Consider the following 56716-nt stretch of genomic DNA (forward strand, 5'->3'; position numbering starts at 1 on the left):
TAGAGCGCACCCCTGATAAGGGTGAGGTCGGCAGTTCGAATCTGCCCAGACCCACCAATTTTGTTATGGGGCCATAGCTCAGCTGGGAGAGCGCCTGCCTTGCACGCAGGAGGTCAGCGGTTCGATCCCGCTTGGCTCCACCATATAAACTGCTTCTGAAAGCTTAGAAATGAATATTCGGTGCGAATATTGATTTCTAGTCTTTTGATTAGATCGTTCTTTAAAAATTTGGGTATGTGATAGAAAGATAGACTGAACGTTACTTTCACTGGTAACGGATCAGGCTAAGGTAAAATTTGTGAGTTCTCTTAGTTGAGAAATTCGAATTTTCGGCGAATGTCGTCTTCACAGTATAACCAGATTGCTTGGGGTTATATGGTCAAGTGAAGAAGCGCATACGGTGGATGCCTTGGCAGTCAGAGGCGATGAAAGACGTTGTAGCCTGCGAAAAGCTTCGGGGAGTCGGCAAACAGACTTTGATCCGGAGATGTCTGAATGGGGGAACCCAGCCATCACAAGATGGTTATCTTGTACTGAATACATAGGTGCAAGAGGCGAACCAGGGGAACTGAAACATCTAAGTACCCTGAGGAAAAGAAATCAACCGAGATTCCCTTAGTAGTGGCGAGCGAACGGGGACTAGCCCTTAAGTTGATTTGAGATTAGCGGAACGCTCTGGAAAGTGCGGCCATAGTGGGTGATAGCCCTGTACGCGAAAATCTCTTATCAATGAAATCGAGTAGGACGGAGCACGAGAAACTTTGTCTGAATATGGGGGGACCATCCTCCAAGGCTAAATACTACTGACTGACCGATAGTGAACTAGTACCGTGAGGGAAAGGCGAAAAGAACCCCGGAGAGGGGAGTGAAATAGATCCTGAAACCGTATGCGTACAAGCAGTGGGAGCCCACTTTGTTGGGTGACTGCGTACCTTTTGTATAATGGGTCAGCGACTTATTTTCAGTGGCGAGCTTAACCGAATAGGGGAGGCGTAGCGAAAGCGAGTCTTAATAGGGCGTCTAGTCGCTGGGAATAGACCCGAAACCGGGCGATCTATCCATGGGCAGGTTGAAGGTTAGGTAACACTGACTGGAGGACCGAACCGACTACCGTTGAAAAGTTAGCGGATGACCTGTGGATCGGAGTGAAAGGCTAATCAAGCTCGGAGATAGCTGGTTCTCCTCGAAAGCTATTTAGGTAGCGCCTCATGTATCACTGTAGGGGGTAGAGCACTGTTTCGGCTAGGGGGTCATCCCGACTTACCAAACCGATGCAAACTCCGAATACCTACAAGTGCCGAGCATGGGAGACACACGGCGGGTGCTAACGTCCGTCGTGAAAAGGGAAACAACCCAGACCGTCAGCTAAGGTCCCAAAGTTATGGTTAAGTGGGAAACGATGTGGGAAGGCTTAGACAGCTAGGAGGTTGGCTTAGAAGCAGCCACCCTTTAAAGAAAGCGTAATAGCTCACTAGTCGAGTCGGCCTGCGCGGAAGATGTAACGGGGCTCAAACCATACACCGAAGCTACGGGTATCACCCTCGGGTGATGCGGTAGAGGAGCGTTCTGTAAGCCTGTGAAGGTGAGTTGAGAAGCTTGCTGGAGGTATCAGAAGTGCGAATGCTGACATGAGTAACGACAATGGGTGTGAAAAACACCCACGCCGAAAGACCAAGGTTTCCTGCGCAACGTTAATCGACGCAGGGTTAGTCGGTCCCTAAGGCGAGGCTGAAAAGCGTAGTCGATGGAAAACAGGTTAATATTCCTGTACTTCTGGTTATTGCGATGGAGGGACGGAGAAGGCTAGGCCAGCTTGGCGTTGGTTGTCCAAGTTTAAGGTGGTAGGCTGAGATCTTAGGTAAATCCGGGATCTTAAGGCCGAGAGCTGATGACGAGTTACCCTTTGGGTGACGAAGTGGTTGATGCCATGCTTCCAAGAAAAGCTTCTAAGCTTCAGGTAACCAGGAACCGTACCCCAAACCGACACAGGTGGTTGGGTAGAGAATACCAAGGCGCTTGAGAGAACTCGGGTGAAGGAACTAGGCAAAATGGCACCGTAACTTCGGGAGAAGGTGCGCCGGTGAGGGTGAAGGACTTGCTCCGTAAGCTCATGCCGGTCGAAGATACCAGGCCGCTGCGACTGTTTATTAAAAACACAGCACTCTGCAAACACGAAAGTGGACGTATAGGGTGTGACGCCTGCCCGGTGCCGGAAGGTTAATTGATGGGGTTAGCTAACGCGAAGCTCTTGATCGAAGCCCCGGTAAACGGCGGCCGTAACTATAACGGTCCTAAGGTAGCGAAATTCCTTGTCGGGTAAGTTCCGACCTGCACGAATGGCGTAACGATGGCGGCGCTGTCTCCACCCGAGACTCAGTGAAATTGAAATCGCTGTGAAGATGCAGTGTATCCGCGGCTAGACGGAAAGACCCCGTGAACCTTTACTATAGCTTTGCACTGGACTTTGAATTTGCTTGTGTAGGATAGGTGGGAGGCTTTGAAGCGTGGACGCCAGTTCGCGTGGAGCCATCCTTGAAATACCACCCTGGCAACTTTGAGGTTCTAACTCAGGTCCGTTATCCGGATCGAGGACAGTGTATGGTGGGTAGTTTGACTGGGGCGGTCTCCTCCTAAAGAGTAACGGAGGAGTACGAAGGTGCGCTCAGACCGGTCGGAAATCGGTCGTAGAGTATAAAGGCAAAAGCGCGCTTGACTGCGAGACAGACACGTCGAGCAGGTACGAAAGTAGGTCTTAGTGATCCGGTGGTTCTGTATGGAAGGGCCATCGCTCAACGGATAAAAGGTACTCCGGGGATAACAGGCTGATACCGCCCAAGAGTTCATATCGACGGCGGTGTTTGGCACCTCGATGTCGGCTCATCACATCCTGGGGCTGAAGCCGGTCCCAAGGGTATGGCTGTTCGCCATTTAAAGTGGTACGCGAGCTGGGTTTAGAACGTCGTGAGACAGTTCGGTCCCTATCTGCCGTGGACGTTTGAGATTTGAGAGGGGCTGCTCCTAGTACGAGAGGACCGGAGTGGACGAACCTCTGGTGTTCCGGTTGTCACGCCAGTGGCATTGCCGGGTAGCTATGTTCGGGAAAGATAACCGCTGAAAGCATCTAAGCGGGAAACTTGCCTCAAGATGAGATCTCACTGGAACCTTGAGTTCCCTGAAGGGCCGTCGAAGACTACGACGTTGATAGGTTGGGTGTGTAAGCGCTGTGAGGCGTTGAGCTAACCAATACTAATTGCCCGTGAGGCTTGACCATATAACACCCAAGCAATTTGCATGCTTCAAGCTGAAAAGCGAAAGAGCACCAGATTGCGGTGTGTGAAGACGAAACGAACCGAAAGTTCGAAACGCACAAACACCGACAGCTGTCACATACCCGATTTGCTGAAGCGAGGCCATCTGGTCACGACTCAGTACCCGAATTTCTTGACGACCATAGAGCGTTGGAACCACCTGATCCCATCCCGAACTCAGCAGTGAAACGATGCATCGCCGATGGTAGTGTGGGGTTTCCCCATGTGAGAGTAGGTCATCGTCAAGATTAAATTCCGAAACCCCAATTGCGAAAGCAGTTGGGGTTTTGTTTTGCCTGCGAGAAAGTTATTTGCGCGCAGTAACGAACAAATTTGCACAGTTATTTTCCAATCACAGCACTAGAATAGCCCCACCTTTTTCGGAGCCAGAGCCTGTATGTCAGAGTCGGTTGACGCCCCCGGGCTGTCAGAATTACCGCTGGAAGACCTGGTCGCCTGTCACGAGTGCGACCTGCTGATGCGCAAGCCTCAACTCGCTCACGGCGAGAAAGCCGTCTGCCCGCGTTGTGGTTACGAGTTGTACGCCCACCGCCATAACGTGGTGCAGCGCAGCCTTGCCTTGGTGATCGCGGCGCTGCTGTTGTATATCCCGGCAAACTTTTTACCCATCATGCAGCTCAATATCCTCGGCCAGTCTTCGCAAGACACCGTTTGGAGCGGTGTTGTGGGCCTGTTCAACACGGGCATGCAGGGCGTTTCGATTGTCGTTTTCCTGTGCAGCATGGCCATACCGCTGCTGAAGCTGCTGTGCCAGTTATTTGTTTTACTGACGATCCAATTCAATTTCGGTCGCAGTTACGGCTTGCTGCTTTACCGCATTTACCACCACCTCAGAGACTGGGGAATGCTTGAGGTTTACCTCATGGGCGTGCTGGTGGCGATCGTCAAGTTGGCGGATATGGCAGCGATCACGGTCGGCCTCGGCTTGGCGTGTTTCATCGGCTTGTTGCTCGTACAGGTCTGGCTGGAAGTGGTGATGTCACCGCATCAGATCTGGCAGGCGTTATCAGGAGAGGATGCCCATGCGGGCGATTGATGCAGGCATTCTGGTGTGCACCGAATGCCACGAGCTGAACAAGCAGGAAGCCGACACCGATGAGCAGACGTGCACCCGTTGCGGTGCGCTGGTACATGCCCGGCGTCCGAATAGCCTGACCCGAACCTGGGCGCTGCTGATCACCGCTGCGATCATTTACATCCCGGCCAATGTCCTGCCGATCATGACGGTCAGTTCTCTGGGGCAGGGTGATCCAAGCACGATCATGTCCGGGGTGGTCCAGTTGGTGCAGCACGGCATGATTCCGATTGCAGCCGTGGTATTCATCGCCAGCATTCTGGTGCCAACCTTCAAACTGGTCGGCATCGCGCTGCTGCTGTTTTCGGTGCAGCGACGCCAGCCGTTATCCGCGCGCCAGCGCATCTGGATGTACCGCTTTATCGAATTCATCGGTCGCTGGTCGATGCTCGATATTTTTGTGATCGCCATTCTGGTGGCGGTCGTCAACTTCGGCCGACTCGCCAGTGTCGAAGCCAATCTTGGTGCCATCGCCTTCGCCACTGTGGTGATTCTGACGATGCTCGCCGCAGTAACTTTTGATCCCCGGCTGATCTGGGATAACACGGAGTCGGACGCCGACCATGACTGATTTGCCTGTAGCGAAAACCCGACCGGCCTCGAACTGGTCTGCCATCTGGGTGTTGCCTCTGATCGCGCTGATCATCGGCGGCTGGCTTGGCTGGCGTGCCTACTCCGAAACCGGTATCGAAATCCAGGTTCGCTTTGAAAGCGGCGAGGGCATTCAGGCCAACAAGACTGAAGTGGTCTACAAAGGCATGTCGGTCGGTAAGGTCAAGGCGCTCAAGCTCGACGATGAAGGCAACTCGAAGGGCGTGATCGCCACCGTTGAGATGAACAAGGACGTCGAGCAGTACCTGAAGACCAGCACGCGGTTCTGGCTGGTCAAGCCGAGCGTGACCCTGGCCGGCATCACCGGTCTGGAAACGTTGGTGTCGGGTAACTACGTCGCTATCAGTCCGGGCGAAGGCGAGCCGACGCGCAAGTTCAAGGCGCTGGCCGAAGAGCCTCCGCTGTCTGACGCCAAGCCCGGCCTGCACCTGACCATCAAGGCTGACCGTCTCGGCTCGCTGAATCGCGGCAGCCCGGTGTTCTACAAACAGATTCAGGTGGGTCAGGTTAAAAGCTATCTGCTGTCGGAGGACCAGAGCACCGTTGAACTCAAGGTTTTCATCGAGCCGACCTACGCCAAACTGGTGCGCAAACACACGCGTTTCTGGAACGCCAGTGGCATCAGCATCGACGCCAACCTGTCCGGGGTGAAAGTGCGCAGCGAGTCGCTGGCCAGTATCGTCGCCGGCGGTATCGCCTTCGCCACACCCGAGAACCGCAAGGACAGCCCGCCGACCGATCCAAGCCTGCCGTTCCGTCTCTACGAAGACTTCGATGCGGCCGCAGCGGGGATCCGCGTCAAGGTCAAACTCAGCGATTTCGAAGGCCTGCAGGCCGGTCGCACACCGGTGATGTACAAAGGCATTCAGGTCGGCAACCTGAAAGCCCTCAAGGTCGATCCGGATCTGAACAGCGCCACTGCCGAGCTGACCCTCGATCCTCTGGCCGAAGATTATCTGGTCGACGGCACTCAGTTCTGGGTGGTCAAACCGTCGATTTCTCTGGCCGGTATTACCGGGCTGGAGGCGCTGGTCAAAGGTAACTACATCGCCGTGCGTCCGGGCGACAAAGGCGCGGCGCCGAAGCGTGAATTCGAAGCGCGACCGAAAGCGCCGCCACTCGACCTGCGCTCGCCGGGCCTGCACCTTGTACTGTTTACCGACACCCTCGGTTCGATTGATGTCGGCAGTCCGATTCTGTACAAGCAGGTCAAGGTCGGTTCGGTGCAGAGCTACCAGTTTTCCAAGACCCGCAAGCAACTGATCATCGGTGTGCACATCGAGAAGGAGTACGAAAATCTGGTCAACGCCTCGACGCGCTTCTGGAATGTCAGCGGCGTTACGCTGACCGGCGGTTTGACCGGCGGGATTCAGGTCAAGAGTGAGTCGCTGCAGACGCTGATGGCTGGCGGCATCGCCTTCGAAACGCCGCAAGCCAAGGCTCCGTTGCAGAAGCGTATTCCGCGTTTCCGCCTGTTCGCCAGTCACGACGAGGCCAACCAGAAGGGCGCCGTGGTCACCATCAAGGTCGATCGCGCGGATGGTCTGCGCAGCGGCACGCCGGTGCGCTTCAAGGGACTGGACGTCGGCAAGATCGAAAGCGTCGACCTGACCGACGATCTGCAATCGGTCATCCTCACCGCACGCATTACCGAAGTGCCGGATAGGATCGCCCGGGTCGGCAGTCAGTTCTGGGTGGTCAAACCGGAGCTGGGCCTGATCAAGACCGAAAATCTGGAAACCCTGGTCACCGGTAAGTACATCGAGGTGCAGCCAGCGGCGAAGAACCTTGGCCCGCAGAAAAACTTTGTCGCCCTGGCTGAGGCTCCGGAAGTGACGAAGCAGGAAGCAGGTTTGAGTCTGGTATTGAGCGCGGCGCGCCGTGGCTCGCTGAAGCCGGGTGTGCCGGTCACCTATCGCGAAATCACCGTGGGCAAAGTCACCGGTTATGAGCTGGGCCAGACTGCTGACCGGGTACTGGTGCATATTCTGATCGAGCCGAAATACGCGCCGTTGGTGCGCAGTGGCAGCCGCTTCTGGAACACCAGTGGGGTCGGTTTTGATTACGGCTTGTTCAAAGGCGTGACGGTGCGCACTGAATCGCTGGAAACGCTGATTCAGGGCGGTATTGCTTTCGCCACGCCGGATGGAGAGCGCATGGGTAACCCGGCGCGGGCTGAGCAGACGTTCCCGTTGTTCGACAAGTTCGAGGATGAGTGGCTGACGTGGGCGCCGAAGATTTCGCTCGGCAAGTAATTCAGCGGTGTTTCGGCTGGCCTCATCGCCAGCAGGCTGGCTCCCACAGGGGATCGTGTTCACAACACAAATTCCTGTGGGAGCTGGCTTGCCAGCGATGAGGCCCTAAAAGACAGCACACATCCCAGCCATAAAAAAGGGCCGCGATCTCATCGGATCGCGGCCCTTTTTTGTTTTCAGTCAAAGCAGATCAAACCGCATCCAGCTCCGGCTCGTCTGCCTGAACATTCAACGTGGCCTTTACCACATCATGGCGACGGATGTATTTCCAGTCCGCCTCATCGATGTAGATACCCGCCGGGCCGCTACCGCCCTCGAGGTCGATAGCAACACTGGCGCAGACCTGCGGCTTCACACTCGCCAGGATCGGCACGAAGCCCAGTTGCAGACTGGTTTCCAGCAATGCGGCCTGGTTCTTCTCGTCGATGTCCGCTGCCTCGTCGAGGTAGTACGGCAGGCGCACGCGGCCGGCCAGGTCGCGGTCCATCAAGTGCAGCAACAAGTACATGTTGGTCAGCGCCTTGATGGTCATGGTCGTCCCGTTTGACGCCGCGCCATCGATGTCGGTGTGGATCACCGGCTGACCGTTGACCTTGGTGATCTCGAAGGCCAGTTCGAACAAGTCCTTTAGGCCGAGCTGGTTGTGGTTTGCCGCCACCAGCCGCGCCAGATATTCCTTGGCCTCTTCGTTCTTGTTGTCCTGCTCGGCGCTCTGGCTCAGATCGAACACCGACAGGGTTTCGCCTTCTTCGTACTGCCCGGCACTGTGGATGATCTGATCGATGTGCTTGAGCGCTTCCTTGTTCGGCGCGAGGACGATACGGAAGCTTTGCAGGTTGGAAACCTGACGCTTGTTGATCTCGCGGTTGAACAGCGCCAGTTGATGTTCGAGGCTGTCGTAGTCGCTGCGGATGTTGCGCAGGGTGCGCGCGATGTCGGTGACCGCCGCGCGGCGCGCCTTGCCCAGCGTAAGGGCTTCATCGGTGCGGTGCGCGTAAGCGTTGATCAGCAGCGAGAGGCGGCGCTCCATGTCGTCTTCACTGTCGAACTTGGCCACGCCTTTGAGGCGCACCTGCGCATACAGCGCTTCGATCTGACCGTCAGCGCGCAGCAAGCCCTGCCAGCTGTCCTGGTAGTCGTTGAGCAACGGCAGCAGGTTGTCCATCGAGTCGTCGACCGGGTCCATGAACGGCGTGCCGAACGGTAGATCCGCCGGCAGCAACTGACGGCGGCGCAGGGCGTCGTCGAGCGTGCGTTGCTTGGCTTCCATGTCGGCGATCTGCCGGCCAACCAGTTGCAGCTTGGCCGACAGTTGCTGGACGCGTTCGGTGAAGGCATCGCTGGAGCGCTTGAGTTCGTCCTGCGCGGCTTCCATCTGCGCCAGTTGTTCGAGCTTGTCGCTTTCTTCGGCGCTGAGGGTTTGCGTGCGACGGAAATCTTCCAGCGCCTTTTGCGCGTCCAGTACCTGCTGGTACAGCGCTTCGGTCTGGGTTTTGCTCGCGGCGCGGTCGGCAGCCACGGCTTGTTGGGTTTTCAGCTGCTTGAGTTCTTTTTCCAGACGCTCTTTCTGATCGCGCAACGCGGCGCGGTCGGCCAGCGCTTGCAGGGCCGGTGGCTCGATGTGCGAGATGTCGATCGCCAGGCCCGGCACTTCGAAGCGCTCGCCCTTGAAACCATCAAGAATCAGCTCGACCGATTTGACCCACTCGCCATTCTCGTCGAGGGTGATGCCGTGTTCGCCCAGCGGCAGGCTGAACAGCGCGCTGTTGAACAGACGCATCAGGCGTTCGACGTCCTGTTGCGAGAACTCTTCGCGCAGACGGGCGTAGCTGTTGTTGTCGGCGTTATCGAGTTGCTGCTTCACCGACTTCAGACGTTTTTCCAGATCGCGCAGACGCTCTTCGAGGTCTTCGGCGCTGAACTGCCGCGACTGTGCCAGCGCACCGGCCAGTTCGTCGTGCGCGTCTTTGGCGGCGAGCAATTGTTGCTCGAGCACTTTGACGTCATCGATCAGCGCGAAGCGGTTCTTCAGCACCGACAGCTCGCCAAGCCAGCGCTGGATCCCGGAAATCTCCCGTTCCAGGCGCATCAGCTCCTGAGTGCCGCCGCGCTGATCGTTTTGCAGATCGTCCTGCTCGCGGCGGTAGTGTTCGGCCTGCAGGGTCAGCTCTTCCTTGCGTGCGGTAGCATAGTCGGACCAGGTGCCAAGCAGCGAATCGAGCAGCGGCGACAGGCGATGCAATTTGCCACGCAATACGTCGCGCTGCTTCACGCCGTTGGCCAGCGCTTCAACCAACGGGCCGGCGGCCACCAGCGAGTTGTAGTCCTGTTCCATGCGGCGCACATCGCGGAAGGCTTCTTCGCACGCGGCAATGTAATCGACGCTGCCGGAGCGCAGGCTGTGCTCGAAGGCATCGAGGAACAGCTGCTTGAGCTTGGCCGCAGTGATTTCGCGCATGTGCAGCAGATTGATGAACAGCGCACGGAAGGTCTTCAGGCTTTGCTCGCTGGTCGAGCGCAGCGGAATCAGCGTCAGGTCAAGCGGGATCGACGTGTGACCGCCGACCAGCAAACGACGCAGTTCGTCAGGCTTGAGTTCGTAGGCTTTCAGGCCTTCTTTTTCGAGGTTGCTGAACAGCTCTTTCTGGCGCAGGCAGGTGTCGTTTTTCTGATAATGGGCCAGATCGAGTTTGCCGGCGTAGGCGAAGAACTGGTGACCGAAACCACCGCCCGGGCCACGACCGACCACACCAATCACGTGCGGGCCGTGAGGCAGATTGACTTCGACGAGGATGTAGCTGGTGTCGGAGGCGAAGTAGAAGCGCCGCGATTGCTCGAGGCTGTACTTGCCGAAACTCATGTCCGACATGCGCGCCAGGATCGGGAACTGCAAAGCGTTGATCGATGCCGACTTGCCGAGGTTGTTCGCGCCGTAAACCGACAACGGTTCTTCCAGCGGGAACAGACCGAGGCTGTAACCGGCGGTGTTCAAAAGGGCAAAGCGGCGGATGCCGTAGCGTTCCTGGCTCATGCATCGGACTCCTGTTCTTCGGCAATGGCGCGGGCCAGTGCGTCTTCTTCGCTTTCTTCTTCAAATTCGGAAAGATCGAGCGGATCGTCGGTTTCGAGGAATTTCGCTTCGGCTTCTTCGTCAATCAGCACCGGCGCCGGCAGCGGCAGAACGCTGTGGACGCTGGCTGCCAGGTCGCGGTCCTGTTGTACTGACAGGCACACGTCGAGGAAGCGGTGCATCGGCGGCAGGAAGCGGTAGACACCGTTTTCTTCGCCGGCGAAACCGAGCTGAGTCATGCGGCGCATGATTTTTTCTTCGAGCTCTTCGACGGTCTGCACTTCGGCCTGAATGAACAGATCGCGGTATTTATCCAGCAGCGACGGCAGTTCTTCGCGGCCGAGGCTGCCGCCGTCGAGCACGGCGATCGGGTCGCGGCCCTGATCGGCCAGATGCTCGACGAGAATGAAGGTGAACAGCGCCAGGCGCTGGGCGGTCTTGTTCACCGCTGCGGCGGCCATGTCTGGCACGAAGTAATAGAAACCACGGGTGTCGCAGACCAGTTCAAAGCCCAACGCCTTGAACAGCGTGCGGTACTGGTCCTGGAAATTCGACAATTGTGCGTACAGCTCGGGATCGCGGCGGCTGACGTGGTATCCCTTGAACAACTCGCGGAAGATCGGCGCCAGTTGCGACAGTTCGGAAAGATCAAGATGCATTTGGGATGCTCGCAGAATCCTCGGCGGCGGTGTCGCTGGCCGAGAGCAGGGCGAAGGAGCGCAGGCTGACCTGATGCTCGTGAGTGTGGTATTCGCGGCGTTCCAGACGCTCGCGCTTGAAGCGTTTTTCCCGCGACAGGCGCGAGAACCAGTAAAGCAATTCGTCGGTGGCGCCGTCCGGTTCCTGCTCCAGCAGCCAGGTCATCAGGTCCGGCATTGGCAGGGCTTCTTCGCAGCGGTCGACCATCTCGCGCACGGTGCGCGGCGCACGTGGGGCTTCGCCTTTCTGGGTCTTGTGCGCCTTGGGGAACCGCGCCGGTTTCGGCTCGAAACGCGCCAACGCATAGACGTAGGCTTCGACCTGACTGGCGCTGCCGAGGAAGGTGCTTTGCGGACGGGTGAACAATGGCATCGCCGCTTGCGGCACGGCGTCGATGCCTTTACGGCGGATCGCCGCCAGTGCCAGTGCCGCACCACGGGTCACGGCGTTGTGCCGGCGCGCTTCTTCACGCAACGGCAGCAGCAGTTCGCGGGCGTGACGCAGAGTGAGCTGGGCGCTGGTCTGCATTTCGAGGATGCGCGCGTGGGTGCGCAGGAGCATGTCGTCATCGACCAGATGGCCGAGGCGCTGCTGTTCGCTGAGCATTTTCAGCAACACCGTTTCGACCTTGCGCACGCCTTGTTCAAAGGCGCCGTCGGCGTTGACCAGATCGATCATCGGCTCGACGTATTCGTCCCACGTCGCCAGCACTTCGGCGTAGCGCTGACGCAACGGAATCTGCCGGTCGCTGGTCTTGGCGCGTTCGGCCACGGCGACCAGCGCCTGTTCGTCGTTATCGAGTTTCTTCAGCACGTCGCGCACGCGCATGTCGAGCAGGCGCAACTGGCGGGCGAGGTCGTTGCCGTCGCGTACTTCGAAGGCATCCTGGATGTAACCGGCCAGCCGTTCGAGGTGACGCAGGTAGGCTTCGATTTCCAGGCACAGGCCCAGCCGGTGTTCGCGGCGCAGGTAGGCAAGGAAGTCGTGGATTTGCGCGTTCAGCTCGAAACGGTTCGGGCTTTTCGCCACGGGCACCAGAATGTCGAGGCGAATCCACACGTCGAGCAGGCTGGTGATGTCCTGCGGCGTGCTGTCGAGTTGTTGGGCGGCCAGTTGCGTGCGCAGTTCGTTGAGGCTCAAGGTGCCTTGGTCGAAGTGCTCGCACAGTGGCTCCAGAAGTGCCCAGTGTTCAGCGAGGGCGCGCAAGACGCGCTTGGGTTCGATCATCGGAATGGCCGGCTGGTTGGCGGTTAAAAGCCGCGATTGTACTGCATCGAAGCCGATGCGATTCACTCTCGGGACGGACTGCTGCCTTTCTTTTCAATCAAGTGCATCGATCAACAGCAGGCGATCTTGAGCGAAGGGCGGTAGAATCAGCGCACTTTCAGTTATCCACAAGTGGCCGACCCTTGCTTATCGAGTCCCGCCGCCGCGCCTATTTGAACGCCATGCAGGTGGTCAACTGGCTGCCGCGCACCGAATTGCCCTTTGCCGCGCCGTCCCGTCCCGAGTTGCTGGACATGCCCGAGCCTGAGCCTGAAATGCTCGTCGCGCCTGCGCCTCAGGCCCAGGCATCGGTGCAGGCGGCAGTCGCGCGGCCGAGCGAACGGCCGAAAATCGAAGTGCCGCGACCGTCGCTGGCCAGCACCCGCAATGGTGCCAAACCGGTGGAAGAGACCGACACCACGCCAGTTGTCGCCAAACCCGCCCCGGTGCCGCCGCCACGTTTTGCCCTGCAATTGCTGCGCGCCGGGCGCTGCCTGCTGCTGGTCGAGTTACCCACAGGCGAGGCGTTCCAGAGCCGCGACCCGGCTTATCTTCTGCTCAAGGACATGCTGCGCGCCGCTGGTCTGCCGGATGCGCCGCAAATCGTCGGTGAGCCGGTGCGCTGGCCGTGGCTCAATCGCGGCACGTTGGATCAGGGCCCGGAAGCGGCGCGCGACTTCGTCCAGGGTTTCCTCTCGGTACAAATGGAAGCGGCACCCTGTGCCTGCCTGTGGCTGATCGGCTTGCCGGCCGTGCGTTTTGCCGGCGAAGCGGACGCCGAGGCGTTCAATCGTGAATTGCAGATCGAAGGTCTGGGCCCGGCCTGGGCGATTCCCGGTCTGGAATTGTTAATGGAAGAGCCGCAGCGCAAAGCCGCTGTGTGGCAAGCCATGCGTCGGCTGATGGCGCGCTGGAAAGAATCGAATGAGTGACGCGGTAACCTTCCGCCCGATGACCGAGGCGGATCTCGAGGCAGTGCTGAAAATCGAGTACGCCGCCTACAGCCATCCGTGGACCCGCGGGATTTTTCTCGACGGTCTCGGCAAATACCAGATCTGGCTGATGTTCGAAGGGCAGCAGCAGGTCGGGCATGGTGTGGTGCAGATCATTCTCGACGAGGCGCACCTGCTCAACATCACCGTCAAGCCTGAGAATCAGGGGCGTGGGCTGGGGCTGACGTTGCTGGAGCATCTGATGTCGCGGGCGTATGCGGCTGAAGCTCGGGAGTGTTTTCTGGAGGTGCGCGACAGCAATACTGCGGCGTTCAAGCTCTACGAACGGTATGGCTTCAACGAGATTGGCCGGCGTCGGGATTATTATCCGGCGGTGGGTGGGCGTGAAGATGCGGTGGTCATGGCCTGCACATTAGTGGATTAGGCCGAAAAGCATCGCCAGCAGGCTGGCTCCCACAGTTGATCAGGGCGATGCACCTACAGCGGTCAACCCAAACCCGTGTGGGAGCCAGCCTGCTGGCGATAGCGATGCATCGAGCGACTACGATCCGCGCTTGCCATCCAGCGGATCCAGGTCCGCCAGTTCAGCCTCGTCCAGTCCGTCTCCGCCGCCGATGTCATTTTCACCGACCACGCTCAAATCCCAATCTGCCTGATTGCCCTCACCAATTTCTTCGGCATCGCGAGCGCCATCGTCGCGAATCAGCGTTTCCGGGCTCAAGTCGTCGTCAGTCGGCTGATGATCATCGACCGAGCCGCCGGTCAGACCTGCCTCACGCACGCGTTCACCGGGCATCAACTGCTCGCGTTCACGTTCAGGAATCTCATCACCGATCTTCGCGCTGGGCTCTTCGTCGTCGAAATCCAGCTCATGCACCGAACCCATGCGGTCTTCGTTATCATCGATGGGCTCCGGTTGCGCCGCATCGTAGGGGCGTCGTGAATCAGTCATGGCAAATCCTCATACTGTGGGCCTTACTTGGAGTGGACTCATCCGGCGCACGAGAATTCCAACGAAAACACTTTGCCCAACCGGCGTGACTTCGACAGGCGGTCGTCTATCAAACCAGCGCATCTTTCTTGAGGCCTTATCCATGCACGACTTACAAGACCTGATTGATAACAACGAGCGTTGGGCTGACGCGATCACCAAGGAAGACCCGGATTTCTTCGCCAAACTGGCGCGCCAGCAAACCCCCGAATACTTATGGATCGGCTGTTCCGACGCACGGGTGCCGGCCAACGAAATCGTTGGCATGTTGCCTGGCGATCTGTTCGTGCACCGCAACGTCGCCAACGTGGTGCTGCACACCGACCTTAACTGTCTGTCGGTGATCCAGTACGCGGTGGACGTGCTCAAGGTCAAACACATCCTCGTCACTGGTCACTACGGTTGCGGCGGTGTGCGCGCGTCGATGCAGGACCGGCAGTTCGGTCTGATCGATGGCTGGCTGCGTTCGATCCGCGATCTGTACTACGAGAAACGCGAAGAACTTGCGAAGCTGGCGACTGAAGAAGAGCAGGTAGACCGCATGTGCGAACTCAACGTGATCCAGCAAGTGGCGAACGTCGCGCACACCAGCATCATCCAGAACGCCTGGCATCGCGGGCAGAGCCTGTCGATTCACGGCTGCATCTACGGCATCAAGGATGGCCGCTGGAAAAGTCTCAACACCACCATCAGTGGTTTCGAGCAACTGCCGCCGCAGTATCGCTTGCGCCCGATTGGCCCGGCGTAAAGCCGCTCAGCGCTGGCCCGATTGCCGCCAGCGCTGGAGAAAATGCTGACCCTCCAGGCTTGGCGGTTGATCGTAACCGGTGATCCAGCCACGACAAAGCGATGAGCCGCAACCGCAGGCAAACTGGCGCAACAGTTTGTCTTCGGTGGCGGCGTAATCGATGCTCAGATGCTCGCCGCGCTGAATGTCCTTGAGCGACCACAGCCACAACTCAGTCATGTCGAGGAACGCGTTCGGGTCGCAGGCGTGTCCGAGCAGTCCGCAAAAGCGTGGGTCGTACAGGTGAATGCCGCTGAGCAATTGCCGGGTCTGTCGGCAGCGATAGGGCAGCAATTGCCCGGAAACCCTGCACATTCGGTGCGTACCGAGAAAATCCCGGCGTGCGGCGATTGCCACCGGGTTAGCGTAGCGGTCATGAATGATTTCAAAGTCGGCGCTGGACGGAAACCCGAGGCGCACGGGCAGGCCGGAGAAGGGGTAGATGCCTTCGGTATCGTGCGGGGCAGAGCCTGCCACGGCGTGGGTATTCATAACCATCCTTTGTCGCGCGATATGCGACTTTGCCGGGACGACGTCCTGTCGGCCCTCCTGTTAAACATGGATCCAATCTAGTGCTTACAGGTATAGCCGGTCTACTGTCATATCTGACAGGCGAGAATCGCGTATTCCCGCGTCAGCCAAGGCTGACACGGGAATCTGATCGGTGTTTTTACAGGTGCGGGGCGGGGATGGCGGTAGCCGGAAGGGGCGCTTTCAACTGTTGCAGTTGGGCTTTGACAGGCGGGGTTGCGCACTGCATTGCTGCCTGCTCAGGTGTCAGGTTGCGGATCGAGGTATAGAACAGTTCGCAGGTTTTGACTTTCTGCGTGACCTGCCAGGTCTGTGTGCAAGTGTTCAGCGTGGTTTGCGCGTTGCTGCCCGGTTTGCTGCCCATGCCGGCCTGCCAGCAGGCGGCGCTCAAATCCTGACCCATGACTTTCAGGCCCGCGGCATCGGCCTTGGCCTGCGCATCGTCGCCGGTGTAGCTCTTTGGATCAGCGGCATACCAGATGTAACTCGGATGGTTGGAGCCGAGCACGGGCACCTGCACGCCTTCGCTCGGGCTGATGGTCGCCAGGCCCAATACGCTGACGGTCGGCCCGTATTGCTGCTTGATCCAGTTACGCACCGGCGCACCGAACGCGACCATCGGCAGCGTCGTGCCGCTGGTGGTCTGGCTGAACTGTTTGACCAGCGTGGTCTGATAGTCCTTGAAATAGTCGTACACGCCTTCCAGGTCGCTGCCGGCATTGGACGGCGCGGCAATCGGGGCGATGTCGATGATGGTCTGATAAGCCGGCGTCTGCTCGGCCGGAATGCCATTGTCAGCGAGCAACGTCGCCCAGCGATCGGTGGTGTTCGAGCGCAAGTAATCCTGCGCCTGCGTCAACGAATAATCTGGCGGGAAGTGCAGCAACTCGACGCTTTTGCGGTTTTCCAGGGCCATGCCCAAGGGCAGGAACAGATACCAGCTGTAAGCCCATTTGCCATCGGCATTGAGCTTGCTGGCGCCGCTGTAGGCCAGATCCCCCGCATCAAGCAGCGCGGTCAGCGGTTTGTCGTAACCCAGCGGGACACCCGTGATTTCGGCGTAGAGCTGATTGTTATCGGTCTTAACCAGCACTTTGGCGTCGGCATAGCCATCGCGTTGCACGCTCTGGCTCAGGTAATGCGCAACGGTCTGCTCCAGCGTCCAGTTGCGGTAACAGATGACGTGACAATTATTGGGATAAGCGAAGAGGCGCGTGACGCGTTCGGTGCTGCCCAGTTTCAGGTCGACATCGGCGTGGGCGGCGGCGCTCAGCGTCAATGCGGTGAGGGCCAGTGCGGCGGGGGAAAGTCCAGTGAACTTGAACATGCTCAGATCCTTTTCAGCGTGGGGTTCCCCGCGAGTGTTGGGGGGCGCTTCATAGTGGATCAGCCGTGTGGCACAAAAAAGCTGGTCGGTACGATTTTTTCAGCAAGCAGCGCAATAAATGTGGGAGCCAGCCTGCTGGCGATAGCGGTATGTCAGGCAACACTGAAGTCGACTGATAGTTTGCTATCGCCAGCGGGCTGGCTCCCACAGTTGCAGCAGGCAGCTTCTTGATGGCTACGGCATCACCGGCGGCGTATACGCCAGCGTCGTCCCCAGCGCCCACAGCAGCACCAGCACCAGTGGCGTGTGCACCAGCAGTTGCACGAACGAGAAGCCGATCAGATCTCGCGCCTTCAAGCCGAGTACGCCGAGCAGCGGCAGCATGTAGAACGGGTTGATCAGGTTCGGCAGTGCTTCGGCGGCGTTGTAGATCTGCACGGCCCAGCCGAGGTGGTATTGCAAGTCGTTGGCGACCTGCATCACGTACGGTGCTTCGATGATCCACTTTCCGCCGCCCGACGGAATGAAGAAACCAAGAATCGCCGAGTAGACGCCCATCAGCAGCGCATAGGTGTCATGTGAGGCGATGCTGACGAAGAACGTCGAGATGTGATGCGCCAGGGTCTGCGCATCCGCGCCCTTGACCGTCGTCATCAGCGCGGCGATCGAGCCGTACAGCGGGAACTGGATCAGCACGCCAGTGGTGGTCGGCACCGCACGGGCCACCGCATCGAGGAAGCTGCGCGGGCGCCAGTGCAGCAGGGCGCCGAGCATGATGAACAGGAAGTTGTAGGTATTGAGCCCGGAAATCGCGGTGATCGCCGGTTTGCTGGAAAATTCATGGAACAGCCATCCCGCCGCCAGCAGCACCAGCACGATGATCAACAGCGGGCTGTGCTCCAGCCATTCACCCGGTCGCGTACGCGGTTGCAGCGGTGGCAGGTTGAAGGCCGGGTCGATGCCGCAGGCCTTGGCGTCGCGCGCCGAGTTCGGGCCGGGCGCGGTGGCGTAAGCGATGATGATCGAGATCACGATCAGCGCCAGCAGCATCACGCCCGACTGCCACAGAAAAATCGTTTCGGTGAACGGAATCACCCCGGTGATCGACAGAATCGACGGCGGCAGACTGGCAGGGTTGGCCTGCAGTTGCGCGGCGGACGACGACAAACCCAGTGCCCACACCGCGCCAAGGCCCAGATACGCCGCGGCGCCGGCGGCGCGGTAGTCCATTTTCAGGTCGGTCCGGCGGGCGAGGGCGCGTACCAGCAAACCGCCGAACACCAGCGACAGGCCCCAGTTGAGCAAGGACGCGACCATCGAGATCAATGCCACCCAGGCCACGGCGGAGCGGCCATTTTTCGGGATCCGCGCCAGCCGGTCGATCAGTTTGACCGCAGGCGGCGAGCTGGCGACCACGTAGCCGCCGATCACCACGAAGGCCATTTGCATGGTGAACGGAATCAGGCTCCAGAAACCGTCGCCGAAGGCCATCGCTGCCGCGGTGGGTTTGGCGCCCATCGCCAGTGTGGCGAGGGCAACGATAATGACAGCCAGCGCGGCGAATACCCAAGAATCGGGAAACCAGCGTTCGGCAAAGTTTGAACAGCGCAGGGCAAAGCGCGCAGAGCGGCTATCTTCGATATCAACGGCCACGGGGAGTACCTCGGGATTTTTATGGTTATTTTGATCCGACAGGCGAAACACAAATCACTTGTAGGAGTGAGCCTGCTCGCGATAGCGCAATCACATTCAACATATTCAGTGACTGGGCGCACGCTATCGCGAGCAGGCTCACTCCTACAGGGCAGCGGTATCCATCCTGCAGACAGGCATTTACAGTAAATCAAGCGCCGTCCATTTTGTGATCAGCTTTTGCAAAACCATGACTATGGTCTAACGGGTTGTCCCCCCGTCCATTTGCGTAGACCATGGGCGCCTTGGTTTCCTGCCTGATCCAGAGTTCTTTGCGATGACTGCCCAAACCCCGGCCAGACCTGCGCCGTTCAGCCGCTCCGATTACAAGACCCTTGGCCTTGCGGCCCTCGGCGGGGCGCTGGAAATCTACGACTTCATCATTTTCGTATTTTTCGCCCTGACCCTCAGTCAGTTGTTCTTTCCGCCGGAAATGCCCGAGTGGCTGCGCCTGCTGCAGAGCTTCGGCATCTTCGTCACCGGCTATCTGGCACGGCCGCTGGGCGGCATCCTGATGGCGCATTTCGCCGACCGTCTGGGCCGCAAGAAGGTGTTCAGCCTGAGCATCCTGATGATGGCGCTGCCATGCCTGCTGATCGGGATCATGCCGACTTATGCGCAGATCGGTTATTTCGCACCGCTGCTGTTGCTGGCGCTGCGCATCCTTCAGGGCGCCGCCGTGGGGGGCGAAGTGCCGAGCGCCTGGGTATTCGTTGCCGAACACGCACCGTCCGGTCACCGCGGTTACGCCCTGGGCTTTTTGCAGGCCGGGCTGACCTTCGGCTATCTGATCGGCGCACTGACCGCGACCTTCCTCGCTCAGGTCTTCACTCCAGCGGAAATTCTCGATTACGCCTGGCGTTATCCATTCCTGCTCGGCGGAGTGTTCGGGGTGATCGGCGTTTATCTGCGCCGCTGGCTCAGCGAAACACCGGTATTCATCGCAATGGAAGCGCAGCGTGAAGCGCGGGTCGAGTTACCGCTGCGCACCGTGCTGCGCGAGCATCGACTGGCGATGTTGCCGGCGATGCTGCTGACCTGCGTGCTGACCTCGGCGGTGGTGGTGTTCGTGGTGATCACGCCGACGATGATGCAAAAAACGTTTGGCATGACCGCCAGCCTCACCTTCGGCCTCAGTGCGCTGGGCATCGTTTTTCTCAACATCGGATGTGTGCTCGCCGGTCTGCTGGTCGATCGCATCGGCGCGTGGCGCACGGTCATGCTCTACAGCCTGTTGCTGCCGTTGGGCATCGGCGTGCTGTATGCCTGCCTGATTGCGGGCGGACAGTGGGTCGGACTGGCTTATGCCGTGGCCGGGCTCGGTTGCGGAGTCGTTGGCGCGGTGCCTTCGGTAATGGTCGGGCTGTTTCCCGCGCGTATTCGCGTGTCGGGCATTTCCTTTACCTACAACATTGCCTACGCCGCGTGGGCGAGTATTACGCCATTGTTGCTGATCGGGCTGATGCCCTGGAGCCCGTGGATTTGCGTAATGTTCTGTGCAGTGATGGGCGTGGTGGGCATTCTTACGGCAGGTTATTTCGGCGCTCGCATGTCTCGCACGGGACCGTGCCAGGCTGCCGGCGCTGCGTGAGCCAGAACCGCTGAACTATTTTCGACTGACGGGTCTCGCAGCCGCTTCAGAAAAGCTCCGCAAGGCCGATGGCTAGGTTGTACGCCGCGTTCAACCCTGTCATTGGTGCTTTCCCATGTTCAATAAACGCTTGAAGCAAGAGCTGGCCGCTCTCCGTGAAGAACTCTCCAGCCTTGTGCAAGTGAAGGAAAGCCTGGAAAGCGAAATGCTGGCCCTGACCCTTGAGCCCGACGGGCGGATTCGTTCGGTCAACCAGAACTTCCTGGGCGAGATGCTTTACAAGAGCCAGGACCTGATCGGCCGGGCGCTCGAGGACATCGTCCCGGCCCACGTCAAAAACAACGAATTCCATCTGCGCTTCAAAAACGCAATGACCCGTGGCGAGCATTTTGCCGGTGCCGTGCGCCTGGTGCGCGGCAATGGCGAGGAGGCGTGGCTGCGCTCGATCGTCCAGCCGGTACGTTCCTCCGATGGCCGGATCAGGCATATTTCGTTCTACGCCAGCGACCTGACCCGCACCATCGAAGCCTCCCGCGAGCATGAAAACCTGATCGGCGCGCTGGTGCGCTCTACCGCCGTGATCGAATTCGATCTCAATGGCAACGTACTCACCGCCAACGATCGCTTTCTCAACGGCATGGGTTACAGCCTGACGCAGATCAAGGGTAAACATCACCGCACGTTCTGCGCGCCGGAGGAATACAACAGCGGCGAGTATCAGAACTTCTGGCGGCGCTTGAACAATGGCGAATTCGTCGCGGGTCGTTTCAAGCGTATCGACAGCCATGGCCGTGATGTCTGGCTGGAAGCGTCCTACAACCCGGTGGTCGATGCCAACGACAAACTGTACAAAGTGGTGAAGTTCGCCACGGTCATCACCGATCAGGTCAACCGCGAACAAGCCGTTGCCGACGCGGCCAGCATCGCTTACAGCACTTCGCAACAAACCGACAGCACTGCGCAACGTGGCACGACGGTGGTCACCGAAGCGGTCAACGTGATGCGCGACTTGTCGCGGCACATGCAAGCCGCCGGGGAGGGCATCGAAGCGCTCAACGAGCAGTCGCAGGTGATCGGCACCATCGTCAAAACCATCAGCGGCATTGCCGAACAGACCAACCTGCTGGCGCTCAACGCCGCGATCGAAGCTGCCCGTGCCGGTGAGCAGGGCCGGGGTTTTGCCGTGGTCGCCGACGAGGTGCGTCAACTGGCCTCGCGCACCAGCCAGGCGACCGAAGAGATCGTCACCGTGGTGCGGCAGAACCAGGAAATGGCCCGCAGTGCGGTGGCGCTGATGACCGACGGCAAGCTCCAGGCCGAGCAAGGCCTGGCGCTGGCGGCAGAGGCGGGGACGGTGATTGTCGAGATTCAGGACGGAGCACAGAAAGTCGTGGACGCGGTGGGGCAGTTTGCCAATCAGCTGTCTCGCTGACACCCTGCTGATCGTTCCCACGCTCTGCGTGGGAACGCCTCCGGGGACGCTCCGCGTTCCTTCGCCGGCGTGACGCAGAGCGTCACAGGATGCATTCCCACGCAGAGCGTGGGAACGATCACCGAAGTGCCACAGGTTCGGTGTTTCTTTAGTCGCAGCGCTACAATCGGCTCCTTTACCCGCGGAGCAGACCCCATGAGCGATTCCCACCGCCGCCCGGTACCCTTGAACAAAGCCTACCGCTTGCTCAATCACGGCCCGACCGTGCTGGTCAGCGCGGCCCACGACGGCCAGCGCAACATCATGGCTGCCGCCTGGGCCATGCCCCTTGATTTCGAACCGCCGAAAGTCGCCGTGGTGCTGGATAAGTCCACCTGGACCCGCCAGTTGCTCGAAGCCTCGGGCACCTTCGTACTTAACGTTCCTTGCGCCGATCAGGCCGACATCGTGCAAACCGTCGGCAACACCTCGGGGCTGGAAATTACCCAGAGCCAGGGGCGGGACAAATTTCAGGCCTGCGGTCTGCAAACCTTCATCGGCGAACAGGTCGCAGCGCCGCTGCTCGACGGCTGCGTCGCCTGGCTCGAATGCCGCCTGCTGCCGGAACCACGCAACCACCAGCAATACGACCTGTTCCTCGGCGAAGTCATCGCCGCCCATGCCGACGAACGCGTGTTCAGCGACGGGCGCTGGCATTTCGAAGGGCATGACGGTTTGCGCACGCTGCACCATGTTGCCGGGGGGCATTTTTTGAAGATTGGTGATGCGGTGGATGGCAAGACGCTAGAGGTTTAAGCAGCGTTGATGGAAATCCGTCAGCGGATGTAGCAAGGTATAAGACTCACCTTATTTCAGGCGCCTGAATCATGGACTTTTCCGCTGCCGGTTATCTCGCCCCGCTGTTGTCGCTGGCGCTGTTGTGGACTGTTGCCGTGGTCACGCCCGGCCCGAATTTTTTCAACATCGCTCAGTTGGCGGCGAGTCAGTCGCGTCGGCATGGTGTGGTGGCGGCGCTGGGCGTGGCGACCGGCACGGTGCTGTGGGGGCTCGCGGGTGGCTTGGGAATCAAAACACTGTTCAGCGTTGCGCCGGCGCTTTATCTCGGCTTCAAGATCGCCGGCGGTTGCTACCTGATTTATCTGGGATTAAAGCAATTCAAGCGCAAGGCAGCGATTGCTCCCGGTGAGCCCGCGGCAACCCACCAGACCTATCTCAGCGTTTACGCTCGCGGTTTGCTCGGCAATATGACCAACCCGAAATCGGCACTGTTCGTCACCACCATCTTCGCCACCGCCATGCCGGCTCACGTATCGCCGCTCTTGCTGGCGCTGGCCGTGCTGACCATGGCCACATTGTCCTTCAGTTGGTATTGCTGCGTTGCACTGTTCTTCGCCAGCCGCCGGGTTGCCGGTGTTTACGAGCGGTCACGGCAGTGGCTGGATCGGTTGGCGGGTGGGTGCTATTTGTTGTTTGGGGCGCATTTAGTGGCGAATCGTTGAAGGCGATTGAGGGACACGCGGATAAAAAAGGCCAACCACCCGCTAAGCCTTTTCTTTTTGCATCGTAGCCTCAGTCACCCAACGCTTCGCCTTCACGCCGTGGATCGGCACCACCCTCCAACAACACTATCCCTTTGGCATCCTTGATCCGCACGATGGCCTGAGTACCGCTGGTCATGTCGATTTCGCTCACGGTATGCCCTTTGTCTTTCAGTGCCTGTACCAGCGCCGGGCTGAATTGGCCTTGTTCCAGTTCGGTCGGGCCGTTGCGGCTGCCGAAGTTGGGCAGGCTGATCGCGCGTTGTGCGTCGAGGTTCCAGTCGAGCAGGCCGAGGGTGGTCTTGGCCACGTATTCGATGATTTGCGAACCGCCAGGCGAGCCGACCGTGGCGACGAATTCGCCGCTCTGGCGATCAAAGATCAGGGTCGGCGCCATCGACGAGCGCGGGCGTTTGCCGGGTTCGACGCGGTTGGCGACTTTCTGACCGTTCTCTTCGGGGATGAACGAGAAATCGGTCATCTGGTTATTGAGCAGAAAGCCCTGAACCATCAGGTGTGAGCCGAATGCGGCTTCGATGGTGGTGGTCATCGACACCGCGCCGCCGAGGTCATCCACCGCGACCACTTGCGAGGTGGAGATGCGCAACGGCGAACGATCCGGCGCGTAGGCCACCTGTACGCCCGGCGGTGTGCCCGGTTTGGCAGTGCCCATGCTGCGTTCGCCGATCAGGCTGGCGCGGCTGGCCAGATAATTCGGGTCGACCAGACCTTTGACCGGCACCGGTACGAAGTCGGTGTCCGCGACATATTGCGCGCGGTCGGCGTAGGCCAGCCGTCCGGCTTCGGCGATCAAATGCACGGCTTGCGGATCCGGTTCAATGCCGGCCGGTTTGTTGCTCTTGACCGGTTTGAGCGGTGTCAGCGAAAGGCGCGGATCACGGGTTTCCAGCGCCTGCAACGTGCCGAGGATCTGCGCCACGGCAATCCCGCCCGACGACGGTGGCGGCATGCCGCACACCTGCCAGCGCTTGTAGTCCGTGCACAGCGGCGCACGCTCCTTGGCCTGATAGCGTCGCAGATCGGTCAGCGACAGGCTGCCCGGGTTGGCGTGACGCTGGACCTTGGCGACGATTTCCTCAGCGATCGGACCCTTGTAAAACGCGTCTGCACCTTCATTGGCGATGCGCTTGAGCACTGCGGCCAATGCCGGATTTTGCAGGCGCGTGCCGACGGCTTTGACGCTGCCATCGCTGTTCAAAAAGTAGGCGGCCATGTCGGGCGACTGACCCAGCGCCGAATCGGCGGCAAGCAGCGAATACAGGCGTGGCGAAATCGTGAAACCCTGTTCGGCCAGTTTGATCGCCGGCTCGAACAACCTGGCCCACGGCAGGTGGCCGTGTTGTTTGTGAGCCAGCTCTAGCGCACGCAACACACCCGGCGTGCCGACCGACCGGCCGCCAATCTGCGCCTGAGCGAAGGCCATTGGCTTGCCGTCCGCTTGCAGAAACAGCTTCTCGGTAGCGCCGGCCGGCGCCGTTTCGCGACCGTCATAGGTGCGCACCTGTTTACCGTCCCACAACACGATCATCGCCCCGCCGCCAATCCCGGACGACTGCGGCTCGACCAGCGTCAGCACCGCCTGCATCGCAATCGCTGCATCGATCGCCGAACCACCCTGACGCAGCATCTCGCGACCGGCTTCAGCAGCCAGAGGGTTGGCGGCAGCGGCCATGTGCTTGCTGGCGTGGCGAGTTTGCAGATCGTTGCGGTAACCGGAAGCCGCTTCTGGTGCCAGCGGCAACATCGAGGAGGGCGGGGCGTTGCACGCGGTGAGGGTCAGGGCACTGATAAGCAGCGTCAGAACTGGCAGGCGAAAGCGGCTCAAGGGCAGGGTTGCAAACACGCGGGCTCTCCGTCCGTGGGATAGAAGTGTTGAGGGACTTTATCGACCGCTCGGTCGCGACGCAAACCGGGTGAGGATCTGATCCTTGGTCAAAGTGTTTCGGAATCACTCGGGCTTCTCGTAATGGGCTCAGTCAAATCAAAGGTTTTGTACTTGTAGTACTCCGCTCTGGGTTGGTATTGGCCATTCATTTCTCCTACAGACTTTTCAGGTCGACAACCTACGCACCCTTGCCTGAGGATGTTTTCTATTGAATTCCCCAGGATGGATTTCAGGTAGAGGGACAAGTCCGTTGTTATTCAACTCCATTTCCAGTCGGCGATTGTCATGAGTGTTTCCAATGAGGAGGACCGCGCTTTTCTGGTGGCGATGGGCAGTCGCATTGCTCACTTACGCACAGTGCACGAGATCACACAGACTCGGTTTGCACGGGCGTTAGGTCTTTCCCGGCAGACCTTTCAGGGTTACGAAGAGGGCACGCGCAGCATGCCGGTCACGACACTGGTGAAGATGGCATTTGCGCTTCGCGTTCCTGTTGAAGAGCTGCTCGGGGTTCCCTCGTACACGGAAACGCCCAGACGCAGCTTGACCTCGACCTGGTATCGACGGCTGCAGTCCATCAATGAGCTGCCGAAAGTCCAGCAGAAGGTCGTAGCGCAGATGCTCGATGCGCTGATCGCACAAGCAACGAGCAAGACAAGCAACGGAGAAGGAGAAGGAGAAGGAGAAGGAGAAGTTTGAAGTAACTCAAAGAACGCGGAACCAAGGTGCTACCAACACTTTGGCCCCGCTAACCACAAGCAGCTAAGAAGGAGCTAATTATGGCTAAGGCCGATCATACGTCATCAACCCCTATCACTGAACGCCGGTTGAAAATCGCCGCAGACTTTTACCCGGTCCACATAAAGGATCAACCTCACAGCCCCGCCAAACCGGTGCCCTGGATCAGGCTACGCGGACTGTGGTTAAGACAGGCAGGATTCGAGGTGAACGAGAACGTGAAAGTCCGTGTGATGAAAGGTTGTCTGGTGATTACTGCGGAATAGCAAACAACCAAAGAATGCACCAACGCCGCTCGCATAAGAAAAGCGCCGCTACCCTTTATTGAATAGCGGCGCTTTGAACAGCGGTTTTTCGCTTACTTCTGTATCGATGTGCGAACTGTCAGCCTAAAGCAGTTGGTCACCGATCCATCCTATGGACTGACGGCTCACAGGTTCAAGGCGTTTCCAAGGGGGCAGGTATGAAGCCTTGCTCCCTGAGTGATTTGATGACTCCCCGAATCAGGTAATTGTTGGAAAACCCGATCGTGTACTGGCGCGCTCCGGTGGTCAGAGGTAACAGCATTCCCTGATCCACCAATTTCTTGATCAGATAGGTTCTCTGATTACTCGAGTGTTTGGTTAGTACTGCTGCCACATCAGCCGATTTTACTACCTTGTGTTTAATGGCTGCGGAGAGCACTAACTCCTCTGTTTCAGTGATCCATTCTCGCTCCCGAGCGAAGGCAATGGCAGGGAAGAGGATCGCTTTGGTGAGGTAGGCATAATTTGTAAGGCGGTCGACTTTTTCGAGTTCGTCACGAATCCCGACCAGTACGTAGGTACACCATTGCTCCAACCCTTCCTTTGTTCCTTTGTCAGCTGCTGCAAGCATCGTGTAATAGCGTTCACGGTCATTGCAAAACACAGCGGTAGGATTCAGTACGCGACCACCTGCATTGACGTTAAAGCCGTACTTCATTAGCAAGGCGTAAGTGAGCAGCCTGACCACCCGGCCATTGCCGTTGCCGAACGGGTGTATCCAGCCAAACCTGTGATGTGCTAGCGCGACCTTCATGAGGTCATATTTGGGAGAATCCTTTCGATTTACGAATTCGACGAGTTCCTCCATATATGCCTGCACCTGGATGAAGTCGGGTAGCAGGTGATCGGATTGCGAAATACTGACGCCGCCACTGCGATACGCGCCTGGTGTTTTGTCCCCTTCGCGCTGGAGGTCGTCGACTGTCATCGCATGCAGCTCTCGAATCGTATGTTCGGTCAGCTCGGCGCCCGGCTCCATGACTTGCTCGATGTAATCCATCGCTTTCTCAATATTGGCGACCTCCCGCAACTGATCCGTGTCGCGGGCCTTACCCTCTACTTTGCTGTCGATGTAATCCGCGAGGGTGGTGTGGTTGCCCTCAATGCGCGCCGAGCCAAGGCTTTCCAAGGCGTGGAACAGCGATTTGAGCTGGTAGAACACCTGTGGCGGGGTATCTCCTTCGAGCCTTAAGCGACGCAAGTGCTCCAGCTCACTCAAGACATCAACCAAATCAGAGTCAAAGGATGGATTGAGCAGCGCCAGATCGTGATGGTTGAATTCGGCCATGATAATAACTATCTCAAAAATCGGCTTTGGTTATCTAAAATTATCCTGCGGAAAAGCCAGTATTTATCGGATTTAAACCGGTTGGTGAGATTAGCACTATCTTGAATTGGGGATTTGTCTATATGGGAAAGGGCGAGGTGAAAATTGGAAAACGATGTTTCACGACTATTGCGAGCCCTTTCGATCCGGGCAGATTGGCTGCTTTTTGCCAAGCGTCGATTGCTAGCCATTACTGAGCCACGATCGAAACCCATAATTCTGTGAGGACACAAGCTGGCTGGTTTATTTCAGCCATAAAAAAACGGCCTACCTTTCGGTAAGCCGTTTTTAGTACTTGGTGGCTACACAGGGACTTGAACCCCGGACCCCAGCATTATGAATGCTATGCTCTAACCAACTGAGCTATGTAGCCAAGTGGCGCGCATTATTCCCCTGAAATGGAAAAGCGTCAAGCGTAAATCCAAAATATTTCTTCTTATTTTCAACCGCTTAACCTCCGGCCCCGAAAATCGGGGCCGGGGAGGGTGTCAGCGCAGGCGGAATCTGGCGGTATTGGCGCTCAAGGCTTCGCTGCCCTGGCTCAAGGTGTCCGCCGCAATGTTCACCGCCCGCGCGCCTTCGAGCAAACGCACCGCCGCTTGATCGACCTGCTGGATGTTGCCGCTGACCTCATCGGCCGTGCTCGCCTGCTCCTCAACCGCCGTGGCGATCTGCGCCAGGGTGTCAGTGACGCTCTGCACGGCGCTGGCAATTTCGCCCAGGCGTTCACCGAGGCCGGTGACGGCGGCGGCATCCGATTGCGCCTGGCCGCAGGCGGCCTCCATCAGGCTGACTGCTTCGTTGACCGTGGCGCGCAGGCTATCGACGGTGCCGGCGATCTGTGCGGTGGACGACTGGGTGCGTTGTGACAGGCTGCGCACTTCGTCAGCGACCACGGCAAAGCCGCGGCCCTGTTCACCGGCACGTGCGGCTTCGATCGCCGCGTTGAGTGCGAGCAGGTTGGTTTGCTCGGCGACGCCGCGAATGGTGTCGACGACCATTTGGATCTGCTGGCCTTGTTCGCTGACCCGGCCCAATGCTGCGGCGGTGTCGTTCAAGCGCTGATTGAGTTGCTGAATGCTCGCCGTGGTGCGCTGGCTGTCGCGGCTGCTGTCGGCGGCGATGCGCCGGGTGTGCTGGGCGCTGCCGGAGGCTTGCTCGCAGCTCTGCGCCACACCTTGCGAAGTCGCGGCCAGTTGCGTGGCCGCTGCGGCGATCTGGCTGATCTGCAATTGCTGCGCCTCGACTTCGCTGAGCGCACCGCTGGAATGGTCGTTGAGGCTGCGCACGGCGTTGCTCAGTTGCGAGGTCTCGTGATCGACACCGAGCATGCTGCTGCGCAATTGCACCACGGCCACGTTGAGCGCGGTGCTGATGGCCGCCAACTCATCACGGCCGACCACCGGCACTTGCAGGCTCAGGTTGCCGTCCCGTAGGGCTTCGGCGAGCAGGGTGATGCCGCTGGCGCTGCGCCGGATCGAGGCTTGCAGGCAGATGAACAGATACAGCGCGGCCAGCAGCAAGCAACCGAAAATCGCCGCGACCAGGATGAACTGACGGATCGCCGAGCTGTGATAAGCGTCGAGCCGTTGATCCAGCGACACCAGCGATTGCTGGCGCAAGGACGCGAGGTCGGTCAGCAGGGCGTCGAGGCTGCGCTCGAAGTCTTCCGGTTTCAGATTGATGCTGCCGCCGAACACGCCGTCGTCGAGCACCTTCAAGCCGCTGTCGAGGTGTTTGAGGCTGTCGTGGTACTGACTGGCCCAGCTCTGCTGGTCCTTCGGCAGGCGTGCTTCGAGCAGCGTGGCGGTTTTGACCAGTTGCTCGCGGGCGTCGCCGATGCGGCTGCGCAGATCGCGCAGTTGCAAGCGACTCTGCAGGGTGAACTGGCCGGAGACCACCGAGGCCTGGCCGACGGCGGCGAGGCGTCCGACCCGCTCGATCAGGTCGGGCGCGTGCTGGGTGGAAATCTGCGTGAGCAAGTAGGTTTCCAGCCACGGAGCGAGGGTCAGGCGATTGTCCATGACGATCTGCTCGCGTAGCGCTTGCAGGGCGCTGAGGGCGTTGGTGAATCGATCGTAGCCGTCTGGCCACCAGCCGACGCTGCTGAGGCTTTTCGAATCCAGACCATTGAGTGCGGTTTGCAGCGCTTGATAGCGGGTGAGGGTTTCGCCTTGTGCGCCTTCGTTTTTCAGGGCGTTTCCCAAATCCGTCGTGGCTTGCTGTACGGCCGGTTGTACGGCGTCAAACGCGCCCATCGCGGCGAGAGTGGCCGGCGTCGGTTGGCGATTGGTTTCCGTGGCGCGCCAGCGGGCCGCGCGGTCGCGTTGCGCGGCGAGCAGGTTGTCGAGCGCATCCAGCGCCAGCAATTGGCGCACGCCGGCGCGTTCGCCGGCAATCAGATTGAGCTTTTCGCGATAGTCCTGGCCGATCATCAACAGGCTACCGGCCAACGGCAGAATGAACAGCAGAAACAACAGTTGGAATTTACGTGCGAAGCCAAATCGCCCTAGCAATTTGATCCCCGGCGAAAGAAAAGCCTGCATGCCCCATGACTCCCCCGGACACCACGCACCATTGGCGTGCATCGCAGTCGTTCGACTTTGATGTTGTGCCCTGCTAAAAGGCCTCGAAAGTTCACTGTTGCCCGCTCTGTAGGCCGGCTCTGTAGCGAAACTTCCCATTGTCGGTCGTCTTTGTAAGGCGGCCGCGTTCAAGCAGAGAAGCAAGGCAAGATTCAGACCATGGCGTTGCGCTATCACCTTGCAGTCGACGATCCGTCAGTTAGTTAGCTGGCTAAGGGGATAGCGCAGATGCACCGAAAAATGGCACATTGACGCACCTGCCTGCGGGCACCCCTCTGCTGTCCGGAAACTTCCATGGCTATCAGCAACGCTCAGACCGCCGCTGCCTCGGCGACCGCTGCTCCACAGAGCAGCCCTTTGGTGATGCGCATCATCGGCGCGGTGGCGCTGGCGCATTTGATCAACGACCTGATTCAGTCAGTGCTGCCGTCGATCTATCCGATGCTTAAGGCCAGTTACGGCCTGACGTTTACCCAGGTCGGCCTGATCACTTTGACTTTCCAATTGACGGCGTCGCTGTTGCAGCCGTGGGTGGGTTATCACACGGATCGACACCCGAAACCCTGGCTGCTGCCGGCCGGTTCGATCTGCACGCTGATTGGCATCGTGATGATGTCGATGGTCGGCAGCTTTCCTTTGATTCTGCTGGCGGCGGCGCTGATCGGTATCGGTTCGTCAACGTTCCACCCCGAAGCCTCGCGGATTGCGCGACTGGCTTCGGGTGGGCGTTACGGTCTGGCGCAATCGACCTTTCAGGTCGGCGGCAACGCCGGTTCCGCGTTCGGGCCGTTGCTGGCGGCGGCGATCATCATTCCGTTCGGTCAGGGCAACGTCGCGTGGTTCGGCCTGTTCGCGGTGTTTGCGCTGTTCGTGCTGTACCGCATCAGCCGCTGGTACGCCCATCACTTGAACCTGTTCAAGCTCAAGGCCGGCCAGGCGCCGACTCACGGCTTGTCGAAAGGCAGGGTGATCAGCGCGCTGGTGGTGCTGGGGCTGTTGGTGTTTTCCAAGTATTTCTACATGGCCAGCCTAACCAGCTATTTCACCTTTTACCTGATCGAGAAATTCGACTTGTCGGTGGCCAGTTCGCAATTGCACCTGTTCCTGTTTCTCGGTGCAGTAGCGGCGGGGACGTTCTTCGGCGGGCCGATCGGCGACAAGATCGGCCGAAAGGCAGTCATCTGGTTCTCGATCCTCGGCGTGGCGCCGTTCACTCTGCTGATGCCGCACGTCGACCTGTTCTGGACCAGCGTGCTCAGCGTGGTGATCGGTTTCATTCTGGCTTCGGCGTTCTCGGCTATCGTCGTGTACGCGCAGGAACTGGTGCCGGGCAATGTCGGGATGATCGCCGGGGTGTTCTTCGGTTTGATGTTTGGTTTCGGCGGTATTGGTGCGGCGTTGCTCGGGCATCTGGCGGATATACACGGGATTGAGTACGTGTATTTCCTGTGTTCGTTTTTGCCCTTGTTCGGGGTGCTGGCGATTTTCCTGCCGCGCACGAAAAAGGCGTGATTCCCACATAGATCCAATTGTAGGAGTGAGCCTGCTCGCGATAGCGTTCTCTCAGCTACAGATGTGCTGACTGACATACCGCTATCGCGAGCAGGCTCACTCCTACAGGGAAATGTGTTGGGCTATGAATTTCAGGCACAAAAAAGCCGCGTATCAAACGCGGCTTTTTCTTGTGCCGGTGCTGCTTAGACGTTGAAGCGGAAGTGCATCACGTCGCCGTCCTTGACGATGTATTCCTTGCCTTCCAGACGCCATTTGCCGGCCTCTTTGGCACCGGCTTCGCCCTTGTACTGGATGAAGTCGTTGTAGGCGATGACTTCGGCGCGGATGAAGCCTTTTTCGAAGTCGGTGTGAATCACGCCAGCGGCTTGCGGGGCGGTGGCACCGACCTTGACGGTCCAGGCGCGGACTTCTTCGACACCGGCGGTGAAGTAGGTCTGCAGGTGCAGCATTTCGTAGCCGGCGCGGATCACACGATTCAGGCCCGGCTCTTCCAGGCCCAGGGCCTCAAGGAACATGTCCTTTTCTTCGCCGTCGTCGAGTTCGGCGATTTCCGCTTCGATCTTGTTGCAGACCGGCACGACCATGGCGCCTTCTTCTTCGGCGATGGCGCGAACCACGTCCAGGTGCGGGTTGTTGTCGAAGCCGTCTTCAGCGACGTTGGCGATGTACATGACCGGCTTGGTGGTCAGCAGGTGGAAGCCCTTGATCACTGCCTTTTCGTCAGTGCTCATGTTCTTCATCAGGCTGCGCGCCGGTTTGGCTTCGGTGAAGTGCGCGATCAGTTGCTCCAGCAGCGCCTTCTGAACCACGGCGTCCTTGTCACCGCCCTTGGCGTTGCGCGCGACTTTCTGCAGTTGCTTCTCGCAGCTGTCGAGGTCGGCGAAGATCAGTTCCAGGTCGATGATTTCGATGTCGCGCTTGGGGTCGACGCTGTTGGAAACGTGGATCACGTTTTCGTCTTCGAAGCAGCGCACGACGTGAGCGATCGCGTCGGTTTCGCGGATGTTGGCGAGGAACTTGTTGCCCAGGCCTTCACCTTTCGAGGCGCCGGCCACCAGGCCTGCGATGTCGACGAATTCCATGGTGGTCGGCAGGATGCGCTTCGGATTGACGATTTCCGCCAGTGCTTGCAGGCGCGGATCCGGCATTGCCACGATGCCACTGTTCGGCTCGATGGTGCAGAAGGGGAAGTTTTCGGCCGCGATACCGGACTTGGTCAGGGCGTTGAACAGGGTGGACTTGCCGACGTTAGGCAGGCCGACGATGCCGCAATTGAATCCCATGGTGTTTCCCCTCGGGTAAAAGTCAGGCCTTCTGGCTGTGCAGGTTTTTCATCGCGCGGTTCCATTCCCCGGCGAGGATATCCGGCAGCACGCCGAGGGCAAAGTCGATGCTGGCATCGAGTTTTTCCTGTTCGGCGCGTGGCGCACGACCCAGGACGAAATTTGAAACCATACTGGCAACGCCCGGGTGGCCAATGCCAAGCCGCAGGCGGTAGAACGTATTCTGATTGCCCAGTTGCGCAATGATGTCGCGCAACCCGTTGTGACCGCCATGGCCGCCGCCCTGCTTGAGCTTGGCAACGCCCGGAGGCAAGTCGAGTTCGTCGTGCGCCACGAGGATTTCTTCAGGCTTGATGCGAAAGAAACCGGCGAGTGCCGCTACGGCCTGGCCGCTGCGGTTCATGTAGGTCGTGGGAATCAGCAGACGAACATCCTGACCCTGATGCGAATAGCGCCCGGTCAGGCCGAAATATTTGCGATCGGCCACCAGATTCACGTTCTGGGCGTGGGCGATGCGCTCAACAAAAAGGGCCCCTGCGTTATGCCGGGTCTGGTCGTATTCAGCGCCTGGATTTCCCAGGCCAACGATCAGTTTGATGGCAGTCACGATAGGGGCCCTTCCTTTGAGTGGTGAATAACATCGCCGCAATCTGTGACAGCGGCGAAAGTGGACGAAAGATGCTCATTTACCATGAATGTAAACTCCGCGTTCTCGCCCGCTTTCTCGCTACGTTCCAGTCCGCGATGTTACTTGCTCACTCAGGCTGAACAGAGTGAATTACTCTGCTGCGCCTTCTTCGGTAGGTTCTGCAGCAACACGTGGAGCGTGGACGTTGGCAACAGCCTTGTCATCGCCGTGTGCCAGAGCAACGAACTCAACACCTTTAGGAGCTTTGAGGTCCGACAGGTGAATGATGGTGCCGATTTCTGCTTTCGACAGGTCGACTTCGATGAACTCAGGCAGGTCTTTCGGCAGGCAGGTCACTTCGATTTCAGCAACAACGTGCGAAACTTCGCCGCCTTTCTTCACTGGCGCTTCTTCGCCAACAAAGTGTACAGGCACGATGGCGGTCAGTTTCTGGCCGGCAACAACGCGTACGAAGTCAGCGTGCATCACGTGGCCTTTGGCCGGGTGACGCTGCAGAGCCTTGATGATGACGTTTTGCTTGGTGCCACCAACGTTCAGCTCGATGATGTGGCTGTAAGCCGCTTCGTTTTCGAGCAGTTTGGCAACTTCTTTGGCCAGCATGCTGATGGATTCAGGGGCTTTGTCGCCACCGTAAACTACAGCAGGAACCAGGCTTGCGAGACGACGCAGGCGGCGGCTCGCACCTTTCCCCAGGTCGGAACGCACTTCAGCATTCAGAGTAAAATCGTTCATTTTGTATCTCCAAAATAGCCATGACCGCGTGGCGTTTGCGACCAGCGCCGAGCACGGTATGGGCAAAAAAGCCCCGCCCCGGCAGAGATGCCGGGGCGGGGCGCTTTTCGTCAACGAAACATTTCGCGAAGGGCTGAGCCCTTAACGGAACATCGCGCTGATCGATTCTTCGTTGCTGATGCGGCGAACCGCCTCGGCAACAACCGGTGCGATATCCAGTTGACGGATACGCGCACAGGCTTGTGCTGCAGCGGACAGCGGGATGGTGTTGGTCACCACCAGCTCGTCCAGCACGGAATTTTCGATATTCTCGATGGCCCGACCCGACAGCACAGGGTGTGTGCAATAGGCAAAGACCTTGGCTGCGCCATGCTCTTTCAGGGCCTTGGCCGCGTGGCACAGGGTGCCGGCGGTATCGACCATGTCATCAACCAGAATACAGGTACGCCCCTGGACATCACCGATGATATGCATCACTTCAGAGTGATTGGCTTTCTCACGGCGTTTGTCGATGATCCCGAGATCGACACCCAGCGACTTGGCAACAGCCCGTGCACGCACGACGCCACCAATGTCCGGGGACACGATCATCAGGTTTTCGAAGCGCTGATCTTCAATGTCATCCACCAGAACCGGGGAGCCGTAGATGTTATCTACCGGAATATCGAAGAAGCCCTGAATCTGGTCAGCATGCAGATCAACCGTGAGAACACGGTCGATGCCGACTACGGTAAGCATGTCAGCGACGACTTTCGCGCTGATGGCCACACGTGCGGAACGCGGACGGCGATCCTGACGGGCATAACCAAAATAAGGAATAACAGCAGTGATACGAGTAGCCGAGGAGCGGCGGAAGGCATCAGCCATCACTACCAGTTCCATCAGGTTATCGTTGGTCGGAGCGCAAGTCGGCTGAATAATGAAGACGTCTTTACCACGAACGTTTTCATTGATCTCGGCTGTGATTTCGCCGTCGGAAAACTTGCCGACAGAGATGTCACCGAGAGGGATATGCAGCTGACGTACGACACGCCGAGCCAGATCGGGGTTAGCGTTCCCCGTAAAGACCATCATCTTGGACACGCGCAGTACCTAGAGGCTGAGGGTAACCTGGATGAGTAGAGAAAATGGCAGGGGCGGCTGGATTCGAACCAACGCATGGCAGGATCAAAACCTGCTGCCTTACCGCTTGGCGACGCCCCTGTATCTGTTGCATCAAGTGCCGAGCACCTGGTTCCTTTAGAGCAGACTTTGCAGCTTGCGGTGCAACATCGAAACGTTGCTGCCTTTGGCTACAAACCCTGTAAGGGTCTCTGTCAGAAGGGCCGAGACTTTATCAGCTTCAGCTTTGCTTGGGAAGCCCCCAAACACACAACTTCCAGTTCCGGTGAGTTTTGCTTCGGTAAATTTACCTAACAAATTCAATGCGTTACGTACTTCTGGATAACGCCTTGCAACCACCGGCAAGCAGTCATTTCGACTGTTTCCCTCGGGAACGGGGCGCACTTTAATGGGCGGTGTGTTACGTGTCAACAAAGGATCGGAAAAAATTTCTGCCGTACTAACAGAGACTTGCGGCACGAGTACCAGATACCACGGTTCTTCGGGGTCGACCGGGGTGAGTTTCTCGCCCACGCCCTCGGCGAACGCCGCGTGGCCACGCACGAAAACCGGCACGTCGGCGCCGAGTGTCAGGCCCAGCGCGGCCAGTCGGTCTTCATCCCAGCCCAACTGCCACAGGTGATTGAGGCCGAGCAATGTTGTCGCCGCATTCGAACTGCCGCCACCGATGCCGCCACCCATGGGCAGCACCTTGTCGATCCAGATGTCGATACCGAGCGTGCAACCGGAGTGTTGCTGAAGCATTTTCGCTGCGCGCACGATCAGGTTGCTGTCGTGGGGCACGCCGGCGAACTCGGTGTGCAGTCGAATCACGCCGTCATCGCGCACGGCGTAAGTGATTTCATCGCCGTAATCGACAAACTGAAACAGCGTCTGCAATTCGTGATAACCGTCGGCGCGGCGCCCGAGAATGTGCAGCATCAGGTTGAGTTTGGCCGGCGAGGGCAGGGTCAGGCGTGCAGCGGTCATCGATTACTGCCCCAGCTTGCGCGGTTGCCAGGTCTTGATCACCAGCGTGACGTCGAGGTCGGTGCCGTGCAGCTTGATGCGCTCGGGCAACCAGTAACCATTCTGTTCGGTGTAGGCGAGGTATTCGACCTTCCAGCCATCCTGCTCAAGGCTGGCCAGACGGCTGTTTGCGTCCAGATTCAGGCGGCTTTTGCTTTCAGGGGCTGGCAGGCCACGCACCCACCACGCAAGGTTCGACACCGGCAACTTCCACCCAAGCTGTTCTTCGAGCAGCGCTTCCGGCGATTGCGCTTCGTAGCGGCCCTGATTGGCGACTTCCAGCGAGACTTTGCCCGGGCGCCCGGTCAGGCGTGCCGCGCCACGACCGAGCGGGCCGGACAGGCGAATGTCGTAATAGTCCTGACGCTGCAGCCAGAACAGCGTGCCGCTGCCGGAATCCTTCGGGGCGCGGATGCCGATCTTGCCGTCGATCTGCCAGCCATCGAGGCCGGTCAGTTGCTGTTTGTTGGCGGCCCATTGCGCCGGGCTGCCGTGACCCTCGACCGATTCGCGAGTACCAAAACCCGAGCAACCGGCGAGCAGGGCGATGAAGCTGAAAACGATAACGTGGCGCAAAAACATGGGTTAAAGAGTCTCGGATCCGGTCAGGCGCTTGATGGTGCTGCGCAGAATGGTGCTGTCGGGCTGGTCCTTGAGGAATTTGCCCCACACTTGTTTGGCTTCGCGTTGATTACCCTTGGCCCACAGCACTTCACCCAGATGCGCGGCGACTTCGTGGTCGGGGAAGCGCTCCAGCGCCTGACGCAGGTATTTCTCCGCGTCGTCCAGATTGCCCAGGCGGTAATTCACCCAGCCGAGGCTGTCGAGGACCGCCGGATCTTCCGGGTTGATCTGGTGTGCCTGCTCGATCAGGGTTTTTGCTTCAGCGTAGCGGGTGGTGCGGTCGGACAGGGTGTAGCCCAGCGCGTTGAGCGCCATGGCGTTGTCCGGGTCACGCTTAATGATCAGGCGCAGGTCTTTTTCCATCTGCGCCAGATCATTGCGTTTTTCCGCGAGCATCGCTCGGGTGTAAAGCAGATTCAGGTCGTCCGGGTATTGCACCAGCGCTTGCTGCAGAACCGTCCAGGCCTTGTCGTCGTGTTTGTTGGCCGACAGGGTTTCCGATTCGATCAGGAACAACTGGATCGCGTAATCCGGTTGTTCGTCACGCTCAGCGCCGAGTTTTCGCTGTGCTTCGGCGGTCTTGCCGTTGCTCATCAGAATGTCGGCCTGACGTAATTGCGCCGGCAGATAGTCGTTGCCCGGGCCGACCTGGGCGTACTCGATGAGCGCGCCTTGCGGATCGTTGCGTTCCTCGGCGATACGACCCAGGTTCAAGTGCGCCGAATCGACATGGCTTTCACGGGCGATCAGGTCTTCCAGATAGCCCTTGGCCTCGTCCCAGGCCTTGGCTTCCAGGCACACCAGCGCCAGCGAATAACGCAGTTCGTCGTCTTCCGGGTATTGCTGGACGAGGCTGGAGAACTCGGCCTTGGCGTCGTCCATGCGGTCCTGTTCAACCAGCATGCGCGCGTAGGTCAGGCGCAGGCGTTTGTCGTCCGGGTATTTCTTGATGCTTTTCTGCAACAGCGGCAGCGCTTCGTCGCCACGGTTGAGGATCTGCAGCAAGCGTGCACGCAGCAGAATCGGCGCGATCTCGCCGTCTTCCGGAGGATTGTCTTCGAGCAGGGCCAGCGCACCCTTGTTGTCGCCGTCCTGTTGCAGCAGCAAGGCCTTGCCGAAAATCAGCTGGCTGTTGTTCGGATGGCGCTGCAGCAAACGGTCGAAACTTTTCATCAGGCCGTTGCGGGTTTCCTGATCGGTGTCAGCGGCGGACAGCGCGAGGAAATCGAAATGGGTGTCGCCCTTGCCCTGCAGGACTTTCTCCATGTACACCATGGAGTCGTCATAACGTCCGGCGCGTGCCAGTTGCACGGCGGCGGCGCGTTGCGCTTCGAGATCGTCCGGAGCGTTTCGCGCCCAGATCAGCGCGGTATCGAGGGCCGGTTGATCGGCGCCCAGGTACTCGGCGATGCGGAAGGCGCGCTCGGAAATGCCCGGATCCTGCGTGTTGATGGCCTGGGTCACGTAGTTGTCCAAGGCAATGTCGAAGCGATTGCGCTGGCCGGCGAGTTCGGCGCTCAACAGGCTGAAAACGGTTTCCTCGCTGAACGAGCCGTAAACCTTGGGCTTTTCAGGTGCGGGCGTGGTGTCTTCGACCGACGGCGTGCCGCTCGGCGAAACGGGAGCCAAGGCCTGGCAGCCGCTGAGGAAGACAAAAGCGAGGAGCAACGCGGAAGATCTATTCATATAGGAAGAGGACGGCTAAACCTGCGGTCGGATCATCATGACACAAGCCTTCGGCCAAACATAACCGAGTCTCGATTGTGGCCATTATAGGGGCCGACAATTGGGACAATAGTCAGCGGTAGTTGTTCTGAATCTTTCGAAGTAGGACAATTGCCGGCTTCACGTCACCACCAGCGACCTTGAATGGCCTTCCTTGCACTCGGTATCAACCACAAGACTGCTTCCGTAGACGTCCGCGAGCGCGTGGCCTTTACGCCAGAACAGCTGGTGGAGGCCTTGCAGCAGCTCTGCCGACTGACCGACAGCCGCGAAGCCGCGATCCTCTCCACCTGCAATCGCAGTGAGCTTTATATAGAACAGGATCAGCTGTCGGCGGATATCGTGCTGCGCTGGCTGGCCGATTATCACAAGCTCAGTCTCGACGAGCTGCGCGCCAGTGCTTATGTGCATGAAGACGATGCGGCAGTTCGTCACATGATGCGCGTGGCTTCCGGGCTCGATTCGCTGGTTTTGGGCGAGCCGCAGATTCTCGGCCAGATGAAGTCCGCCTACGCCGTGGCCCGCGAGGCCGGCACCATCGGCCCGCTGCTGGGGCGGCTTTTTCAAGCTACCTTCAATGCCGCCAAGCAAGTGCGCACCGACACCGCGATCGGCGAAAACCCGGTGTCGGTAGCGTTTGCCGCGGTCAGCCTGGCCAAACAGATTTTCAGCGACTTGCAGCGCAGCCAGGCCTTGCTGATCGGTGCCGGCGAGACCATCACCCTGGTCGCCCGTCATTTGCATGAACTGGGAGTCAAGCGCATCGTCGTCGCCAACCGCACGCTGGAACGTGCCAGCCTGTTGGCTGAACAGTTCGGTGCCCACGCCGTGCTGCTGTCGGATATTCCGGCGGAGCTGGTGCGCAGCGATATCGTCATCAGCTCGACCGCCAGTCAGTTGCCAATCCTCGGCAAAGGCGCAGTCGAAAGTGCGCTGAAGCTGCGCAAGCACAAACCGATTTTCATGGTTGATATCGCGGTTCCCCGCGATATCGAACCTGAAGTCGGCGAGTTGGACGACGTTTACCTGTACAGCGTCGATGACCTGCACGAAGTGGTCGCCGAAAACCTCAAGAGCCGCCAGGGCGCAGCGCAGGCGGCGGAAGAGATGGTGTCGGTCGGCGCCGACGATTTCATGGTGCGCCTGCGCGAATTGGCGGCAGTCGACGTGCTCAAGGCCTATCGTCAACAGAGCGAACGCCTGCGCGACGAAGAGCTGCAAAAGGCCCTGCGCCTGCTGGCCAACGGCGGCAACGCTGAAGATGTGCTCGGGCAACTGGCCCGTGGCCTGACCAACAAATTGCTGCATGCGCCCAGCGTGCAGCTGAAAAAGCTTTCTGCCGAAGGCCGCCTCGATGCGCTGGCCATGGCTCAGGAACTCTTTGCCCTTGAGGGCTCACCGGATAGTTTTTCGGATAAAAAACCGCAATGAAAGCGTCACTGCTCAACAAGCTGGACATCCTCCAGGACCGTTTCGAGGAACTGACCGCGCTGCTCGGCGACGCCGAAGTCATTTCCGATCAGGTGAAATTTCGCGCCTATTCCAAGGAATATGCCGAACTCGAGCCGGTCGTGCAGGCTTATAAAAAGCTGCTCAGCGTACAAAGCGACCTTGAAGGCGCACAGGCGCTGCTCAAGGACAGCGACCCGGACATGCGCGAAATGGCCGTGGAAGAAGTCCGCGAAGCCAAGGAATTGCTGATTACTCTGGAATCCGACCTGCAGCGCATGTTGCTGCCCAAGGATCCCAACGATGGCCGCAACGTGTTCCTCGAAATTCGCGCCGGCACCGGTGGCGACGAGGCGGCGATTTTCTCCGGCGACCTGTTCCGCATGTACTCGCGTTACGCCGAGCGCCGTGGCTGGCGCGTGGAGATCCTCTCGGAAAACGAAGGCGAACACGGCGGCTATAAAGAAGTCATCGCGCGCATTGAAGGCGACAACGTTTACGGCAAGCTGAAATTCGAGTCCGGCGCGCACCGCGTACAGCGCGTACCGGCCACCGAATCCCAGGGCCGGATTCACACTTCGGCGTGCACCGTGGCGGTGTTGCCAGAGCCGGACGAGCGCGAAGCCATCGAGATCAACCCGGCGGATTTGCGTGTCGACACCTACCGCTCCTCCGGCGCCGGTGGTCAGCACGTCAACACCACCGACTCGGCGATTCGCATCACCCACATACCGACCGGCACCGTGGTCGAGTGCCAGGAAGAACGTTCCCAGCACAAGAACCGTGCGCGGGCGATGGCGTGGCTGTCGGCCAAACTCAATGATCAGCAAAACGCCGCGGCGGCCAACGCGATCGCCAGCGAGCGCAAATTGCTGGTCGGTTCCGGCGATCGTTCCGAGCGCATCCGCACCTACAACTACGCGCAGGGCCGGGTCACCGACCATCGCGTCAACCTGACCCTGTATTCGCTGGATGAAATTCTCGCCGGTGGCGTGGAAGCGGTCATCGAGCCGTTGCTGGCCGAATATCAGGCAGATCAGCTCGCGGCGATAGGTGAATAAATGACCATCATCGCCAGCCTGTTGCGCGCCGCCGAACTGCCGGATTCGCCGACGGCGCGTCTGGACGCCGAATTGCTCCTCGCCGCAGCGTTGGGCAAATCGCGCAGCTTTCTGCACACCTGGCCCGAGCGCATCGTCCCGAGCGAGGCGGCGCTGACCTTTGCCGAGTACCTGCAACGACGCCGTGGCGGTGAGCCGGTGGCCTACATTCTCGGCCAGCAGGGCTTCTGGAAACTCGATCTGGAAGTGGCGCCGCACACGCTGATCCCGCGTCCCGACACAGAACTGTTGGTGGAAGCGGCGCTGGAACTGCTGCCCGCGACTCCGGCGAAAGTGCTCGACCTCGGCACCGGCAGCGGTGCCATCGCCCTGGCCCTGGCCAGCGAGCGTCCGGCGTGGCAAGTGACGGCGGTGGATCGCGTGCTCGAAGCCGTCGCGTTGGCCGAACGCAATCGCCAGCGCCTGCACTTGAACAACGCCACGGTGCTGACCAGCCACTGGTTCAGCGCGCTGGCTGGTCAGCGCTTTCAACTCATCATCAGCAACCCGCCATACATCGCGGCGGCCGATCCGCATCTGGTCGAAGGCGATGTGCGCTTCGAGCCGGCCAGTGCACTGGTCGCCGGTGAAGACGGTCTCGACGATCTGCGTTTGATCGTCGCCCAGGCGCCGGATCATCTCGAAGCCGGTGGCTGGCTGATGCTCGAACATGGCTATGATCAGGCCGAAGCCGTGCGCGATCTGCTGCTGACCCGTGGTTTTACCGAAGTTCACAGCCGCACCGATCTCGGTGGTCATCAACGCATCAGTCTGGGGCGCCTGCCGTGCTGAATGATCAGGAATTGCTGCGCTACAGCCGGCAGATTCTGCTGCAACACATCGACATCGACGGGCAGATGAAGCTCAAGGACAGCCGCGTGCTGATTGTCGGCCTCGGTGGTCTTGGTGCGCCGGTTGCGTTGTATCTGGCCGCTGCCGGTGTCGGTGCATTGCATCTGGCGGATTTCGACACCGTCGACCTGACCAACCTGCAGCGGCAGATCATTCATGACACCGACAGTGTCGGCATGAGCAAGGTCGACTCGGCGCTCAAGCGCTTGGGCGCGATCAATCCCGAGATTCAGCTGATTGCCCACCGTCAGGCGCTCGACGAAGATTCACTGGCAGCTGCGGTGACGGCGGTGGATCTGGTCCTCGACTGTTCGGATAACTTTTCCACCCGCGAGGCGGTCAATGCGGCGTGCGTGGCGGCGGGTAAACCGCTGGTCAGCGGCGCGGCGATTCGCCTGGAAGGGCAGTTGTCGGTGTTCGACCCGCGGCGTGCCGAGAGCCCGTGTTATCACTGCCTGTACGGGCATGGCAGCGAGGCCGAACTGACTTGCAGCGAGGCGGGCGTAGTCGGGCCTTTGGTCGGTCTGGTTGGCAGCCTGCAAGCACTTGAAGCGTTGAAGATGCTGGTCGGTTTCGGCGAGCCGCTGGTAGGGCGCCTGCTGCTGATCGATGCCCTCGGTTCGCGTTTCCGCGAATTGCGCGTCAAGCGTGACCCAGGCTGCAGCGTCTGTGGTTCGCACCATGCGTGAAGCGCCGGTCGGCGTGTTCGATTCCGGTGTCGGCGGCTTGTCGGTACTGGCTGAAATCCAGCGCTTGCTGCCCAATGAATCGCTACTCTATGTCGGCGATTGCGGGCACATTCCCTACGGTGAAAAAACGCCGGAATTCATCCGTCAGCGCTGCAGTGCGATGGCCGGTTTTTTTCGCGAGCAGGGCGCCAAGGCCCTGGTGCTGGCCTGTAATACCGCGACCGTGGCCGGTGTGGCCGATCTGCGCCGGGATTTTCCCGAGTGGCCGATTGTCGGCATGGAACCGGCGGTCAAACCTGCTGCCGCCGCAACCCGTAGCGGTGTGGTCGGCGTGCTGGCCACCACGGGCACCCTGCAGAGCGCCAAGTTCGCCGCGCTGCTTGATCGCTTCGCGGCTGACGTGAAGGTCATCACTCAGCCGTGCCCGGGGCTGGTCGAGCTGATTGAAAACGGTGAACTACACAGCCCGCAGTTGCGCATGTTGCTGCAAGGTTACGTCGCGCCATTACTGGCTCAGGGCTGCGACACAATCATTCTTGGCTGCACGCACTATCCCTTCCTCAAGCCGCTACTTAAAACGATGATCGGCGACGATATCAGCCTGATCGATACTGGTGCTGCAGTGGCCCGGCAACTGCAACGGTTGCTCGGTGAACGTGATCTGCTTGCCGCAGGCCCAAGCCAGCCTGTGAAGTTCTGGACCAGCGCCGATCCGGTGTCCTTCAGAAAAATCCTGCCGATGCTGGGCCAACCCGCCGCGGATGTGCAAAACTTCGACTTGTAAAAAAAATGTGAAATAAGTCGAAATAAGCTGAACTTCTGTTCGAGCGCAGATTTCTATAGCGACAGCAGCAACTAAAAACCAAACGATCGTTCCGGAAAAGGAAGTTTCAAAGTGAAGCGACTATTCTGCTTGGCCGCGATTGCGGCCGCACTGATGGGGCAAAGCATTTCTGCACAAGCCGCTGGCGTTGAATTCGCCGTTGGCGGTACCAGCGATTCGACCATGACTTATCGCCTGGGCATGAATTTCGACTGGGACAAGAGCTGGCTGCAGAGCGATGTTGGTCGCCTGACCGGCTACTGGAGCGGGGCTTACACCTATTGGGAAGGTGACAAAACCTCCAGCAACAACAGCCTGTCGTTCTCGCCTGTTTTCGTTTACGAATTTGCCGGCCAGTCGGTCAAGCCGTACGTTGAAGCGGGGATCGGTGTGGCGTTGTTCTCCAACACCGAATACGAAGACAACAAACTCGGCGGCTCCTTCCAGTTCGAAGACCGCATCGGTTTCGGCCTGCGTTTCAATGGCGGGCATGAAGTCGGGATTCGCGCGACGCACTATTCCAACGCCGGTTTGTCCAGCGATAACGATGGTGTAGAGAGTTACGCGCTGCATTACACGATGCCGCTGTAAGCACTACGCAGCTCCCCTTGTAGGAGTGAGCCTGCTCGCGATAGCGGAGTGTCAGCCAAGCAATTTTTGACTGACACACCGCTATCGCGAGCAGGCTCACTCCTACATTGGTTTGTGGTGTTTGAAAAGTCAGCGGTAGGCAGTGCTGATGCCTTTGCGTTCCTCAAGGCACTCCGGTGCACCCATTTCGAATTCGCGGCAGATCAGCGGGCGTTTTTCGTAGATCGTGCACATCATGCTGTCGCGATCCAGCGCTGCGCACCAGCCGTCGTCCAGACGCAGCATCACTTCGCCGCCCCATTCATCGGTATCGATAAAACGCTCAGGCACACCGGTGTCGGTGATCAGCATCACTTCGAGCTGGCAACAGCAGGCTGCGCAGGTCGAGCAAGTGACAGCCGGTTCGGCGATTTGTTGGTGAGGGATGGTTTTCATGGCGCCAGTGTAAGGCAGCGGCCGCTGTGCGTGTGAAAGCGCTGACAGACGCTCACTGCGCCAGGCGCCGGGCCATCGCGTGCAGCAACGGAAACACCAGCGCCCACAGCACACCGATGCCGATCAGCGTTGGCCACTCGCCGTAGGGAAATTGCACTCCGGCCAGGCGCCCTCCTGCGTAGTACGACAGTGCACCGCCGACGGCCCCCAGCGCGCTGGCCAGCCACCACGGCCGAGCACTCCATTGCAGACAATGGCGCAACGTTGTCGCGAGCAATGCCCAGAGCAACATCAGCCACAGCGGAATCAGCGGCGATTCGTCGCTGAACTCGAACACGCCCAACGCGCGCAAAACACTGTCCAGCGCCGTGCCGACAATCACCACGCTGAGCACCAGGCGCCCCTCGGCCGCCCAACTGCTGAGCCAGCGCAGATGAATCACCAGCACCGCCAATGCCAGCAGCAACCACAGACTGTTGCCGCCGATCACGCAGGTCAGCCAGCCGAACTGGAACAGCACGGCGTTGGCGACATTTTTAAGCATCGAAGCGCCCAAGCAGCGGCGCGGTGATCGCCGCCGGTTTCGCCAGCAGCAGTTGCGCAGTGCCAATCGCGCGCTCGAGGAAACCACCCTCGCAGTAGCACAGATAGAACTCCCACAAACGCAGGAAATAATCGTCGTAGCCCAGCTCGGTCAAACGCCCATGGGCGTGGCGAAAGTTCTCGTGCCACAGACGCAGGGTGCGCGCGTAATGCAGGCCGAAATCTTCCATGTGCAACAGGTTCATGTCGGTGTCGCGGCTGACCACATCGAGCATCTTCTGCACGCTGGGCAAGGCGCCGCCAGGGAAGATGTAGCGCTGGATGAAATCGACATTGCGGCACGCCTGTTCGTAGCGCTGTTCACGAATGGTGATGGCCTGGATCAGCATCAGCCCGTTGCTCTTGAGCAACTGCGCGCACTGCTTGAAGTAGGTCGGCAGGAAGCGATGGCCGACCGCTTCGATCATCTCGATCGACACCAGTTTGTCGTATTGCCCGGTGAGGTCGCGATAGTCCTGCAACAGCAGCGTGACGCGGTCTTGCAGGCCCAGTTGTTCGATGCGTTGCGCGGTGAATGCGTACTGCTCTTTCGACAGGGTCGTGGTGGTCACGCGGCAGCCGTAATGCTGCGCGGCGTAAAGCGCCATGCTGCCCCAACCGGTGCCGATCTCCAGCAAGTGATCGCCGGGTTGCAGGGCAAGCTTCTGGCAGATGCGCTGCAGTTTGTTCAGTTGCGCCTGTTCGAGGCTGTCCTCGGCACTCAGGAATTGCCCGGCCGAGTACATCATGGTCGGGTCGAGAAATTGTTCGAACAGGTCATTACCCAGGTCGTAGTGCGCGGCGATGTTTTTCTGCGAACCCTTGCGCGTGTTGCGGTTGAGCCAGTGCAAACCTTGCACCAACGGCCGACTGATACGCGCCAGGCCCCCTTCCATTGCATCGAGCACGTCGAGGTTGCTGACGAACACGCGCACCACCGCGGTCAGATCCGGCGAACTCCAGTAGCCGTGAATGAATGCCTCGCCCGCGCCAATCGAACCGTTGCCGGCGACCATGCCCCAGAGTGCTGGATCGTTGACGTGGATTTCCCCCAGCAGCGTGCTGCCCGGAGTGCCGAACAACAGGCGTTCGCCATCCTCGACCACCAGCAGCTGTCCGTGTTTAAGCAAGCTCAATTGGCGCAAGACGCCACGGCGCAACAGCGACCCGGTCAAACCGTTGGTGCTGAGCCAACCGGCCGACAGACTAGAGGATTTCATGGCGGTGCTCCTTGGGAGACACAGTGGCGGTTTGAAAGCTGCCGTCGGCAGTCTGGTGGGAGAAAATCGGCGCACGCTTGAGCAACAGGCGCAGCGCCTGCCAATAAATGGCCAAAGCGGTTTTTGCGGTCATCCACGGAAAGCGCCGCAGGTAGCGGTGCAGGCTGTGGCGATCGAGGCGTTCGCGTTGCAGATTGAGCGTGGCGTCGAACAGTTTCTGCTCACCCTGCCAGTCGGCCATGTGCACGCCGAGGTTTTGCGCGGCGGGGCTGAAGCTCATGCGGTATTCGAGATCGCGCGGCAAAAACGGCGACACATGAAAAGCCTTGGCCACGGCGAAGTGCTGATGAAAATCGCCCAGACTCAGCGGTGCGCGCGCCGGCAGCACGTAGTGATAGCGCTCGCGCCACGGTGTGTTGGTAACTTCGCAGACAATCGCCGCCAGTTGCCCGTCCGCCTCATGGCAGTAAAAGAAACTCACCGGGTTGAACGACAACCCCCAGCTGCGCACTTGGGTCAGCAGGCAGATCGAACCCTGCGGCTCATGGCCGATGGCCGCGCCGACCTGTTGGCGCACCGCATCGATCAGGCGCATGCCCTGGCCGGTGAAGGCCTTGAGGTAGTCGGTCTCGCGGAAGGAAAACGGCGCAAAGCGACTGCGCCCGGCCAGCGGCGACAGGGCTAGAACGGCGTCCTGCTCGCTCAGGTCGAGATACAGCAAGCCGATGCGATAGCGGAATTCATGGCGGCGCGGCGAGAAACGCCGGTGGCCGATCCAGCCGCTGTACAGGGCGCTGTTCATAGGGTTTCCCCGAACGCGGCGGCCACGCGCAACCCGCTGACCACGCCGTCCTCGTGAAAACCGTTGGCCCAATAGGCGCCGCAATAATGCGTGTGCTGCGCGCCGTCAAGTTCGCCCCAGCGTTCCTGTGCTGCCACAGCCGCCAGGCTGAACTGAGGGTGCGCGTAGGTGTAGCGCGCAAGCACCTTGTCCGGGCTGATGCCGGCGCTCTGGTTGAGGCTCACGCAAAACGTGGTGTCGCTTTGTATGCCCTGGAGAATGTTCATGTCGTAGGTGACGGCGGCGTGGGTGTGGCCGGCGCCGCTGAGCCGATAGTTCCAGCTCGCCCACGCCAGTTTGCGTGTCGGCAGCAGGCGCGTGTCGGTGTGCAGCACCACTTCGTTCTCGGCGTAGGGCAGGGCGCCGAGGATTGCCCGTTCGGCATCGCTGGGTGTCGCCAGCAGTTTCAGTGCCTGATCGCTGTGGCAGGCAAACACCACGCGGTCGAAGTGTTCGATGCCGGCCGGGCTGTGAGTGACCACGCCGTGGGTGTCGCGATCGACGCGGGTCACCGCGCAGTTGGTGCGAATGCGTTCCTTGAACGAGGCGGTCAGCGGCGCGATGTAGGCGCTCGAACCGCCCTCGACGACCTGCCATTGCGGACGGTCGCTGACCGACAGCAGTCCATGATTCTTGAAAAAGCGCACAAAGAACTGCAGCGGGAAATTGAGCATTTCCGCCATCGACATCGACCAGATCGCCGAGCCCATCGGCACGATGTAATGCAGGATGAAACGCTCTCCGTAGCCGCCGGCCTTGAGGTATTCGTCCAGCGTGGTATCGGCGGCGATGCGCAGTTCGAGCAGGTCGCGCTGGGCTTCTTTGTTGAAGCGCAGAATGTCGCGCAACATGCCCCAGAACCCCGGCGACAACAGGTTGCTGCGCTGGGCAAAAAGACTGTTGAGATTGTTGCCGTTGTATTCCAGACCGGTATCGGGGTCGTTCACCGAGAAGCTCATCTCGGTCGGTTTGAACGCCACCCCGAGTTGCCCGAGCAAGCGGATGAAGTTCGGGTAGGTCCAGTCGTTGAACACGATGAAACCGGTGTCCACCGCATAGTCACGCCCGTCGACCGTGACCGGCACGGTATGCGTGTGGCCGCCGACCCAGTCGCTGGCCTCGAACACCGTGATGTCGTGGCGGCGATTGAGCAGGTAGGCGCAGGTCAGCCCGGCGATGCCGCTGCCGATAATGGCGATTTTCATGTCGGGTCCGTCAATGGCGGGGATTTGCGCACCATGCGTTTGCCGATCGCCAGTTGCACACGCGACGGCAGCTTCGACAGCGGCCACAGCGCCGCCATGAACAGCGCCGGAAAAGCGATCTCCAGTGGCCGGTCCTTGAGCTTGGCGAAGATGTGCCGCGCGGCTTTATCCACAGGCCAGCTCAGCGGCATGGGGAAATCGTTTTTCGCGGTCAGCGGCGTTTCGACGAAGCCGGGGCTGACCACGGTGACCTCGATGCCCTCGTCGGCCAGATCAATGCGCAATGATTCAAACAGGTAGCGCAGGCCAGCCTTCGACGCGCCATAGGCTTCGGCCCGTGGCAGCGGCAGGTAAGTCACCGAACTGGCGACGCCGACCAGATGCGGCGCGGTGCCTTTGCGCAGCAGGGGCAGGGCGGCTTCGATGCAGTAGCTGCTGGCGAGCAGATTGGTGCGCACCACGTGCTCGATGATCGATGAGTCGAACTGTTTCGCGTCGACATACTCACAGGTTCCGGCGTTGAGGATCACCGAATCCAGCGAGCCCCAGTCTTCGGCGATCTGCTCGCCGATCTCGCGCACGGTCTGGCTGTTGGTCAGGTCGCCAGGCACCACCAGCACTTGACCCGGATAGCGTTGCGACAAGACTTTCAGCGGCGCGGTCTGCCGCGAGCTCACCGCCAGGTGCGCGCCGGTTTTCAGAATTTCCTCAGCCAGTGCCGCGCCGATGCCACTGCTGGCACCGGTCAGCCAATAACGCCGTGGAGGTGTACGACTCATCCCATTCTCCTTTTTAGCCAGGCGATGACCCGGCCCAATACGGGTAAATGCTCATACAGCAGCGCCCCGGCATCGAAATAATCCCGATGGCGATAAACCTTGTCGTGCCACAGCAAATGCGAGCAGCCGCTGACGCGAATCACTTGCCCGCTCGCCAGACGCGGGTGGCGATAACTCATGACCCAACGCAAGTAGCCTTCGCCCTCAGCGATCTGGTCGTAACCGTGAAAATCGAAGCGCAGTTCGCTGACATTGGCGTACAGCTCGTTGAAGTAATCGCGCAATTGCTGCAAACCCTGCACTTCGTGCAATGGGTCGGTGAAATGAATGTCATGGCTGTACAGCTCGCCGAGGCGCTCCAGGTTGTCTTTGTTCAAGGTGGAAAATTGCCCGGCGAAGCGGTACAGGAATTCACTCATCACGGCCTCCGGCTGGCTGGCGCGACGGCAGGTTCTTGAACGCGGCCAAGGCACGCTCGCGCGAGGTGCTGAGGTTGACGATCGGCGCCGGGTAATCCGCCACGCCGAACAAGCCGCCGAGTTTGGCCGGGTTGTGCACGTCTTTTTTGTTCAGACCGGCCAGCTCCGGCAGCCAGTGCTTGATGAACAAGCCTTCGCTGTCGAATTTTTCCGACTGGCTCAGCGGATTGAAAATGCGGAAGTACGGTGCCGAATCGGTGCCGGTCGATGAACTCCACTGCCAGCCACCGTTGTTCGCCGCCAGATCGCCATCGATCAGATGACGCATGAAAAAGCGCTCGCCTTCGCGCCAGTCGATCAGCAGGTTCTTGGTCAGGAACATCGCCACGACCATGCGCAGACGATTGTGCATCCAGCCGGTTTCAAGCAATTGGCGCATCGCCGCGTCGATGATCGGCAGGCCGGTGCGCGCCTCTTGCCAGGCGGCCAGTTCGGCCGGCGCGTCACGCCAGGCCAGTGCTTCGGTTTCCGGGCGAAACGCGCGATGGCGCGAGACCCGCGGATAACCAACCAGAATGTGTTTGTAGAATTCGCGCCAGAGCAGCTCATTGATCCAGGTGACCGCGCCGACCTTGCCGCTTTCGAATTCGCCCTGATTGCTGTGCAGCGCGGCATGCAGGCACTGACGCGGGGAGATCACCCCGGCCGCCAGATAAGCTGAGAGCTGGCTGGTGCCGGGTTTCGCCGGGAAGTCACGCTCGCTCTGGTAATAGTCGATTTGCGCGTCGGCGAAGCTGTCGAGACGGCGGCGGGCTTCGTCTTCACCGGCCGGCCACAGCGCTTGCAGGGTTTGGCTCGGGGTGGCGAAACCGTTGATCGATGCGGGAATCGGATCGCTGCTGATGTGCAGCGCGGCTTGTTTGCCGGGTGCCTTGACCAGCGCCGGCAACGAGTGGTGCAGGCGTTCGTAACAGACCTTGCGAAACTGGCTGAACACCTGAAAGTACGTCTCGGTCTTGGTCAGCACGGTGCCGGGTTTGAACAGCAACTGATCGAGGTAGCTATGGAATTCGATGCCCGCGGCTTGCAGCGTTTGGTTCACGGCGGCATCGCGGCGACTTTCATGGACGCCGTATTCCTCGTTGACGTGGACTGCCTGAATTCCTAGCTCCTTGCACAGTTTCAGCAGTTGCGCGGGTGCCTGATCCCAATGCGTCGCGGTGCGAATCAGCAGAGGAATGTTCAGCGCGGCGAGGCTTTGGCTCAGGACGGTGAGGTTGCGCAACCAGAAATCGACCTTGCACGGCGCATCGTCATGTTCCTGCCATTGCTGCGGGCTCAGCAGGTACACGGCCACCGTCGGCCCGCGCGCAGCGGCGGCGGCCAGGGCGGTGTTGTCATGTAGGCGCAAGTCGCAGCGCAGCCAGATCAATTGCATGTCGGAACTCACCGCGTCCATTTAGATCAATCCACGCTGAACCAGTGCCTGGTGGGCCAGAAGCACATCTTCTGCCAGGAGCACATCAGCCATCTCGGAGGCTTTTACGGATAACTCTGTGTGGTGGATGCATACCGTTGGTCCGGCGATCATTTTCGGGCAGTTGATGCCATTGAGCAGCTTCGGTAACTGCCCAAGGTTCATGGCTTTGCTGGAATACAGCAGCACGCCGCGCGCCTGCAGATGTTCCACCGCCAGCGCCAACTCGGCGGCGGGCAGTGGCCAGTCGAACACTTGCACCGGGCAATCGGCACTGCTGATCAGCCACGCGCACAGCCACAGATGCGGTTCCAGTGGCAGGTCGGAATGGTTGATCAACAGCAACGGCGCGCCGTGGAACTGGCGGTTGTTGTGGTAGATGCGGGTGCCGAACTTGCTGCGCAGCCAGGAATAGAAGAACACCCGCTCCATCTGCGCGCCGAACTGGCCCTGCCAGCGCTGCTCCAGTTCTGTCAGCAGCGGCATCAGCAACTGCTCGCACAGGGTGCGTGGCGGGTACAGCGCCATGGCTTGATTGACGCTGTCGTCGAGCAAGCGCTCGTTGAGTTGGGTGACTGCGGTCATCAGCGTCTGGTGCAATCGCTGCCAGTCGTTCTCCACCGTTTCGCTGAACGCCTGCGGCGTGTCCAGCAACGGCTTGACCTGACTGACCGCGACGCCGCGGTTGAGCCAGGTGAGGATCGCCAGAATTCGCTGCACATGTTCAGCTGAATACAGGCGATGGCCCTTGGGCGTGCGCTGCGGCACGACCAGCCCGTAACGACGCTCCCAGGCACGCAGGGTGATCGCGTTGACGCCGGTCTGCCGTGCGACTTCGCGAATCGGCAACCAGCCCTCGTCGAGGGCCTTTTTGAAGTCGGCGCCGAGATCTTCCTGGGCGCTGCTGTCGGTTTTATCGTTCATTAGATAGCGTTTCGCAGACTGAGGTTTTCCGGGTGCGGTTGCAGGTAAACCTGCTGCGCAATGTACGGATCCGGATGGAGGCGAAAGTGATGCTTGAGCAGGGTCAGCGGCACCACCAGCGGCACGATGCCCTGGCGGTACTGGCCAATGACGTGCTGCATTTCTTTTTTGTCTTCGGCGCTCAGCGATTGTTTCAAATAACCGCTGATGTGCAGCAAGACGTTGCAATGGGTGCCACGGGTTGCGCATTTCTTCAGGGCGGCCATCAGCTCGCTGAAATAGCGCGGGCCGAGTTCGGCCGGATCGCTGTCGGCCATGTTGCCCAGCAGTTTGCCGAGGGCTTTGTATTGCAGCGGGTTGTGCGCCATCAGCAGGTATTTGTAACGCGAGTGGAATTCGGTCAGGACGCGGCGGCTCAGGCCTTGTGCAAGCACTTGCTGCCAGGCGCTGTAGGCGAGTACGCGGGTGATGAAGTTTTCGCGCAGGACCGGGTCGTTCAGGCGTCCGGCTTCTTCTACAGGCAGGTCGGGATGCTCTGCGCAGAAGGCCTGGGCGTAAATGCCGCGACCGCCGCCGTTCACCGGGGCGCCGTTGGCGTGGTAGACCTTGACGCGCTCGAGGCCGCAGGAGGGTGATTGCTGCATGAAAATGTAGCCGCAGAGGTCGTTGAGTTCGGCGGCCATCTGCTTGCCGTATTCAGCCAGCGGGGCGGTGACGTTGATCGCCGGGTTTACCGTGCCGACGGCTTGTGGGTGGTCGGGGTCGCCGACCAGGCGGATCGGTTCGCGGGGGATGCCCATGCCGATGGCGACTTCGGGGCACAGCGGGGTGAAGTCGAAATACTCGGTGAGGGTGCGGCTGCACAGGCGCGATTCCTTGTGTCCGCCGTTGTAGCGCACTTCGGCGCCGAGCAGGCAGGCGCTGATGGCGATTTTTGGCTTGGACGTGGGGGTAGCGGACATGGGCACCTCGCGATCTATACCTGTACAGTGGGTTTTGTCTGTACAACTTTTTGTCAGCATAGATAGGTTGGTGTACAAGTCAAATACTTTGTACAAGATTTTTGCGGTTGAAACGGTGGTGGTGGTGGTGGTGGTGGTGGTGGTGGTGGTGGTGGCTTTTCTGTGGGAGCTTGCCTGCAAGCGATGGCTTTCTTTCAGGCGGTGAGTTTTGGGTACATATCCGTTGCTGCGGTAACGGCGGCTTAGGGTTCCGCCCTGACGGCGGGTCACCTTTTTCAAACGCCAAAAAGGTAACCCAAAACGCTTGCTCCTACGTACGGCCCTCGCAGGCTCGGGTCCCTTCGCTCCGGGATCGATCCGGGCGCAGCGGCTACGGTTTGCTGCGCTGCACCTACTTCCGCTGTGTACGACTTCGTCGTACGGTCGCTGCGCTCCCACGCCCGGATCAATCCCTGCGCTCAGCCTTCCGACGTCGCCGGTGTGTCAAAAGCAAGATCAAAAGCACGCGAGCTTGCGCTCATTGTTGAGTGGTGAAGAGCAGAGCGGTTCGCTTGGGATTTGTGGTGGCTTTACCCCTCACCCCAGCCCTCTCCCGAGGGAGAGGGAGCCGATTTGTGGGCATTTCAAAGTCTGAGTTCAACTTGATATTTCATGTCGGCGTATTTCTCCCATCCACCACGGTCAGTCCCCTCCCCTACGGGCGGTCCGACGTTTCGGGAGGGCTAGGGTGAGGGTTGGCTTTTGCTTTGCCCCGGGAGAATGGCCAGGCCTGATCTGAAGGACCTCTAGTTCATCGCGAGCGGACTGTCTTGCGCAGGTCGAGCGCGTTCGAACTGAAAGAATGCGATCAGATGTGGGAGCTTGCCTGCAAGCGATGGCTTTCTTTCAGGCGGTGAGTTTTGGGTACATATCCGTTGCTGCGGTAACGGCGGCTTAGGGTTCCGCCCTGACGGCGGGTCACCTTTTTCAAACGCCAAAAAGGTAACCCAAAACGCTTGCTCCTGCGTGCGGCCCTCGCAGGCTCGGGTCCCTTCGCTCCGGGATCGATCCGGGCGCAGCGGCTACGGTTTGCTGCGCTGCACCTACTTCCGCTGTGTACGACTTCGTCGTACGGTCGCTGCGCTCCCACGCCCGGATCAATCCCTGCGCTCAGCCTTCCGACGTCGCCGGTGACGCAAGATCAAAAGCACGCGAGCTAACGCTCATTGTTGAGTGGTTAGAGGCGGGTGGTTGGCTTGGGATTTGCGTTGGATTCGCCCCTCACCCCAGCCCTCTCCCGAGGGAGAGGGAGCCGATTTGTGGGCCGTTCAGAATCTGCATTCGACTTGGTACCCGAGGCGGGCGTACCTCAGCCAAATACCACGATCTGTTCCCTCTCCCTCCGGGAGAGGGCTAGGGTGAGGGTTGGCTTTTGGCTGTGTCCGTGAAAGTGGCTACCGGGCTGATTTGCGGGACGAGCGGGTTATCGTCCATCGCCCGCGAGCTCGCACAGGTTTATTTCCAGCCGAGAATCCACCGTTCGGCATTCTTCAGCACTTGCCATTCCATCCGCTCACTGCGCTTGGTCAGCACGGCCTGCAGTTCGATTTCCAGTACGGTGCCTTCTTCGTCGCGGAACAGTTCGGTGACGAGGAAGTGTTTTTCGCGGTGTTGTGGCTGTGCTGCTGTCCATTTCGACAGCAGCAGTTTGCTGGGGTTGAGGCGGTTCATTGCAGGTGTTCGTGCAGGCGGCGGGCGGCTTCCTGGCCGCTGAGCCAGGCGCCTTCGACGCGGCCGGACAGGCACCAGTCGCCGCAGGCGTACAGGCCGAGGTCGGCGTCGGCGAGGGTGCCCCATTCGTGGCCGGTGGCGGGGCGGGCGTAGAGCCAGCGGTGGGCGAGGCTGAAGGTGGGCGCGGGCATGGCGCTGTGCAGGAGTTCGGCGAAGGCGCCGTGCAGGTGTTCGATCACCGCTTCCTTGGACAGGTCGATGTGTTGCCGGCTCCAGGCGCTGGTGGCGTGCAGCACCCAGGTGTCGAGGGTGGTATCGCGTCCGGGTTTGCTGCGGTTGCGGGCCAGCCAGTCGAGTGGGCTGTCTTGCACGAAGCAGCCTTCGATCGGGGTGTCCAGTGGGGTCTCGAAGGCCAGGGCGACGGCCCAGGTCGGGTCCATTTTTACCCCGGCGGCGGCTGCGGCGAGTTTCGGTGCGGCAGCAAGCAGGGCGGTGGCTTGCGGTGCCGGTGTGGCGATCACGACGTGGCTGAACGGACCGTGGGTGAAGCCCTCGGCGTCCTGTAAATGCCAATGTTGTTCGCCACGAAACACTTCGGTGATGCGGCAGGCGAACTGCGCGTTCAGGCCGTCGAGCAGGCCACGGGTGATGGCGCTCATGCGGGGTGCGCCGACCCAGCGGGTCTGCTCGTCCGGGGACATGTTCAGTTGCCCGCCCTGATACGAGTAGAGCTGCGGCGCCCACTCGGCGACCCAGCCCTGGCTCTGCCAGCGCTGCACTTCGGTGACGAAGCGACGGTCGCGGGCGGTGAAGTACTGCGCGCCGAGATCCAGCGAACCGGCGTCGCTGCGTTTGCTCGACATGCGTCCACCGCTGCCGCGGCTTTTGTCGAAGAGTTGCACGGTGTGCCCGGCCTCTGTCAGAGCCTGGGCGGCGGAGAGTCCGGCGATGCCGGTGCCGATGATTGCGATAGGTACAGTCATAGGGGCCTCGTTTACCTTTCTGTACAGACTACGCCGTCGATGAAACCTGTACAATTATGTTTTTTGGTATAACTTCTGCCATTCTCGTTTCGTTAGCTTGGCCTATGGTTAAACAATAGAGCCCGCCCGATGGAAAAGATCCCTGCTTATAAAAATAGACTAGTGATCCGGGTTAAATGCCATGCGAGGAAGATGTCATGCACATATTGCTGACCGGCGGTACTGGTTTGATCGGACGTCAGCTCTGCCGCCATTGGCTGGAGCAGGGCCATCGCCTGACGGTATGGAGTCGCAAGCCCGAAACGGTGGCGAAGATCTGTGGCGCGTCGGTGCGCGGCATCGCTCGCCTGGAAGACCTCGGCGAGGAGCCGCTGGACGCGATCGTCAATCTGGCCGGCGCGCCGATTGCCGATCGGCCCTGGACGCATCGGCGCAAGGCGTTGCTGTGGAGCAGCCGGATCAAGCTCACCGAAAGCCTGTTGACCTGGCTTGAGACGCGCACGCAAAAACCAGCGGTTCTGATTTCCGGCTCGGCGATCGGCTGGTACGGCGACGGCGGGGAGCGCGAGCTGACGGAAGAGTCGCCGCCGGTGATTGACGATTTCGCCAGTCAGTTGTGCATCGCCTGGGAAGAAACGGCCCTGCGTGCGGAGAATCTGGGTATGCGCGTGGTGCTGGTGCGAACCGGTCTGGTGCTGTCGGCCGAGGGCGGCTTTTTGTCGCGCCTGCTGTTGCCGTTCAAGCTGTGTCTGGGCGGGCCATTGGGCAACGGGCGGCAGTGGATGCCGTGGATTCATATCAACGACCAAATCGCCCTGATTGATTTTCTTCTGCACCGCGAGCAGACCAGTGGTCCTTATAATGCCTGCGCACCGAAACCGGTGCGCAATCGCGAATTCGCGCAGACGCTGGGCAGCGTGTTACACCGCCCGGCGTTCATGCCAATGCCGACGCTGGCGCTGAAAGTCGGCCTCGGCGAGATGTCATTATTGTTGCTCGGCGGTCAAA

The 56716-nt window shown here is 59.7% G+C and carries 49 protein-coding genes, 4 tRNA genes, 2 rRNA genes and 2 pseudogenes (2 of these 57 running past the window's edge); 26 read left to right on the forward strand and 31 right to left on the reverse strand.

Annotation, left to right across the window (positions count from 1 at the left end; all coding sequences use genetic code 11):
• The 7 genes from J3P93_RS04790 to J3P93_RS04820 all read left to right on the forward strand — a co-directional run.
• A tRNA-Ile gene (locus tag J3P93_RS04790) sits at positions 1–57 on the forward strand (it extends 20 nt beyond the left edge of the window).
• A 10-nt stretch (positions 58–67) separates the two neighbouring features.
• Positions 68–143: transfer RNA gene (locus tag J3P93_RS04795), tRNA-Ala, on the forward strand.
• 234 nt (positions 144–377) lie between these two features.
• Positions 378–3271 (forward strand): 23S ribosomal RNA (locus J3P93_RS04800).
• 169 nt (positions 3272–3440) lie between these two features.
• Positions 3441–3556: ribosomal RNA gene (rrf, locus tag J3P93_RS04805) — 5S ribosomal RNA — on the forward strand.
• 149 nt (positions 3557–3705) lie between these two features.
• A complete protein-coding gene (locus tag J3P93_RS04810) occupies positions 3706–4365 on the forward strand; it encodes a paraquat-inducible protein A (protein ID WP_434595524.1) in 660 nt (219 codons plus the stop codon).
• The gene (locus J3P93_RS04815) at positions 4352–4975 is read left to right on the forward strand and encodes a paraquat-inducible protein A (protein ID WP_434595526.1); all 624 of its coding nucleotides are present in this window, start codon (positions 4352–4354) and stop codon (positions 4973–4975) included. The genes J3P93_RS04810 and J3P93_RS04815 overlap by 14 nt, the downstream gene beginning before the upstream one ends.
• Complete coding sequence (locus tag J3P93_RS04820; RefSeq protein WP_434595528.1) at positions 4968–7271, forward strand: intermembrane transport protein PqiB; 2304 nt, start codon at positions 4968–4970, stop codon at positions 7269–7271. The genes J3P93_RS04815 and J3P93_RS04820 overlap by 8 nt, the downstream gene beginning before the upstream one ends.
• Positions 7272–7461: 190 nt before the next feature.
• Here the strand turns inward: J3P93_RS04820 and mksF are convergent, their stop codons facing one another.
• From mksF to mksB, 3 genes are read right to left on the reverse strand one after another with little or no spacing between them, the layout of a single operon-like run.
• Positions 7462–10302, reverse strand: coding sequence for an Mks condensin complex protein MksF (gene mksF / locus J3P93_RS04825; RefSeq protein ID WP_434595530.1), 2841 nt, complete (start codon positions 10300–10302; stop codon positions 7462–7464).
• On the reverse strand, positions 10299–11000 hold the full coding sequence (gene mksE / locus J3P93_RS04830) for an Mks condensin complex protein MksE (RefSeq protein ID WP_016773189.1): 702 nt from the start codon (positions 10998–11000) through the stop codon (positions 10299–10301). Before mksE ends, mksF begins: the two co-directional genes overlap by 4 nt.
• On the reverse strand, positions 10990–12267 hold the full coding sequence (gene mksB, locus J3P93_RS04835) for an Mks condensin complex protein MksB (protein ID WP_434595533.1): 1278 nt from the start codon (positions 12265–12267) through the stop codon (positions 10990–10992). Before mksB ends, mksE begins: the two co-directional genes overlap by 11 nt.
• Before the next feature lie 221 nt (positions 12268–12488).
• Between mksB and J3P93_RS04840 the strand changes: the two genes are divergently transcribed.
• Positions 12489–13238 (forward strand): energy transducer TonB, encoded by a 750-nt coding sequence (locus tag J3P93_RS04840; RefSeq protein WP_434598289.1) that lies wholly within the window; start codon positions 12489–12491, stop codon positions 13236–13238.
• Positions 13231–13683 (forward strand): ribosomal protein S18-alanine N-acetyltransferase, encoded by a 453-nt coding sequence (gene rimI / locus J3P93_RS04845; RefSeq protein ID WP_186551143.1) that lies wholly within the window; start codon positions 13231–13233, stop codon positions 13681–13683. Before J3P93_RS04840 ends, rimI begins: the two co-directional genes overlap by 8 nt.
• Before the next feature lie 117 nt (positions 13684–13800).
• Here rimI and J3P93_RS04850 read toward each other — a convergent pair whose 3' ends face one another.
• Entirely contained in the window at positions 13801–14211 is a 411-nt protein-coding gene (locus J3P93_RS04850; protein ID WP_434595535.1) for a serine kinase/phosphatase, read from the reverse strand.
• 142 nt (positions 14212–14353) lie between these two features.
• Here J3P93_RS04850 and can point away from each other — a divergent pair, with 142 nt between their 5' ends.
• On the forward strand, positions 14354–14998 hold the full coding sequence (gene can / locus J3P93_RS04855; protein ID WP_208939766.1) for a carbonate dehydratase: 645 nt from the start codon (positions 14354–14356) through the stop codon (positions 14996–14998).
• A 6-nt stretch (positions 14999–15004) separates the two neighbouring features.
• Here can and J3P93_RS04860 read toward each other — a convergent pair whose 3' ends face one another.
• The 3 genes from J3P93_RS04860 to J3P93_RS04870 form a co-directional block, all read right to left on the reverse strand.
• The gene (locus J3P93_RS04860) at positions 15005–15529 is read right to left on the reverse strand and encodes a lysine methyltransferase (protein ID WP_434595537.1); all 525 of its coding nucleotides are present in this window, start codon (positions 15527–15529) and stop codon (positions 15005–15007) included.
• Between the two features lie 178 nt (positions 15530–15707).
• Positions 15708–16895, reverse strand: coding sequence for a hypothetical protein (locus J3P93_RS04865; protein ID WP_434595539.1), 1188 nt, complete (start codon positions 16893–16895; stop codon positions 15708–15710).
• 234 nt (positions 16896–17129) lie between these two features.
• Positions 17130–18548 carry a short-chain fatty acid transporter gene (locus tag J3P93_RS04870; RefSeq protein WP_203419490.1) on the reverse strand — a complete coding sequence of 473 codons (1419 nt, stop codon included), beginning with the start codon at positions 18546–18548 and terminating at the stop codon, positions 17130–17132.
• 316 nt (positions 18549–18864) lie between these two features.
• Between J3P93_RS04870 and J3P93_RS04875 the strand changes: the two genes are divergently transcribed.
• From J3P93_RS04875 to J3P93_RS04895, 5 genes and pseudogenes are all read left to right on the forward strand, one after another.
• Positions 18865–20178, forward strand: coding sequence for an MFS transporter (locus J3P93_RS04875; RefSeq protein WP_434595541.1), 1314 nt, complete (start codon positions 18865–18867; stop codon positions 20176–20178).
• 205 nt (positions 20179–20383) lie between these two features.
• Positions 20384–21022: pseudogene (locus J3P93_RS04880) on the forward strand (PAS domain-containing protein); the annotation flags it as partial.
• A gap of 150 nt (positions 21023–21172) precedes the next feature.
• A pseudogene (locus J3P93_RS04885) lies at positions 21173–21610 on the forward strand (methyl-accepting chemotaxis protein); the annotation flags it as partial.
• 195 nt (positions 21611–21805) lie between these two features.
• Positions 21806–22405 carry a flavin reductase family protein gene (locus J3P93_RS04890; RefSeq protein WP_434595543.1) on the forward strand — a complete coding sequence of 200 codons (600 nt, stop codon included), beginning with the start codon at positions 21806–21808 and terminating at the stop codon, positions 22403–22405.
• Positions 22406–22476: 71 nt separating this feature from the next.
• A complete protein-coding gene (locus tag J3P93_RS04895) occupies positions 22477–23109 on the forward strand; it encodes a LysE family translocator (protein ID WP_434595545.1) in 633 nt (210 codons plus the stop codon).
• Between the two features lie 70 nt (positions 23110–23179).
• Here the strand turns inward: J3P93_RS04895 and ggt are convergent, their stop codons facing one another.
• Entirely contained in the window at positions 23180–25012 is a 1833-nt protein-coding gene (gene ggt, locus J3P93_RS04900; protein ID WP_434595547.1) for a gamma-glutamyltransferase, read from the reverse strand.
• 327 nt (positions 25013–25339) lie between these two features.
• Between ggt and J3P93_RS04905 the strand changes: the two genes are divergently transcribed.
• On the forward strand, positions 25340–25753 hold the full coding sequence (locus J3P93_RS04905; RefSeq protein WP_434595549.1) for a helix-turn-helix domain-containing protein: 414 nt from the start codon (positions 25340–25342) through the stop codon (positions 25751–25753).
• Between the two features lie 80 nt (positions 25754–25833).
• On the forward strand, positions 25834–26058 hold the full coding sequence (locus J3P93_RS04910) for a SymE family type I addiction module toxin (protein WP_093098355.1): 225 nt from the start codon (positions 25834–25836) through the stop codon (positions 26056–26058).
• Between the two features lie 172 nt (positions 26059–26230).
• On the opposite strand, the gene J3P93_RS04915 is transcribed toward J3P93_RS04910, so the two are convergent.
• From J3P93_RS04915 to J3P93_RS04925, 3 genes are all read right to left on the reverse strand, one after another.
• Positions 26231–27385: a Fic family protein gene (locus tag J3P93_RS04915; RefSeq protein ID WP_434595551.1), complete on the reverse strand. Its 1155-nt coding sequence runs from the start codon at positions 27383–27385 to the stop codon at positions 26231–26233.
• A 335-nt stretch (positions 27386–27720) separates the two neighbouring features.
• Positions 27721–27797: transfer RNA gene (locus J3P93_RS04920), tRNA-Met, on the reverse strand.
• Between the two features lie 115 nt (positions 27798–27912).
• On the reverse strand, positions 27913–29970 hold the full coding sequence (locus tag J3P93_RS04925; protein ID WP_434595553.1) for a methyl-accepting chemotaxis protein: 2058 nt from the start codon (positions 29968–29970) through the stop codon (positions 27913–27915).
• A gap of 333 nt (positions 29971–30303) precedes the next feature.
• Here J3P93_RS04925 and J3P93_RS04930 point away from each other — a divergent pair, with 333 nt between their 5' ends.
• Positions 30304–31521: an MFS transporter gene (locus tag J3P93_RS04930; protein WP_434595555.1), complete on the forward strand. Its 1218-nt coding sequence runs from the start codon at positions 30304–30306 to the stop codon at positions 31519–31521.
• Positions 31522–31706: 185 nt separating this feature from the next.
• Here J3P93_RS04930 and ychF read toward each other — a convergent pair whose 3' ends face one another.
• The 8 genes from ychF to J3P93_RS04970 all read right to left on the reverse strand — a co-directional run bounded on the left by ychF (position 31707) and on the right by J3P93_RS04970 (position 38628).
• On the reverse strand, positions 31707–32807 hold the full coding sequence (gene ychF / locus J3P93_RS04935) for a redox-regulated ATPase YchF (protein WP_203419478.1): 1101 nt from the start codon (positions 32805–32807) through the stop codon (positions 31707–31709).
• A 22-nt stretch (positions 32808–32829) separates the two neighbouring features.
• Positions 32830–33414: an aminoacyl-tRNA hydrolase gene (gene pth / locus J3P93_RS04940; protein ID WP_008079560.1), complete on the reverse strand. Its 585-nt coding sequence runs from the start codon at positions 33412–33414 to the stop codon at positions 32830–32832.
• A gap of 171 nt (positions 33415–33585) precedes the next feature.
• A complete protein-coding gene (locus J3P93_RS04945; RefSeq protein ID WP_110602994.1) occupies positions 33586–34188 on the reverse strand; it encodes a 50S ribosomal protein L25/general stress protein Ctc in 603 nt (200 codons plus the stop codon).
• 141 nt (positions 34189–34329) lie between these two features.
• Positions 34330–35271, reverse strand: a complete 942-nt coding sequence (locus J3P93_RS04950) for a ribose-phosphate pyrophosphokinase (RefSeq protein WP_090286249.1) — start codon at positions 35269–35271, stop codon at positions 34330–34332.
• 45 nt (positions 35272–35316) lie between these two features.
• Positions 35317–35391: transfer RNA gene (locus J3P93_RS04955), tRNA-Gln, on the reverse strand.
• 36 nt (positions 35392–35427) lie between these two features.
• Entirely contained in the window at positions 35428–36279 is an 852-nt protein-coding gene (ispE, locus tag J3P93_RS04960; RefSeq protein WP_434595559.1) for a 4-(cytidine 5'-diphospho)-2-C-methyl-D-erythritol kinase, read from the reverse strand.
• Positions 36280–36282: 3 nt separating this feature from the next.
• A complete protein-coding gene (lolB, locus tag J3P93_RS04965) occupies positions 36283–36900 on the reverse strand; it encodes a lipoprotein insertase outer membrane protein LolB (RefSeq protein WP_434595561.1) in 618 nt (205 codons plus the stop codon).
• A gap of 3 nt (positions 36901–36903) precedes the next feature.
• On the reverse strand, positions 36904–38628 hold the full coding sequence (locus tag J3P93_RS04970) for a tetratricopeptide repeat protein (RefSeq protein WP_206416571.1): 1725 nt from the start codon (positions 38626–38628) through the stop codon (positions 36904–36906).
• A 183-nt stretch (positions 38629–38811) separates the two neighbouring features.
• On the opposite strand from J3P93_RS04970, the gene hemA reads away from it, so the two are divergent.
• The 6 genes from hemA (at position 38812) to J3P93_RS05000 (ending at position 44171) form a co-directional block, all read left to right on the forward strand.
• The gene (gene hemA, locus J3P93_RS04975; RefSeq protein WP_093098369.1) at positions 38812–40098 is read left to right on the forward strand and encodes a glutamyl-tRNA reductase; all 1287 of its coding nucleotides are present in this window, start codon (positions 38812–38814) and stop codon (positions 40096–40098) included.
• Positions 40095–41177: a peptide chain release factor 1 gene (prfA, locus tag J3P93_RS04980; protein WP_434595563.1), complete on the forward strand. Its 1083-nt coding sequence runs from the start codon at positions 40095–40097 to the stop codon at positions 41175–41177. Before hemA ends, prfA begins: the two co-directional genes overlap by 4 nt.
• Positions 41178–42008: a peptide chain release factor N(5)-glutamine methyltransferase gene (gene prmC, locus J3P93_RS04985; protein WP_434595565.1), complete on the forward strand. Its 831-nt coding sequence runs from the start codon at positions 41178–41180 to the stop codon at positions 42006–42008. It begins immediately after the preceding gene.
• Positions 42002–42757: a molybdopterin-synthase adenylyltransferase MoeB gene (locus tag J3P93_RS04990; RefSeq protein WP_434595567.1), complete on the forward strand. Its 756-nt coding sequence runs from the start codon at positions 42002–42004 to the stop codon at positions 42755–42757. Before prmC ends, J3P93_RS04990 begins: the two co-directional genes overlap by 7 nt.
• The gene (murI, locus tag J3P93_RS04995) at positions 42750–43541 is read left to right on the forward strand and encodes a glutamate racemase (RefSeq protein WP_434595569.1); all 792 of its coding nucleotides are present in this window, start codon (positions 42750–42752) and stop codon (positions 43539–43541) included. Before J3P93_RS04990 ends, murI begins: the two co-directional genes overlap by 8 nt.
• 111 nt (positions 43542–43652) lie before the next feature.
• Positions 43653–44171: an acyloxyacyl hydrolase gene (locus J3P93_RS05000; protein ID WP_203419470.1), complete on the forward strand. Its 519-nt coding sequence runs from the start codon at positions 43653–43655 to the stop codon at positions 44169–44171.
• A gap of 129 nt (positions 44172–44300) precedes the next feature.
• Here J3P93_RS05000 and J3P93_RS05005 read toward each other — a convergent pair whose 3' ends face one another.
• From J3P93_RS05005 to J3P93_RS05050, 10 genes are read right to left on the reverse strand one after another with little or no spacing between them, the layout of a single operon-like run.
• On the reverse strand, positions 44301–44606 hold the full coding sequence (locus J3P93_RS05005) for a YkgJ family cysteine cluster protein (protein WP_434595571.1): 306 nt from the start codon (positions 44604–44606) through the stop codon (positions 44301–44303).
• Positions 44607–44658: 52 nt separating this feature from the next.
• Positions 44659–45150 (reverse strand): DUF2878 domain-containing protein, encoded by a 492-nt coding sequence (locus J3P93_RS05010; protein WP_434595573.1) that lies wholly within the window; start codon positions 45148–45150, stop codon positions 44659–44661.
• Positions 45143–46408, reverse strand: coding sequence for a class I SAM-dependent methyltransferase (locus J3P93_RS05015; protein WP_434595575.1), 1266 nt, complete (start codon positions 46406–46408; stop codon positions 45143–45145). Before J3P93_RS05015 ends, J3P93_RS05010 begins: the two co-directional genes overlap by 8 nt.
• Positions 46395–47210 carry a DUF1365 domain-containing protein gene (locus J3P93_RS05020; RefSeq protein ID WP_336355437.1) on the reverse strand — a complete coding sequence of 272 codons (816 nt, stop codon included), beginning with the start codon at positions 47208–47210 and terminating at the stop codon, positions 46395–46397. Before J3P93_RS05020 ends, J3P93_RS05015 begins: the two co-directional genes overlap by 14 nt.
• Positions 47207–48454, reverse strand: a complete 1248-nt coding sequence (locus J3P93_RS05025; RefSeq protein WP_434595577.1) for an NAD(P)/FAD-dependent oxidoreductase — start codon at positions 48452–48454, stop codon at positions 47207–47209. The genes J3P93_RS05020 and J3P93_RS05025 overlap by 4 nt, the downstream gene beginning before the upstream one ends.
• Entirely contained in the window at positions 48451–49233 is a 783-nt protein-coding gene (locus J3P93_RS05030; RefSeq protein ID WP_434595579.1) for an SDR family NAD(P)-dependent oxidoreductase, read from the reverse strand. The genes J3P93_RS05025 and J3P93_RS05030 overlap by 4 nt, the downstream gene beginning before the upstream one ends.
• Positions 49230–49652 (reverse strand): nuclear transport factor 2 family protein, encoded by a 423-nt coding sequence (locus tag J3P93_RS05035; protein ID WP_434595581.1) that lies wholly within the window; start codon positions 49650–49652, stop codon positions 49230–49232. Before J3P93_RS05035 ends, J3P93_RS05030 begins: the two co-directional genes overlap by 4 nt.
• The gene (gene phrB, locus J3P93_RS05040; RefSeq protein ID WP_434598291.1) at positions 49645–51090 is read right to left on the reverse strand and encodes a deoxyribodipyrimidine photo-lyase; all 1446 of its coding nucleotides are present in this window, start codon (positions 51088–51090) and stop codon (positions 49645–49647) included. The genes J3P93_RS05035 and phrB overlap by 8 nt, the downstream gene beginning before the upstream one ends.
• A 21-nt stretch (positions 51091–51111) precedes the next feature.
• Positions 51112–52053: a MerR family transcriptional regulator gene (locus J3P93_RS05045; protein WP_434595583.1), complete on the reverse strand. Its 942-nt coding sequence runs from the start codon at positions 52051–52053 to the stop codon at positions 51112–51114.
• Entirely contained in the window at positions 52053–53015 is a 963-nt protein-coding gene (locus J3P93_RS05050; RefSeq protein WP_434595585.1) for a YbgA family protein, read from the reverse strand. Before J3P93_RS05050 ends, J3P93_RS05045 begins: the two co-directional genes overlap by 1 nt.
• 70 nt (positions 53016–53085) lie before the next feature.
• Here J3P93_RS05050 and J3P93_RS05055 point away from each other — a divergent pair, with 70 nt between their 5' ends.
• The gene (locus J3P93_RS05055; protein WP_434595587.1) at positions 53086–53220 is read left to right on the forward strand and encodes a hypothetical protein; all 135 of its coding nucleotides are present in this window, start codon (positions 53086–53088) and stop codon (positions 53218–53220) included.
• A 1289-nt stretch (positions 53221–54509) separates the two neighbouring features.
• Here J3P93_RS05055 and J3P93_RS05060 read toward each other — a convergent pair.
• Both J3P93_RS05060 and J3P93_RS05065 read right to left on the reverse strand, forming a co-directional pair.
• The gene (locus J3P93_RS05060) at positions 54510–54725 is read right to left on the reverse strand and encodes a TIGR02450 family Trp-rich protein (protein ID WP_434595589.1); all 216 of its coding nucleotides are present in this window, start codon (positions 54723–54725) and stop codon (positions 54510–54512) included.
• Complete coding sequence (locus tag J3P93_RS05065) at positions 54722–55708, reverse strand: NAD(P)/FAD-dependent oxidoreductase (protein WP_206416601.1); 987 nt, start codon at positions 55706–55708, stop codon at positions 54722–54724. The genes J3P93_RS05060 and J3P93_RS05065 overlap by 4 nt, the downstream gene beginning before the upstream one ends.
• 197 nt (positions 55709–55905) lie before the next feature.
• On the opposite strand from J3P93_RS05065, the gene J3P93_RS05070 reads away from it, so the two are divergent.
• Positions 55906–56716, forward strand: the 5' portion of a protein-coding gene (locus J3P93_RS05070; protein WP_434595591.1) for a TIGR01777 family oxidoreductase. It continues 92 nt past the right edge of the window; the window shows 811 of its 903 coding nt (coding positions 1–811); its start codon is at positions 55906–55908; its stop codon lies beyond the right edge, outside the window.

Source organism: Pseudomonas sp. R3-57, assembly GCF_051132065.1.
Lineage (GTDB): Bacteria > Pseudomonadota > Gammaproteobacteria > Pseudomonadales > Pseudomonadaceae > Aquipseudomonas.

Bases quoted from the DNA above. Each gene is read 5' to 3' on its own strand.
- J3P93_RS05020 (WP_336355437.1), bottom strand. From the start codon at position 47,210: ATGAACAGCGCCCTGTACAGCGGCTGGATCGGCCACCGGCGTTTCTCG.
- J3P93_RS04910 (WP_093098355.1), top strand. From the start codon at position 25,834: ATGGCTAAGGCCGATCATACGTCATCAACCCCTATCACTGAACGCCGG.
- phrB (WP_434598291.1), bottom strand. From the start codon at position 51,090: ATGCAATTGATCTGGCTGCGCTGCGACTTGCGCCTACATGACAACACC.
- J3P93_RS05015 (WP_434595575.1), bottom strand. From the start codon at position 46,408: ATGAAATCCTCTAGTCTGTCGGCCGGTTGGCTCAGCACCAACGGTTTG.
- J3P93_RS04945 (WP_110602994.1), bottom strand. From the start codon at position 34,188: ATGAACGATTTTACTCTGAATGCTGAAGTGCGTTCCGACCTGGGGAAA.
- J3P93_RS04930 (WP_434595555.1), top strand. From the start codon at position 30,304: ATGGCTATCAGCAACGCTCAGACCGCCGCTGCCTCGGCGACCGCTGCT.
- J3P93_RS04840 (WP_434598289.1), top strand. From the start codon at position 12,489: ATGCAGGTGGTCAACTGGCTGCCGCGCACCGAATTGCCCTTTGCCGCG.
- can (WP_208939766.1), top strand. From the start codon at position 14,354: ATGCACGACTTACAAGACCTGATTGATAACAACGAGCGTTGGGCTGAC.
- J3P93_RS04875 (WP_434595541.1), top strand. From the start codon at position 18,865: ATGACTGCCCAAACCCCGGCCAGACCTGCGCCGTTCAGCCGCTCCGAT.
- J3P93_RS04925 (WP_434595553.1), bottom strand. From the start codon at position 29,970: ATGCAGGCTTTTCTTTCGCCGGGGATCAAATTGCTAGGGCGATTTGGC.
- lolB (WP_434595561.1), bottom strand. From the start codon at position 36,900: ATGTTTTTGCGCCACGTTATCGTTTTCAGCTTCATCGCCCTGCTCGCC.
- J3P93_RS05005 (WP_434595571.1), bottom strand. From the start codon at position 44,606: ATGAAAACCATCCCTCACCAACAAATCGCCGAACCGGCTGTCACTTGC.
- hemA (WP_093098369.1), top strand. From the start codon at position 38,812: ATGGCCTTCCTTGCACTCGGTATCAACCACAAGACTGCTTCCGTAGAC.
- mksB (WP_434595533.1), bottom strand. From the start codon at position 12,267: ATGATCGAACCCAAGCGCGTCTTGCGCGCCCTCGCTGAACACTGGGCA.
- mksE (WP_016773189.1), bottom strand. From the start codon at position 11,000: ATGCATCTTGATCTTTCCGAACTGTCGCAACTGGCGCCGATCTTCCGC.
- mksF (WP_434595530.1), bottom strand. From the start codon at position 10,302: ATGAGCCAGGAACGCTACGGCATCCGCCGCTTTGCCCTTTTGAACACC.
- murI (WP_434595569.1), top strand. From the start codon at position 42,750: ATGCGTGAAGCGCCGGTCGGCGTGTTCGATTCCGGTGTCGGCGGCTTG.
- ispE (WP_434595559.1), bottom strand. From the start codon at position 36,279: ATGACCGCTGCACGCCTGACCCTGCCCTCGCCGGCCAAACTCAACCTG.
- J3P93_RS05045 (WP_434595583.1), bottom strand. From the start codon at position 52,053: ATGAACGATAAAACCGACAGCAGCGCCCAGGAAGATCTCGGCGCCGAC.
- prmC (WP_434595565.1), top strand. From the start codon at position 41,178: ATGACCATCATCGCCAGCCTGTTGCGCGCCGCCGAACTGCCGGATTCG.
- J3P93_RS04915 (WP_434595551.1), bottom strand. From the start codon at position 27,385: ATGGCCGAATTCAACCATCACGATCTGGCGCTGCTCAATCCATCCTTT.
- J3P93_RS04970 (WP_206416571.1), bottom strand. From the start codon at position 38,628: ATGAATAGATCTTCCGCGTTGCTCCTCGCTTTTGTCTTCCTCAGCGGC.
- prfA (WP_434595563.1), top strand. From the start codon at position 40,095: ATGAAAGCGTCACTGCTCAACAAGCTGGACATCCTCCAGGACCGTTTC.
- rimI (WP_186551143.1), top strand. From the start codon at position 13,231: ATGAGTGACGCGGTAACCTTCCGCCCGATGACCGAGGCGGATCTCGAG.
- J3P93_RS04810 (WP_434595524.1), top strand. From the start codon at position 3,706: ATGTCAGAGTCGGTTGACGCCCCCGGGCTGTCAGAATTACCGCTGGAA.
- J3P93_RS04815 (WP_434595526.1), top strand. From the start codon at position 4,352: ATGCGGGCGATTGATGCAGGCATTCTGGTGTGCACCGAATGCCACGAG.
- J3P93_RS04905 (WP_434595549.1), top strand. From the start codon at position 25,340: ATGAGTGTTTCCAATGAGGAGGACCGCGCTTTTCTGGTGGCGATGGGC.
- J3P93_RS05025 (WP_434595577.1), bottom strand. From the start codon at position 48,454: ATGAAAATCGCCATTATCGGCAGCGGCATCGCCGGGCTGACCTGCGCC.
- J3P93_RS04860 (WP_434595537.1), bottom strand. From the start codon at position 15,529: ATGAATACCCACGCCGTGGCAGGCTCTGCCCCGCACGATACCGAAGGC.
- J3P93_RS05050 (WP_434595585.1), bottom strand. From the start codon at position 53,015: ATGTCCGCTACCCCCACGTCCAAGCCAAAAATCGCCATCAGCGCCTGC.
- J3P93_RS04865 (WP_434595539.1), bottom strand. From the start codon at position 16,895: ATGTTCAAGTTCACTGGACTTTCCCCCGCCGCACTGGCCCTCACCGCA.
- J3P93_RS05035 (WP_434595581.1), bottom strand. From the start codon at position 49,652: ATGAGTGAATTCCTGTACCGCTTCGCCGGGCAATTTTCCACCTTGAAC.
- J3P93_RS04895 (WP_434595545.1), top strand. From the start codon at position 22,477: ATGGACTTTTCCGCTGCCGGTTATCTCGCCCCGCTGTTGTCGCTGGCG.
- ychF (WP_203419478.1), bottom strand. From the start codon at position 32,807: ATGGGATTCAATTGCGGCATCGTCGGCCTGCCTAACGTCGGCAAGTCC.
- J3P93_RS05010 (WP_434595573.1), bottom strand. From the start codon at position 45,150: ATGCTTAAAAATGTCGCCAACGCCGTGCTGTTCCAGTTCGGCTGGCTG.
- J3P93_RS04850 (WP_434595535.1), bottom strand. From the start codon at position 14,211: ATGACTGATTCACGACGCCCCTACGATGCGGCGCAACCGGAGCCCATC.
- J3P93_RS05030 (WP_434595579.1), bottom strand. From the start codon at position 49,233: ATGAGTCGTACACCTCCACGGCGTTATTGGCTGACCGGTGCCAGCAGT.
- J3P93_RS04820 (WP_434595528.1), top strand. From the start codon at position 4,968: ATGACTGATTTGCCTGTAGCGAAAACCCGACCGGCCTCGAACTGGTCT.
- J3P93_RS05060 (WP_434595589.1), bottom strand. From the start codon at position 54,725: ATGAACCGCCTCAACCCCAGCAAACTGCTGCTGTCGAAATGGACAGCA.
- J3P93_RS05065 (WP_206416601.1), bottom strand. From the start codon at position 55,708: ATGACTGTACCTATCGCAATCATCGGCACCGGCATCGCCGGACTCTCC.
- J3P93_RS04890 (WP_434595543.1), top strand. From the start codon at position 21,806: ATGAGCGATTCCCACCGCCGCCCGGTACCCTTGAACAAAGCCTACCGC.